At 45.1% G+C, this 57,140-nt stretch carries 63 protein-coding genes and 3 tRNA genes (1 of these 66 cut by a window edge); 32 read left to right on the top strand and 34 right to left on the bottom strand.

Translation table 11 applies throughout. The features are described 5' to 3' along the window. From RE469_08780 to RE469_08770, 3 genes are all read right to left on the bottom strand, one after another. Positions 1–193 carry the 5' portion of a dihydroneopterin aldolase family protein gene (locus tag RE469_08780; protein WMT44287.1) on the bottom strand. It extends 170 nt beyond the left edge of the window, so only the first 193 of its 363 coding nucleotides appear in the window; it begins with the start codon at positions 191–193; its stop codon lies off the left edge, out of view. Positions 194–314: 121 nt separating this feature from the next. Then, positions 315–1,088 carry an ABC transporter permease gene (locus RE469_08775; protein ID WMT44286.1) on the bottom strand — a complete coding sequence of 258 codons (774 nt, stop codon included), beginning with the start codon at positions 1,086–1,088 and terminating at the stop codon, positions 315–317. Beyond that, positions 1,088–2,041: an ABC transporter ATP-binding protein gene (locus RE469_08770; GenBank protein WMT44285.1), complete on the bottom strand. Its 954-nt coding sequence runs from the start codon at positions 2,039–2,041 to the stop codon at positions 1,088–1,090. The genes RE469_08775 and RE469_08770 overlap by 1 nt, the downstream gene beginning before the upstream one ends. Before the next feature lie 178 nt (positions 2,042–2,219). Here RE469_08770 and RE469_08765 point away from each other — a divergent pair, with 178 nt between their 5' ends. Then, entirely contained in the window at positions 2,220–2,465 is a 246-nt protein-coding gene (locus tag RE469_08765; GenBank protein ID WMT44284.1) for a hypothetical protein, read from the top strand. On the opposite strand, the gene RE469_08760 is transcribed toward RE469_08765, so the two are convergent. The 4 genes from RE469_08760 to RE469_08745 form a co-directional block, all read right to left on the bottom strand. After that, entirely contained in the window at positions 2,466–4,544 is a 2,079-nt protein-coding gene (locus tag RE469_08760) for a DUF87 domain-containing protein (protein ID WMT44283.1), read from the bottom strand. After that, complete coding sequence (locus tag RE469_08755) at positions 4,541–5,596, bottom strand: hypothetical protein (GenBank protein ID WMT44282.1); 1,056 nt, start codon at positions 5,594–5,596, stop codon at positions 4,541–4,543. The genes RE469_08760 and RE469_08755 overlap by 4 nt, the downstream gene beginning before the upstream one ends. A gap of 1 nt (position 5,597) precedes the next feature. Then, complete coding sequence (locus RE469_08750) at positions 5,598–5,825, bottom strand: hypothetical protein (GenBank protein ID WMT44281.1); 228 nt, start codon at positions 5,823–5,825, stop codon at positions 5,598–5,600. A gap of 294 nt (positions 5,826–6,119) precedes the next feature. Next, a complete protein-coding gene (locus RE469_08745; GenBank protein WMT44280.1) occupies positions 6,120–6,635 on the bottom strand; it encodes an acyl-CoA thioesterase in 516 nt (171 codons plus the stop codon). A 145-nt stretch (positions 6,636–6,780) separates the two neighbouring features. Between RE469_08745 and rpiA the strand changes: the two genes are divergently transcribed. Further along, on the top strand, positions 6,781–7,464 hold the full coding sequence (gene rpiA, locus RE469_08740; protein WMT44279.1) for a ribose-5-phosphate isomerase RpiA: 684 nt from the start codon (positions 6,781–6,783) through the stop codon (positions 7,462–7,464). On the opposite strand, the gene RE469_08735 is transcribed toward rpiA, so the two are convergent. The 4 genes from RE469_08735 to RE469_08720 all read right to left on the bottom strand — a co-directional run bounded on the left by RE469_08735 (position 7,454) and on the right by RE469_08720 (position 9,071). Next, complete coding sequence (locus RE469_08735) at positions 7,454–7,810, bottom strand: ArsR family transcriptional regulator (protein WMT44278.1); 357 nt, start codon at positions 7,808–7,810, stop codon at positions 7,454–7,456. The genes rpiA and RE469_08735 overlap by 11 nt on opposite strands. Positions 7,811–7,953: 143 nt before the next feature. Further along, positions 7,954–8,211, bottom strand: a complete 258-nt coding sequence (locus RE469_08730; GenBank protein WMT44277.1) for a UPF0147 family protein — start codon at positions 8,209–8,211, stop codon at positions 7,954–7,956. A 5-nt stretch (positions 8,212–8,216) separates the two neighbouring features. Continuing rightward, complete coding sequence (locus RE469_08725) at positions 8,217–8,531, bottom strand: Lrp/AsnC ligand binding domain-containing protein (protein ID WMT44276.1); 315 nt, start codon at positions 8,529–8,531, stop codon at positions 8,217–8,219. Positions 8,532–8,639: 108 nt separating this feature from the next. Beyond that, on the bottom strand, positions 8,640–9,071 hold the full coding sequence (locus tag RE469_08720) for a hypothetical protein (protein WMT44275.1): 432 nt from the start codon (positions 9,069–9,071) through the stop codon (positions 8,640–8,642). 106 nt (positions 9,072–9,177) lie between these two features. On the opposite strand from RE469_08720, the gene RE469_08715 reads away from it, so the two are divergent. Then, positions 9,178–10,332: an HD domain-containing protein gene (locus RE469_08715; protein ID WMT44274.1), complete on the top strand. Its 1,155-nt coding sequence runs from the start codon at positions 9,178–9,180 to the stop codon at positions 10,330–10,332. Positions 10,333–10,339: 7 nt separating this feature from the next. Here RE469_08715 and rimI read toward each other — a convergent pair whose 3' ends face one another. After that, on the bottom strand, positions 10,340–10,798 hold the full coding sequence (rimI, locus tag RE469_08710) for a ribosomal protein S18-alanine N-acetyltransferase (GenBank protein ID WMT44273.1): 459 nt from the start codon (positions 10,796–10,798) through the stop codon (positions 10,340–10,342). 101 nt (positions 10,799–10,899) lie between these two features. Here rimI and ribB point away from each other — a divergent pair, with 101 nt between their 5' ends. Genes ribB through RE469_08685 form a run of 5 tightly spaced genes read left to right on the top strand, consistent with a single transcriptional unit; the run spans position 10,900 to position 13,525 of the window. Further along, positions 10,900–11,601, top strand: coding sequence for a 3,4-dihydroxy-2-butanone-4-phosphate synthase (gene ribB / locus RE469_08705; protein WMT44272.1), 702 nt, complete (start codon positions 10,900–10,902; stop codon positions 11,599–11,601). Further along, positions 11,570–12,001: an adenylyltransferase/cytidyltransferase family protein gene (locus RE469_08700; protein WMT44271.1), complete on the top strand. Its 432-nt coding sequence runs from the start codon at positions 11,570–11,572 to the stop codon at positions 11,999–12,001. The genes ribB and RE469_08700 overlap by 32 nt, the downstream gene beginning before the upstream one ends. Continuing rightward, a complete protein-coding gene (ribC, locus tag RE469_08695) occupies positions 11,998–12,489 on the top strand; it encodes a riboflavin synthase (protein WMT44270.1) in 492 nt (163 codons plus the stop codon). The genes RE469_08700 and ribC overlap by 4 nt, the downstream gene beginning before the upstream one ends. Before the next feature lie 14 nt (positions 12,490–12,503). Then, positions 12,504–12,911 (top strand): 6,7-dimethyl-8-ribityllumazine synthase, encoded by a 408-nt coding sequence (gene ribH / locus RE469_08690; protein WMT44269.1) that lies wholly within the window; start codon positions 12,504–12,506, stop codon positions 12,909–12,911. Continuing rightward, the gene (locus RE469_08685; protein WMT44268.1) at positions 12,908–13,525 is read left to right on the top strand and encodes an MBL fold metallo-hydrolase; all 618 of its coding nucleotides are present in this window, start codon (positions 12,908–12,910) and stop codon (positions 13,523–13,525) included. Before ribH ends, RE469_08685 begins: the two co-directional genes overlap by 4 nt. On the opposite strand, the gene mptA is transcribed toward RE469_08685, so the two are convergent. From mptA to RE469_08670, 3 genes are read right to left on the bottom strand one after another with little or no spacing between them, the layout of a single operon-like run. Continuing rightward, positions 13,499–14,404: a GTP cyclohydrolase MptA gene (gene mptA / locus RE469_08680; GenBank protein ID WMT44267.1), complete on the bottom strand. Its 906-nt coding sequence runs from the start codon at positions 14,402–14,404 to the stop codon at positions 13,499–13,501. The genes RE469_08685 and mptA overlap by 27 nt on opposite strands. Further along, positions 14,401–14,775, bottom strand: coding sequence for a prefoldin subunit beta (locus tag RE469_08675; GenBank protein ID WMT44266.1), 375 nt, complete (start codon positions 14,773–14,775; stop codon positions 14,401–14,403). The genes mptA and RE469_08675 overlap by 4 nt, the downstream gene beginning before the upstream one ends. Next, positions 14,775–15,023, bottom strand: coding sequence for a KEOPS complex subunit Pcc1 (locus tag RE469_08670; protein WMT44265.1), 249 nt, complete (start codon positions 15,021–15,023; stop codon positions 14,775–14,777). The genes RE469_08675 and RE469_08670 overlap by 1 nt, the downstream gene beginning before the upstream one ends. A gap of 353 nt (positions 15,024–15,376) precedes the next feature. Between RE469_08670 and RE469_08665 the strand changes: the two genes are divergently transcribed. The 3 genes from RE469_08665 (at position 15,377) to RE469_08655 (ending at position 18,272) form a co-directional block, all read left to right on the top strand. Further along, positions 15,377–15,451, top strand: a tRNA-Arg gene (locus tag RE469_08665). Between the two features lie 698 nt (positions 15,452–16,149). Then, complete coding sequence (locus RE469_08660; GenBank protein ID WMT44264.1) at positions 16,150–16,902, top strand: site-specific DNA-methyltransferase; 753 nt, start codon at positions 16,150–16,152, stop codon at positions 16,900–16,902. Between the two features lie 299 nt (positions 16,903–17,201). Further along, a complete protein-coding gene (locus RE469_08655; protein ID WMT44263.1) occupies positions 17,202–18,272 on the top strand; it encodes an NAD-binding protein in 1,071 nt (356 codons plus the stop codon). 30 nt (positions 18,273–18,302) lie between these two features. Here RE469_08655 and RE469_08650 read toward each other — a convergent pair whose 3' ends face one another. Then, entirely contained in the window at positions 18,303–19,661 is a 1,359-nt protein-coding gene (locus tag RE469_08650; GenBank protein ID WMT44262.1) for an ammonium transporter, read from the bottom strand. A gap of 218 nt (positions 19,662–19,879) precedes the next feature. Beyond that, complete coding sequence (locus RE469_08645) at positions 19,880–20,374, bottom strand: archaellin/type IV pilin N-terminal domain-containing protein (GenBank protein ID WMT44261.1); 495 nt, start codon at positions 20,372–20,374, stop codon at positions 19,880–19,882. A gap of 117 nt (positions 20,375–20,491) precedes the next feature. Here RE469_08645 and msrA point away from each other — a divergent pair, with 117 nt between their 5' ends. From msrA to RE469_08615, 6 genes are all read left to right on the top strand, one after another. Continuing rightward, positions 20,492–21,055, top strand: a complete 564-nt coding sequence (gene msrA, locus RE469_08640; protein ID WMT44260.1) for a peptide-methionine (S)-S-oxide reductase MsrA — start codon at positions 20,492–20,494, stop codon at positions 21,053–21,055. Between the two features lie 90 nt (positions 21,056–21,145). Next, a complete protein-coding gene (locus RE469_08635; protein WMT44259.1) occupies positions 21,146–21,622 on the top strand; it encodes a YbhB/YbcL family Raf kinase inhibitor-like protein in 477 nt (158 codons plus the stop codon). A gap of 80 nt (positions 21,623–21,702) precedes the next feature. Next, positions 21,703–22,605 (top strand): dihydroorotate dehydrogenase, encoded by a 903-nt coding sequence (locus tag RE469_08630; protein ID WMT44258.1) that lies wholly within the window; start codon positions 21,703–21,705, stop codon positions 22,603–22,605. Next, entirely contained in the window at positions 22,602–23,354 is a 753-nt protein-coding gene (locus RE469_08625; GenBank protein WMT44257.1) for a dihydroorotate dehydrogenase electron transfer subunit, read from the top strand. Before RE469_08630 ends, RE469_08625 begins: the two co-directional genes overlap by 4 nt. 57 nt (positions 23,355–23,411) lie before the next feature. Next, entirely contained in the window at positions 23,412–25,991 is a 2,580-nt protein-coding gene (locus RE469_08620; GenBank protein ID WMT44256.1) for a tetratricopeptide repeat protein, read from the top strand. A gap of 251 nt (positions 25,992–26,242) precedes the next feature. Further along, positions 26,243–26,316, top strand: a tRNA-Arg gene (locus RE469_08615). A 114-nt stretch (positions 26,317–26,430) separates the two neighbouring features. Here RE469_08615 and RE469_08610 read toward each other — a convergent pair. Further along, positions 26,431–26,994: a hypothetical protein gene (locus tag RE469_08610; protein ID WMT44255.1), complete on the bottom strand. Its 564-nt coding sequence runs from the start codon at positions 26,992–26,994 to the stop codon at positions 26,431–26,433. Between the two features lie 127 nt (positions 26,995–27,121). Here RE469_08610 and RE469_08605 point away from each other — a divergent pair, with 127 nt between their 5' ends. After that, positions 27,122–27,688 (top strand): hypothetical protein, encoded by a 567-nt coding sequence (locus tag RE469_08605; protein ID WMT44254.1) that lies wholly within the window; start codon positions 27,122–27,124, stop codon positions 27,686–27,688. A gap of 96 nt (positions 27,689–27,784) precedes the next feature. Then, positions 27,785–29,770, top strand: coding sequence for a M13 family metallopeptidase (locus RE469_08600; protein WMT44253.1), 1,986 nt, complete (start codon positions 27,785–27,787; stop codon positions 29,768–29,770). Positions 29,771–29,810: 40 nt separating this feature from the next. On the opposite strand, the gene sppA is transcribed toward RE469_08600, so the two are convergent. The 3 genes from sppA to RE469_08585 all read right to left on the bottom strand — a co-directional run bounded on the left by sppA (position 29,811) and on the right by RE469_08585 (position 32,970). Beyond that, complete coding sequence (sppA, locus tag RE469_08595) at positions 29,811–30,566, bottom strand: signal peptide peptidase SppA (GenBank protein WMT44252.1); 756 nt, start codon at positions 30,564–30,566, stop codon at positions 29,811–29,813. A 474-nt stretch (positions 30,567–31,040) separates the two neighbouring features. Beyond that, on the bottom strand, positions 31,041–32,327 hold the full coding sequence (locus RE469_08590) for an MFS transporter (GenBank protein ID WMT44251.1): 1,287 nt from the start codon (positions 32,325–32,327) through the stop codon (positions 31,041–31,043). A gap of 157 nt (positions 32,328–32,484) precedes the next feature. Continuing rightward, positions 32,485–32,970 carry a hypothetical protein gene (locus tag RE469_08585; protein WMT44250.1) on the bottom strand — a complete coding sequence of 162 codons (486 nt, stop codon included), beginning with the start codon at positions 32,968–32,970 and terminating at the stop codon, positions 32,485–32,487. 207 nt (positions 32,971–33,177) lie between these two features. On the opposite strand from RE469_08585, the gene RE469_08580 reads away from it, so the two are divergent. Then, a complete protein-coding gene (locus RE469_08580; GenBank protein ID WMT44249.1) occupies positions 33,178–33,996 on the top strand; it encodes a universal stress protein in 819 nt (272 codons plus the stop codon). Positions 33,997–34,009: 13 nt separating this feature from the next. On the opposite strand, the gene RE469_08575 is transcribed toward RE469_08580, so the two are convergent. The 5 genes from RE469_08575 to RE469_08555 all read right to left on the bottom strand — a co-directional run bounded on the left by RE469_08575 (position 34,010) and on the right by RE469_08555 (position 40,950). Further along, complete coding sequence (locus RE469_08575) at positions 34,010–34,651, bottom strand: potassium-transporting ATPase subunit C (protein ID WMT44248.1); 642 nt, start codon at positions 34,649–34,651, stop codon at positions 34,010–34,012. 1 nt (position 34,652) lies between these two features. Next, the gene (gene kdpB, locus RE469_08570) at positions 34,653–36,644 is read right to left on the bottom strand and encodes a potassium-transporting ATPase subunit KdpB (GenBank protein WMT44247.1); all 1,992 of its coding nucleotides are present in this window, start codon (positions 36,642–36,644) and stop codon (positions 34,653–34,655) included. Continuing rightward, positions 36,641–38,419: a potassium-transporting ATPase subunit KdpA gene (gene kdpA / locus RE469_08565; GenBank protein ID WMT44246.1), complete on the bottom strand. Its 1,779-nt coding sequence runs from the start codon at positions 38,417–38,419 to the stop codon at positions 36,641–36,643. The genes kdpB and kdpA overlap by 4 nt, the downstream gene beginning before the upstream one ends. A 239-nt stretch (positions 38,420–38,658) precedes the next feature. Continuing rightward, entirely contained in the window at positions 38,659–39,270 is a 612-nt protein-coding gene (locus RE469_08560) for a DUF981 family protein (GenBank protein ID WMT44245.1), read from the bottom strand. Positions 39,271–39,408: 138 nt separating this feature from the next. Further along, on the bottom strand, positions 39,409–40,950 hold the full coding sequence (locus tag RE469_08555; GenBank protein WMT44244.1) for a tRNA uridine(34) 5-carboxymethylaminomethyl modification radical SAM/GNAT enzyme Elp3: 1,542 nt from the start codon (positions 40,948–40,950) through the stop codon (positions 39,409–39,411). Positions 40,951–41,137: 187 nt separating this feature from the next. Here RE469_08555 and RE469_08550 point away from each other — a divergent pair, with 187 nt between their 5' ends. The 6 genes from RE469_08550 (at position 41,138) to RE469_08525 (ending at position 45,416) form a co-directional block, all read left to right on the top strand. Then, the gene (locus RE469_08550; protein ID WMT44243.1) at positions 41,138–41,623 is read left to right on the top strand and encodes an adenosine-specific kinase; all 486 of its coding nucleotides are present in this window, start codon (positions 41,138–41,140) and stop codon (positions 41,621–41,623) included. Then, a tRNA-Arg gene (locus RE469_08545) sits at positions 41,624–41,695 on the top strand. Positions 41,696–41,769: 74 nt separating this feature from the next. Beyond that, complete coding sequence (locus tag RE469_08540) at positions 41,770–42,408, top strand: HAD-IA family hydrolase (GenBank protein ID WMT44242.1); 639 nt, start codon at positions 41,770–41,772, stop codon at positions 42,406–42,408. 91 nt (positions 42,409–42,499) lie between these two features. Further along, the gene (locus tag RE469_08535) at positions 42,500–43,489 is read left to right on the top strand and encodes an alpha/beta hydrolase-fold protein (GenBank protein WMT44241.1); all 990 of its coding nucleotides are present in this window, start codon (positions 42,500–42,502) and stop codon (positions 43,487–43,489) included. Positions 43,490–43,518: 29 nt separating this feature from the next. Then, positions 43,519–44,166 carry a metal-dependent transcriptional regulator gene (locus RE469_08530; GenBank protein WMT44240.1) on the top strand — a complete coding sequence of 216 codons (648 nt, stop codon included), beginning with the start codon at positions 43,519–43,521 and terminating at the stop codon, positions 44,164–44,166. A gap of 38 nt (positions 44,167–44,204) precedes the next feature. Further along, complete coding sequence (locus RE469_08525) at positions 44,205–45,416, top strand: divalent metal cation transporter (GenBank protein ID WMT44239.1); 1,212 nt, start codon at positions 44,205–44,207, stop codon at positions 45,414–45,416. 48 nt (positions 45,417–45,464) lie between these two features. Here RE469_08525 and RE469_08520 read toward each other — a convergent pair whose 3' ends face one another. From RE469_08520 to RE469_08510, 3 genes are read right to left on the bottom strand one after another with little or no spacing between them, the layout of a single operon-like run. Further along, the gene (locus RE469_08520; GenBank protein ID WMT44238.1) at positions 45,465–45,926 is read right to left on the bottom strand and encodes a DUF5680 domain-containing protein; all 462 of its coding nucleotides are present in this window, start codon (positions 45,924–45,926) and stop codon (positions 45,465–45,467) included. Positions 45,927–45,928: 2 nt separating this feature from the next. Next, positions 45,929–46,414: a GNAT family N-acetyltransferase gene (locus RE469_08515; GenBank protein ID WMT44237.1), complete on the bottom strand. Its 486-nt coding sequence runs from the start codon at positions 46,412–46,414 to the stop codon at positions 45,929–45,931. Beyond that, positions 46,404–47,747 carry an NADP-dependent malic enzyme gene (locus tag RE469_08510; protein ID WMT44236.1) on the bottom strand — a complete coding sequence of 448 codons (1,344 nt, stop codon included), beginning with the start codon at positions 47,745–47,747 and terminating at the stop codon, positions 46,404–46,406. Before RE469_08510 ends, RE469_08515 begins: the two co-directional genes overlap by 11 nt. A 108-nt stretch (positions 47,748–47,855) precedes the next feature. Between RE469_08510 and RE469_08505 the strand changes: the two genes are divergently transcribed. Beyond that, the gene (locus RE469_08505) at positions 47,856–48,791 is read left to right on the top strand and encodes a GNAT family N-acetyltransferase (protein ID WMT44235.1); all 936 of its coding nucleotides are present in this window, start codon (positions 47,856–47,858) and stop codon (positions 48,789–48,791) included. 12 nt (positions 48,792–48,803) lie between these two features. On the opposite strand, the gene RE469_08500 is transcribed toward RE469_08505, so the two are convergent. Both RE469_08500 and RE469_08495 read right to left on the bottom strand, forming a co-directional pair. Further along, entirely contained in the window at positions 48,804–49,748 is a 945-nt protein-coding gene (locus RE469_08500) for a hypothetical protein (protein WMT44234.1), read from the bottom strand. Between the two features lie 54 nt (positions 49,749–49,802). After that, the gene (locus RE469_08495; GenBank protein WMT44233.1) at positions 49,803–50,120 is read right to left on the bottom strand and encodes a hypothetical protein; all 318 of its coding nucleotides are present in this window, start codon (positions 50,118–50,120) and stop codon (positions 49,803–49,805) included. 111 nt (positions 50,121–50,231) lie between these two features. On the opposite strand from RE469_08495, the gene RE469_08490 reads away from it, so the two are divergent. The 3 genes from RE469_08490 (at position 50,232) to RE469_08480 (ending at position 51,478) form a co-directional block, all read left to right on the top strand. Beyond that, the gene (locus RE469_08490) at positions 50,232–50,786 is read left to right on the top strand and encodes a hypothetical protein (GenBank protein ID WMT44232.1); all 555 of its coding nucleotides are present in this window, start codon (positions 50,232–50,234) and stop codon (positions 50,784–50,786) included. A gap of 63 nt (positions 50,787–50,849) precedes the next feature. Further along, entirely contained in the window at positions 50,850–51,227 is a 378-nt protein-coding gene (locus RE469_08485) for a 30S ribosomal protein S8e (protein ID WMT44231.1), read from the top strand. Then, positions 51,224–51,478 (top strand): signal recognition particle subunit SRP19/SEC65 family protein, encoded by a 255-nt coding sequence (locus tag RE469_08480; GenBank protein WMT44230.1) that lies wholly within the window; start codon positions 51,224–51,226, stop codon positions 51,476–51,478. The genes RE469_08485 and RE469_08480 overlap by 4 nt, the downstream gene beginning before the upstream one ends. On the opposite strand, the gene RE469_08475 is transcribed toward RE469_08480, so the two are convergent. Continuing rightward, complete coding sequence (locus RE469_08475) at positions 51,440–52,471, bottom strand: DNA primase large subunit PriL (GenBank protein ID WMT44229.1); 1,032 nt, start codon at positions 52,469–52,471, stop codon at positions 51,440–51,442. The two genes, RE469_08480 and RE469_08475, sit on opposite strands and share 39 nt — an antisense overlap. Before the next feature lies 1 nt (position 52,472). Continuing rightward, entirely contained in the window at positions 52,473–53,552 is a 1,080-nt protein-coding gene (locus tag RE469_08470) for a Xaa-Pro peptidase family protein (GenBank protein WMT44228.1), read from the bottom strand. Positions 53,553–53,735: 183 nt separating this feature from the next. On the opposite strand from RE469_08470, the gene RE469_08465 reads away from it, so the two are divergent. Together RE469_08465 and RE469_08460 are read left to right on the top strand one after the other, a co-directional pair. Then, positions 53,736–54,953 carry an argininosuccinate synthase gene (locus tag RE469_08465; protein WMT44227.1) on the top strand — a complete coding sequence of 406 codons (1,218 nt, stop codon included), beginning with the start codon at positions 53,736–53,738 and terminating at the stop codon, positions 54,951–54,953. A gap of 6 nt (positions 54,954–54,959) precedes the next feature. After that, a complete protein-coding gene (locus RE469_08460) occupies positions 54,960–56,279 on the top strand; it encodes a lyase family protein (GenBank protein ID WMT44226.1) in 1,320 nt (439 codons plus the stop codon). 113 nt (positions 56,280–56,392) lie between these two features. Here RE469_08460 and RE469_08455 read toward each other — a convergent pair whose 3' ends face one another. Beyond that, positions 56,393–56,992, bottom strand: coding sequence for an aspartate kinase (locus RE469_08455; GenBank protein ID WMT44225.1), 600 nt, complete (start codon positions 56,990–56,992; stop codon positions 56,393–56,395). Positions 56,993–57,140 lie beyond the last annotated feature (148 nt).

Below are 57,140 nucleotides of genomic sequence, written 5' to 3'. Positions count from 1 at the left end.
TGACATGCGCTTCCTCAACAAATGGCTGAACCATGGCGCTCTCTTCGATTGCCTTCTCCAGCGATTCCACGTTGCTGAGGTTCAGGGGTGCCCCCACATACTGGTGGTAGATTGTACCCAATTTAATACCCGCCTCGAATATGGCTCTCTCCCTGTCAGTACAATTGAAAAATTTAGAAGCCGGATCGCGCATCGCTTGTACCATATTGCAAGGATACTCATAAACATTTTTCGATGTATATGCAGACTGCCACAGAGAACTTTAAGTGAACAGGCTGTTCTGCTTCAATTGTGATCCAGGGAAAAGTACCGTTTTAGACCCCACTTCTCACAGTTCTGTAAAGTAGCCTGGCAATTGCAAACAACACTATGGTCAGAACTAACATGGCGATGGCATACATGTAAGTGGTTGTGTCAGGTACGCCAATGAGTGCAGTTCGTGTCACATCAACAATGTATGTCAGGGGATTGCTAAGAGATATTGCCCTGATCACTGCGTCGCTGGTTGTCGGGATTGGGTAAAATGCCGAACTGGCGAAATCCAGCACGAAGAACAGGGCGATGGTGATTGTGTTGTATGTTTGCATGGTTTTGGCAAGCGTTGATATAATGAGAAACAGCGATGAGAAGAGCATAGTTCCAAGTATGATGGAGAAAAGGGTAAGTGAGACTGAGATCCAAGACAGGATAAAGCCGCCTGATATTGAAACTGAAAGGCCCAGCATTATAAGGCTCCCGGCGACGGCGAAGATGATTGCCACCATTATTATTCCAAGGAGGTAATCCGTTCTCTTGAAGGGACCCACAAGAAGCTGCTCGAACATCCCCCATCTCCTGTCACTCCATAGCATCCCGCCGCCAATATTTCCTGCCGTCAGGGTCTGCATAGCAACTATCCCTGGGCCAAGGAAATGTGTGTATGATACCCTTGAGGAATTGAGTTCCACACCAGGAATTATGTTCTGGAGCATTGTTCCCATTACCAGTAGATAAAGTGCTGGAAGGCCTAGCATGAATATCATGGTTCCCAGATCCATGTTCACCCTGATATTCCGATAGGTCAGTCTCAGGAATGCAGGCGCATGCATCAGGAATTCACCACCTCTATGAAAACATCATCCAGGGTTGCATCTCTCAGGTTGATGCTGTCAATATTTATTCCCTGAGTTTTCAATGAAGAAAGTATCTGGTCCAGGTTTCGCGAAATGGACTTGCCCAGAATTGTTATGGTTTTGCCCTGCCCCTTAACTTCGCTGGCAAGATCAGAAGAAACCAGTTGCTCCCGGAGACGATCCATCCCATCTGGCGATTCGTTCTCCCTTGTTATGATCTCCAGGGTCCTGAGCCCTCCGTATTTTTCCTTTAATTCTGACGACGTCCCTTCCACCCTGATTTTCCCCTCCGACATAATTGCTATTCTGTCACAGATGTAGTCCGCCTCTTCCAGAAAATGCGTCGTGAAAAGGACTGTTAGTCCGTTTTTTACCCTGTCCTTGATGCTGTCGAGTATCCGCCTTCTCATTATAGGGTCCATGCCAACAGTGGGCTCATCCAGAAACAGGATATCCATGTCGTGAACCAGTTCCCTTGCTACCTGCAGTTTCTTCTTCTGTCCGCCAGAAAGCTCAAAAGCACGGACCTTGCGGAATTCTGTCAGCTCAAATAGATCCAAAAGCTCTTCGATTCTTGCACTCACAACCTCACGTGGAACCTCCCAGAGCATCCCGTATATCCTGAGGTTGTTCTCCACTGTGGCAAAGTCGAAGGATTCAGACTGCTGCACCACTCCAATACGCTTCCGTATCTGGATGGACTGTCTGAATGGTTCCATACCAAGCACCTCTATTGTTCCGGATGTTGGTTTTATGAGTGTGGTGAGCATCTTAATGGTGGTGCTCTTTCCAGCTCCATTCTTGCCTAGGAGACCGTAAATTTCGCCTTTTGCAACATCGAATGATATGCCATCCACAGCATTATGTCTGCCGTCGTATGATTTCACAATGTTCCTTGCCTGAATAGCATATTCCTGGGAATGGAGCATCACCCCATATTCGTGATCAAGATTAAAATTCTTCTGGGGAAAATTCACATCCGGGCAAGTTCAGTATGGTTTGTACGGTTTGAATCAACAAAATTCATTGCTGGCAGCTTTCAGCATTGTCAGGGGGACTTCAGCGATACAATGAAATAATACCTTTTGATAATCGTCCATATAGATTATGGCAAAGAACGAGATTTCAATGGTGCCCTTATCAGGGTGGAAAAGGCACTTCTGGGGTAAATTTGTCGGATTTGGCCTCCTATTTATAGGGGCGGGATTTTATGTTGCCTGGTCCATCGTCTTCAATACATGGGCCGATGTTGGTCTTACCTCTTTCGTTATACCAATGGTTATTTTTGGCGTTCTGGAACTTGTTCTCGTTCAGGACAAAATAAAGGAAGAGGATTCGACCTCTACACTGTAATCAGGTGGGATAATTCTCTCCGGAATCTGGAAGAATACGTAATTTTCTGGCATAGTTGCCATCGGAATAAATACATTCTGAGTAGGAGTACCCTTTTCCACCAGCCAGTGTTTCAGGAGGCTCAATGTCGAAATCATCAAGCTTGAGCGCCTCCACATAGCTTTCCGTCAGGCTTCTGGTCCTGAAGAGGAAGATATTGGCACTGTTATAGATTATGGAACGACTTTCATTCGCCATGAAATCCGTCACGTTCTGAGATATGCTGATTATGGCAGTTCCGGAGTGCCTTGAATGCCTCACAAGAGAATCCAGAATCTGAGTGTTGGCCCTGCTTTTGAGAAAGAGATGGCATTCATCCAATATGACTATCTTGTTTCCAGATAGAACGTCCGTTGTGTTCATTACTGCACTTAATATCCCATGCAGTCTGCTATCCCACGATTCGTCTTTGACTGTGCCCGGTCGCACAACAGATATGCGGGAAGATTCACTGGAATTGTGATTATTTTCCCATGTCTTGGTAATACTTTCACGCAGGCTACTGACATCTTCCATATCATTGACCTCGATGACTGAACAGTTAGATTTGAAAAATGAGCAGCTGTATTCTTCAAGTGGATCAAAGATGATTATTGACAGATCACTCCTTTGCTCCATGTATCGTGAGATTATATACTTGGCAAAGAATGACTTTCCTGATCCTGTTTCTCCCAGTATAATCGAATTGTGCGATGGTCCCCTGAAAAAATCCAGATAAACAGGTTGTTCGTTAAGATCATCATAACCCAGCCTTATGCCATGTCTTTGTGCATTACCCGCTGATAGAAACGGAAGAATGGATGAGACTGATCTTGTGTTCATCAGGTAATTAACGTGAGGTTCTATGCCAATTGGTATGGAGTTACCTGAAATCCTCCACCCAGCACTTATTGATACAAATTCAAGTCCGATTTTTTTTATGGCATTTTCCACCCTTGAGATGTTTTCCTTAAGAATTGCAGGATGATCCGCAAATATTCTCAGGGTCGCAGTTGCTATTGTGGGACGAATGCCACTGCTCTGCAGAAGTTCAAGCATATGCTTTCCGTCCTGCACCTGAAGCTTCAGCCTGTTGCCGGAATTTGTGTAACTTGAACCGGCATTTCTCATTTCTGCGGACCTCTCAGCTATGATGCGCTTCAAATATTCCGAGGAATGAGCTACTTCCACATTTTTAGATGATACAGTGATGGCAAAATCTATTCCCATTGATCTGAGTACCTCAATATATGAAGACCCTAATTCATAGTTGGAATCCTTCAGTGAAAGATATGCAAAATATCTTGAAGACTTATTGAAATGCCTGTACCTGCGGATCAGTGAAATCATCTCCATTGAACCTACAGCAACGGAATCAGAACTCCCGGTATTTCCTGACTGCCTGTAACCGTCCTCAGCCAGTATTTCCTGTAGCTGGACAATACCGGCACCTCTAAGGGTAAAACCCATGGAATCCAGACCACTTCTGATTTTTTCCGTAAGTAATACTATTTCTTCATCCAATCCGTTTTTAAATGAACGCTGGTCCTGCACAATAGCGAAGTTCCGGATTCTTTGCTGGCCATATCCGGGGTATTCCCCATGATCGGCCATGGAAATTGTCAGGAAACTAAGTTTCATCTCTGCATCATTAATGATTTTCTCCAGTGAATTATAGATTCTGTACTGCTCGCTGTTCCGCATCTCCAGGATGTCTATTCCCTCTATTTCGGTAATGGTGAAAAACGAACTGCCCATAGCGAATGTGGTAATTTCTCCGTGGTCTGTAATCCTTATGCTGGATCGATTTTCTACAGTCTTCCTTCCCATGGTATATCCCGCCCATCCAATGAAAACTTCCAGAATAGTGTGATTGCGGAATTTGAAGATTATAAGGATAACCGGGAACATTACAAACAGTGACGCATAGTTTCCTGTCAGCCTGTACAGTAGAAATGAGATCACTGCAAGCATAAAGACCGACAGCAGCCTCCAGATTTCTATGCCCAGCAATGTTGGCTGATAGTTCAGGATATTTGTCGGGATTCGCTGCCTTATCATCCCTGATACCCTTTGCGATATTTCAGTTCCTCATTCTTTACATCCTCAAGGAAGGGTTTCTTATCCATTTTCCCCGCCTTAATTCCTGACACAAGCCTGTAGTCGGCCGCAGGTGCCAGCGCAATTGATGACATCGCCCTTACTGGATTACCTGTGCTGGCTGTATCCATGAATGATGTGGCAACACCGGCAGTTCTTGATGCTATTCCACCTAGGGTCATGCCCCCAATGAAACTCATCACTGGAGCCGTGGAAAGATTTCTTCCTGAAAACATGAGGTATCCAGGAAGAATAGACGGGAGGAACAGGAATGCAAGATTCAGCACCACATCCGCAGAAAATATTCTTGCAAGCATCAGAGAAAGCATAACAGCAAATGGAAAGAACATGAATTCCAGGACAAGCTCCCAGGCCATTTTGGCATATTTAACTCCAATGTCAAGGCAGGCCAGAATTGTTAGCACAGGCATTATGAGTATGAAGAGGATCATCAGGGCCTGACGGAAAACAAGGATTGCCAGGAGGGATGTGACTGCAATGAAGTATGCTGAAAGAAGAAGGAACCTGGCAATTACTGATACAGTTGAGGATTGGCTACCCGCACCAGCTACGGCGCCTGAGCTGAAAACACTGTAAAAGCTGTACCAGTCCACATTGCCCCTGTCAAAGAGTACTTCAAATGGCACCTGAAGCCCTGATAGAAGCAGTGACATTATTGCCATGGAACCTGCTGCCACCGTTATGGAAAGAAATATCCTGATGAGCTGGTTTCTGTATACCGTACCAGGACCGTTTCCCGATCCGGCTATAAGAAATATGGCTGATAACCCTAGCACAAGGCTGATCATTGCCGGAAAGATGTTTCCGTAAAGGTATGAATACAGGTCCATATACGACCTGTTTCCCATTGCAAAGCCCAGATACGCCATGTTGCCCTGAAGACCGTATTTTATGGCAAAATTCCAGATCAGATTCAGAAGAGGCGTGTAGATCTGGGTGAGGGCCTTCACCGCGTAAAGAATGATCTGGGTTAGCTCCTGATATCCAATCATCTCATGAACCGGTCACAATGTAGTTTACAACAGCATAGAGAACTCCGCTGATGGCCACAACATAGATGAAGGTCCCAATCAGTGCATTCTTGAGCCGTGCCCTGGCTTCAAAGCGACGGTTCTCGTCTGAGCCGAAGAAACTTATGGCTATTGGAATCCAGAGAACGGCTATTATGACAGCGGATATGGATATTACCACTTCGTAAAGCCTGTTGACAATGGTGGTCAACTGTGCACTTGTGGCAATTTGTGCTATTAATATACTAAGTGTATTAAATACCATTCATTAATTAAATGACAAGGTTGTATAAAAAATAATTTGATTTTGCCCACTGAATCCTTCGGATTCTTTTTGATGTTTGAATTTAGATAATATGGCATTTATTTATGCATAATGTATTGAAGTGCACAAGGTTATGGATGCTTTTAAAATGAAGCAACGGACAGTGGACAATCTAAACTGTTTCAATGGACGGACGGTGTCCACAGAACGCTGCCCTCGATCATTACCCGCAATGACTGATCACTGGGAGAAATCCGTGAGTTTTTTCTTGGCCTCAACCAGATTCTGATGCCTGGCCACACTTCTGGCTTCTCCCTGCTTGAACCTCTGGATTTCATCTTCGGTCTCAAGTATGAGTCCTGGCACCTCAGTGGGCCTGCTGTCCTGATTTATGGCAACGTATGTCAGGAAACAGGTGGTTGTGAAACTTTTCTCTCCGGTTAGGCCTTCTTCTGAATACACATCGACTTCTATCTCCATTGTGGACCTTGTTACATAATTTATCCTTCCGGTAAGGTGCACTATATCCCCCATGTGTATTGGAGAGAGGAAAAAGAGACTGTCAATGCTACCCGTAACAGTTCTCCGGCGAGAGTGCTTTGCCGCAACAATGGCTGCGACATTGTCTATCCATTCAACAAGCCTTCCACCATAGAGGTCACTGAAAATGTTTGTGTCCGGAGGAAGCACGAGCCTCTGCAATTCTGTGAATGAATCTTTCCAGGATTTTTTTTCCATCACCATCTTGAATCCCATGAATATTGCACCATGGATGTAAAGTTTGTGAGGGTTCTGAGAGCATTGGCTAATACGTTCAAGGAAATTCTTCATTATTATCTTTTTAGCGAAAAATGTCGGATTTTTCATGAAATTCTTAAATCCTTCCATGGATTTTCCAACAGTGACTCCCGAAGAAATGAAAAAAGCGGCAGCAATTGAAGCCCTGAAACTTGTCAGAGACGGAATGGTACTGGGGATAGGAACAGGTTCTACTGTGAATTATTTCATAGACGCACTGAAGGATCTTGTTGCCCAGGGCGTCAGGATCAGGGGTGTTGCAACATCAATAGAAAGTTCGGAGAGGGCCAGGGCAGCAGGCGTGAATGTTGAAGAAGATTACGCAGGAAACGTTGATCTTGATGTGGATGGCGCAGATGAGATGGATGGTTCAGGCAATCTTGTCAAGGGCGGCGGAGGGGCACTTCTCAGAGAGAAGATAGTGGCCTACAACAGCAGGAATGTCTGTATAATAGCAGATGAGAGTAAACTAAAAGAGAATGGCATTGGAACATTCAGGGTCCCTGTAGAGGTCCTTCCTTATCTGAACCAGATGACGCGAAACCAGGTTGAAAAGATCGGTGGAATTTGCATCTTCAGGGAGAATGGGAAGTACCGTACAGATAACGGAAACATGGTGATGGATTGCGATTTTGGAATAATAAAGAATCCACCGGAAATGGAAAGAAAGATCAAGATGATACCTGGTGTTATGGAAGTTGGACTGTTTTCAAACCTTGCCACCATGGCCATTGTGGCTGGCCAGGATGGCATCAGGACCTTGAATTTTAAGAATTTTAATCCCTGAAGGTTTTCAGCTGCTCAATGTTTTCATTTATTTCGCTAATTTTGTTTGCAAGCTCACCAATAATTTCATCAAGTATTTCATTGAATTCTTTAGATAGCCTGTAACCGTGGACCGGCCTGCCTTTCCCTTCTTTCTTCATGTTCCTTTTGTTAATCCAGCCCTTTCTTCTGAGCCACTGCATGGCTATGGATACTTCCGGCTGGCGCAATCCAGTTTCTCTCTCAATTTCAACGCTCGTGACCTCGCCCTTGTCGCGTATGTAGACAAGTGTATAGGCCACACTTCGAGGTATGTCCGATATTATCAGATACCTTGCCAGTTTGTCATTTACTTCAGATAGTACCATTAGATCGATTTGAAATATTATAATGCTATATATATCTGACTATATTTTATAATTAGCAATATATGAACCTTTTGTTTGATAAAAATTAAATAGTCGAATAAAATACACTTGAAGCTTACGAAAATCGGAATTTTGACAGAAAATCAGGATTTAGCCAGAGCCTCAAGCCTGCTGATGACTGTATAAAGCGCAGCTCTCCCGTGTGAGGGAACATTTGGATCATTAGCCATGTCATCCAGCAAGGACACGGCTGTTGCACATCTGATATCAAGACTCTCCTTGTCATTCTGCAGTCGAGTTTTGGAATCCTGGGCTGTTTTCCTTACATTTTTCGGAACTGTTGTGTCCTGTGCCAGTTCATCCAACAAATACAGCACCTCTTCAAACAATTTGCTATCCATATGCCTCATTCTCCTATTTTTTGTCCCATTTCCTTCTTTATTGTGAGAACCATCATCGTCCTGGTCCTCTTAATTCCATCTATCCTTCCGAGGTCGTTAACAAGGAACCCCTGGAACTCTTCATAGTCCGGAAATCTTACTTTCAACAAAATATCATAATCACCAGTAACCACAAAGACATCCTCGACGTTCTTGAATTTCACAATGCTGCCTGCAATGCTTTCAACCTTGTTAACGTCGGCCTCTATGCCCACAATAGCAGTTACTATTCTTGCACCATAATATTTGCCCATTGTCGCCGTGAGTTCCTCTACTTCCATAATGACCTCCTGAAAATATCGTTTCTAAACTTCGGCTGTATCCATTGAAAGTATTTTTATCTGACGCACGTTCGAAATATGTTCAAGTTTTTGGATTATTGAAGGACTTCAATGGCTAAAGGAAGGGATATGTGGAACCGGACCCACCACCGGCGTACCAGACAGCAGTACCGCAATGAATGATATTATGGCGAAAACAATGAACGTTATTATCAGGGACAGCACTGCTATTGCAAAACCTCCAAGGAGATGGGTCCTGAAGAGCGCGCCATACAGGTAACTCAGGGCAAATATGGCAAATATGGCGCCGATGACACCGGCGAAACCCAGAAGAAATGGAGATAAAACAGCGGTAATAACTATGAAGAAGAAAAGCGTGACAACAGGCCCAATTAGTGCAGCAATCATTGCGCTGCCAAAGGATGTGTCCTTACCAGAAATTATCTTTCCTGCGACGTAAATAGGAAATGACGCCAGTATCCACGCCACTACAAGGACCACTATGAGATCAACATAAGATATAACTGGAAATAATACCATGGGCATTCATAATCGGGAAGTTCTTTATGATTTTGGTACAGTTTTGAATGGGAAAAAATGTTATGTCCTCATAACCTATCCATTCAACAGGCTCTGTGAAGTCAAAATGGCAAACAATACCTTCAAAATTATCCAGGATCCAATAAACGGCCCCGTTAAAGTTCCATACAATCTGCAGATGATCATTGACACCCCAGAATTTCAGAGATTGAGATACATCAGGCAGCTTGGAATGTGCCATCTTGTATTTCCGGGAGCCAATCATACAAGGTTTGAGCATTCACTTGGTTCGATGTACCTGGCCCAGATGTTTGCAGACACCCTTGAAATTGAGGAGAGAGACCTCTTTATTGTGGCATCACTGCTCCACGACATTGGCCATCCACCACTGAGTCATGGAGCGGAAGAAACATTTGAGAAGATCACTGGCCTGGATCACCTCCACGCTGGAGTTAAGATAATACTAGGGCAGGGTGATTTCTCCGGCAGCAGTATACCTGGGGTCCTTGAGAGTATAGGCATCAGTCCTCATGACGTAGCTGATGTTCTATTGTTTAAATCGAGATCGAAAAGACTCATTTCAAGACTGGTGAGCGGTCCCATTGATGTTGATGAATTGGACTACCTAAGGCGAGATGCCATGTACACTGGTGTTGCCATGGGGAACGTAGATCACAGGAGGATACTCAATGTTGCTAAAATTGTGGGGGATGACGTGGCCATTGAGGAAAAGGGTATCGGTACACTTGAATCCATTTTGATTTCGAGGATATTGATGTACAGTTCTGTTTATTTTCACAAGACATCTCGAATTGCACAGATAATGAGCGCATATGCCATAGACCAGAACATTGATAAGTTCAGGCATCCGTTTTCAATGACTGACAATAACTTTTATTCAATAATATCACACGATACCAGTATGATATCAACGCAGATAATGAACAGAAATTTGCACAAACCAGTCTTGAGATTTCATTATACATCGGAACTGCTGACATTGATAAAGGATGCACTCATTAAAAGCGACCTTGAGGAATGGGAATACATAATTGATGTCATTCCGCCACTGGATTTTGCTGGCCCCGGGCGGGTCAAATCAGATATGAATGTGCTCAGTGACAATGAACTGGCAGATGTAACGAGCCTTTCTCCACTCATAAGGACTCTCAGGGAAACTCTTGAGAAAAAATCCATCATAGTTTCATCGAGATTGGCAAGAATTGATCGCGTAAAGGAACTCCTTGGAATCATTCACTGATTCCACGTCAATTCTTCTTGAGGTCCTTTATCATGCGATAAGCTCCTCTTGATCCCTCGTAAAGCTCGTGATAGTACTTTGGCATGTGCTCCGTGATCTCGTAGCCATGTTTTCTGTAAAAATTAATTGCCTGAATGTTTCTGTCCCTGACCTCAAGAACAGAATTCAAAAAACCTCTCGAAGACATCTCCCTCTCTATGGCGTCAAGCAGTAAACCTCCCGTTCCCGTTCCCTGATAGTCTGGATCAACCGCTATGCTCTCTATATCTGCCGATTGATCTCCAAGGGGCAGAGCCACCACATAGCCCACAACACTTTCATCCTCAACAGCAACAAGGCTGAATGCCTGCGGATTTCTGAAAACATGTTCAAGCATTCTCCGTGTGTAAGGGCCCACAGGAAATGCCCTCAGTTCAAGTAATACTATGCCATCTAGATGTGATGCCTGAAAGGGGACGATCTTCACCAGACCATAATGCGCTAGGTAAGATAATCTTTTCAAATACATATTAACCCAATTCAGAGTAATTACCATCAATTTTATAAATAGCCCTGCAATTCAATTTTATGATATCAGAAGCCATTCAGAGCCTGAAGTCAGGTAAACCCATCCTGATCTTTGATTCCCAGGATAGGGAGGGCGAAACAGATATAGTTTTTCCATCACAATTCGTCAATATTGAAGCAATGAAATTCATGAGGAAAAATGGTGGCGGCCTCATCTGCACCACCATGAAGGAGACTGATGCAGCCAAGATAGGCCTGCCTTTCATCGAGGATTTTTACAGGGAGCATCTTGGACTTGGGCAGAAGGTACTTGACACTTCAGATCTGAGATATGATACCAACAGCTCATTTTCCGTGACAATAAATCACAGGAACACATTCACTGGCGTCCCTGACAGAGACAGGGCATTCACCATTTCGGCATTCGCGTCCTATCTGCAGGCCCTTCCTGCATATAACGGTACAGCACGGGATATTTTCTCGAGCCAGTTCAGAATTCCGGGGCATGTGATACTCCTGATTGCAAGGGATGGATACTTCGCCAGAAGAAGAGGACACACCGAACTCAGTACATACCTTGTTGAAAGTGCTGGCCTCATTCCCTCGGCAACAATTGTTGAGATGCTTGATGACAATGGCTATTCTCTTTCCCATGACAAAGCCAGGAAATTTGCAGGAGAACATTCGCTAACATTTATAGAAGGAAAATACATCATCGACCAGTGGGCGAATGATCAGGGTCATGGCTACGGGAGTTTTTGACATAATTCATCTTGGACATATTCACTATCTCACCGAATCTAAAAAGCTCGGAGATGAACTTGTGGTTGTAGTTGCCAGGGATTCCACGGCCATTAAAAACGGAAAGAAGCCGATTTTTGACGAAGAATCCAGAATGGCCATAGTGGCCCAGTTGAAGCCTGTTGACATGGCAGTCCTTGGCCATGAGGGAGATATGTTCCAGACTGTCAGGGAGCTTAGACCAAATATCATAACGCTGGGTTACGATCAGAAGTTTAATCCCGAGACTATTAAAGCCAGATGCCGGGAGATGGGGCTTGACACTGAGGTTGTCAGGATTTCAGGATTCAATGCTTCAAAGTACAGGGGGAGTTCAGACGTGAGAAAGAGGCTCCTTGAGGTTATAGAGGGTGGAATTTGAAAAAATTCGGAGTTGTAGACACAACCTTTGCAAGATTCGACATGGGATCGGCCATAATAGATGAGCTCAATTCCACGGGGACAGGTTTTGTTACCGTCAGGTACACTGTACCCGGCATAAAGGACATTCCAGTTGCAGCCAAGAAACTAATTGAGGAACAGCAGTGTGACATAGTGATCGCCTGTGGAATGCCAGGAGCCAAACCGGTGGATAAGATCTCAGCACAGGTGGCCTCCATGGGAATCATGCAGGTTCAATTGATGACCAACAGACATGTCATAGAGGTATTTGTGCATGAAGATGAGGCTTCAAGCCCATCTGAACTGGCCTGGCTATCCGAAAGAAGAGCACGGGAACATGCACTGAATGCCTATAATCTCATATTCAGGCCCGGGAAACTGACAGAAAATGCCGGAAAGGGGCTGAGACAGGGATACGAAGATGTGGGCTCAGTAGAAGAGCCAAAAAACACAGGAATCAGACACTGATGGAGTTGTAAGAAATGAAGATAGGAATTGTTGTATCGGAATATAATTATGACATAACCATGATGATGCTGCAGAGAGCGCAGGAGCATGCTGCCTTCATGAATCTTGAGGTAACGCATGTTCTCAAGGTGCCCGGAACCTTTGACATTCCTCTGGGCGTAAAAAAGATCCTGGAGAAGAAGGATGTGGACGGAGCAGTTACACTGGGGGCGGTCATAAAGGGTGAGACGGACCATGATCAGATAATAATGCAGAATGCTGCCAGGAAGATAGAAGATCTTTCTGTTGAATATTCAAAACCTGTTGCACTTGGGATTTCAGGCCCGAACCAGACCAGGCTTCAGGCACAGGCCAGGATAGAGATGGCAAGGGATGCCGTTGAAAGTGTGGCAAAAATGCTGAAGAGGTTGTCTGAACTTTGAACCTGCCGGAGGATATAAAGCAGATTCCGGGTACTACGGCTCACTGCTACTCACTGAAGATTGGGGACCTTAACATCCTGGTTGATGCTGGAATGAAATCATCCGGGCACAAGATAATAGCATTCTATGAGAATATGAAGATGAAACCCGATGTTGTACTTATTACCCACTACCATCCAGACCATATAGGCGGATTGGCGATGATTTATTCCCGCTTCTCACCGACGGTTTACGTGCCTGATCTGGAGGTGGATGTGGTCAGGGGAAAAGCAAATGTAAAGCCAGCTAAATCTCTGATCTCAAGGATGGTTGCTGGTATTTCCAGAACAGAGCCAGTCAGCGATGTTCATCCTGTATCGGAACTCAGCATTGAAGGAATAACTCCAGTTGCTACACACGGGCATACGCCGGGAAGTACATCATACTACGTTGAAAAGCATAGAGCGATATTTGTGGGGGATGCGCTCCTGAAGAAAGGAACAGAAATAACTGTAAATAGAGCCTTTACAATCGATTATGACGAAGCCCTTAGATCAAAAGAAACTATACTGGGCATGAAGCCATCGTGGATACTGCCCGGTCACGGATCAGTGATCCAGTTTGGAAATGCTTGATCTCAGCTCGCCTAGAGTGGTGTCGATTTCAGCATAAGCGTTATGCGGGTGTATACTTTCCTCGCTCTCTGATGAAACAATGACCCTGGTACCGTCTGGAAAATCACTGTATCTTGGCAGGATCTCTGCGGCAATATCCCGAACAATGTCCTCAACGAACTTTGGATTCTTGTGTGCGTTGTAAACCAGTTCGCCCTCATCAATCCTTTTGAGAAGTGAGTGCAGTGATCCTCCCAGGACTTTCTCGCATATCCCTATGAGATCGTCTGCCTCTATACTCCTGCCAGCTGGAGCCTGAACCATCAATCTGACATGGTTCCTCTGGTTGTGTGTTATTGAAGGAATTCTGTTCAGGATTTGATCATTTCCTGGGAAATCGCGTGAAATAAGCGCACGCGTGGTTTCCATGGCACATGGGCATGCATTCAAGCCCGTGACATTCACACCAACCATTTTGTGGGATTCCCCGTTTCTTCGAAGAACTGATTCACCTTCCAGTTTGTAAGGCACAATGATGCGGCTGTTTCCATTTTTTGATTTTTTCTCTCGCATGTAATCAGCTGATACAGTGACCCTGCATTGTGTGGAATAAGGCAGTTTCTGGAGCACCTTCTCAGCAATACGAAGACTGAGGTCCTCTATGCTTGGCACCACTCCGTTCTCCAAAATGATCTCATTTATGGCCTCAATTTTTCTTGAAAAATCAGCCCCTTTCCTGTCCGCAGGCAGGTCAACATAAATGTCAATCCTTGTCAGAAGATCTATTTCCCTGTTGTCACGGCTTACTCTGACAGGATATGTGATGCCCTTGAGTCCGACGCTTGTAATTGGAATGGAAATCTTTGGCTTCTCAGCCTGAACATCAACCAGATCGATCACTGTGAAGTACCTCTTTTCTGGGTTTCCTCCTGATATCTCTGCTGAATCAGGGTCTCAAGCTCCTTGTACTTATCTTCCAGAGTTTTCTGCTGCTTCTCCAGAGTCTTGATACGTATCTCGCTGAGTTCCTTCTGTTCTGAGAGATCATCAACAAGCTTCTGCTTGTCCTCAACCCTGTAAAGGATGTTTCCAACACTCTTGTAAACAGGCGTTTCAGCACCTATGGTCTGGAGTTCCTTCAGGGTTTTGTCTATTTCCTTTATCCTTAGATCCAGCTGGTATTTCTGTGTGGCAACCTGTTCTATCTGGGTCTCAAGCTGCTGTGCCTGCTTTAGCTGATTCTGGATATATTGACTTAAATTCGGTTCCATTAACTTACTACCTCCATAACTTCCCTAACTACCTTGAACCACCTTGATATGGATCCAAGAGCCGCCCTCAGTGCAACTGTATCAGGAGACCGTATATAAATATAGAAACTTTCACTGTCTTCCTCCAGCCATGTTCTTGAACGACCCACGTGTGTATCCAGATCAGGCCGGATTGCCTGAATGTAGTCTGAATATTTCTCTTTTTCAAGAATTATTCTAATCTGGAATGGGGAATGTAGATCTTCCATATCTGAAGTTTTCTATGCTAAGGATCATATTAAGGATTTTCAGACTGGCCTACGAAACTTCATTTAGGGCAGCTTTCCCCAATAAAACCTAAGCCATTAAGCCTGAAAGATCATGCGGGGAGACGGATTATTTATCTCTCCAGATTCTCAGAGCGATAGCTTGGACTAAATTTGCTGGCGATCTAGCAATAAAATGCACTCTATCAAAGCTGAATTCCTTATAAAACATCGAGCCTGTCATCATTCCCATAGCCACCTGTTTGTTGTTACTTACTCTCCAAGAACCAAGAGCGCCAGGAAAACAGTTGTTATGGGATGGAAACTTTCAAATTCAACGCTGTATTGAGGAGAACGGGCCCGTGGCCTAGTATGGATAAGGCACCGTCCTTCTAAGTCGGTGATCGTGGGTTCGAATCCCACCGGGCCCGTTCCCTATTACATTTTGTTTTTCTCATCATATTTATTTATCCAAAATTTAGCGGGAAATCCCCATCCGAAAGGGAGGGAATGAAAGTGAAACTTTTTTTATGTTTTCTCGAAACATTACAATGCTCACCAGCAGACAGAATGGAAGAAGGTCGGATAACATGTGGCTCCATGCGTGCCTGTGGCCATAAGGTCCAATGGTTGAGCATGGAGAGCAGAGTGTCCCCGGACCGGAGGGAATTCATGCCTGTGGAGGTTCCGCTGCTAGCCGTCGAAGCGGGAAGCCCCTTTCGAAAGATAGGGGAGGAGGTCACGCTTGAAACATACTATCAATTTGTATCAATGAAAGGTTAAGATCTAACATACTGGGGAACCTGATCAAAATTTGGAAAATACCATATACGTTTTATTCACACGTATTTGTGTCGTAGGTAGATTGGAAATCTACTAATTTCTGACTGAAAGAATGCATGGTTTCATTTGAAGAATTTGTCAGTATTCTGATCTCAAAATATGGAAATCTGGGCAGTTCGCACTAGCAATAGGTGTTTGCTTTCAACTTCGATTAAAACATTAATCAGGTCCCGGTTACTCCCACACAAAATTCAGCATACTGCCGTTGAACCTTGAGACATGATTGTAATCGAACTTTTCAACACAAATTTAATAGGCGTATCAATGGTTGTCTTGAGGCTAATAAATGAATATAGATTTGAGACTGGGAGACGCCAAGGAATTGATAAAGCAACTTCCCGACAGGAGTGTGGACCTCATATTTACGGACCCCCCATATAACCTCAGCCCGTATTCAACCGGCAACATAAAGATGTCCTGGAGAAAGGAGTTTAATAACGATTTAGCCGAATGGGACAAAGAAAATTTTATTCCTCTGGAATGGGCTGATGAATTCAGAAGGATCCTTAAGCCAACTGGAAATATATTTGCATTTTGCAGTTATAATCTTATTGGAAAATGGCACGAAGCGTTCGACCCACTTTTTGACACTTTTCAATTTGTCGTGTGGCATAAAACGAACCCGCCACCCAAGCTATACAGGGCTGGATTTCTGAACAGCTGTGAACTCATAGTGTGCATGTGGAATAAGGGGCATATCTGGAACTTTGGAAGGCAAAGTGAAATGCATAATTTCATTGAAAGTCCAATTTGCATGGGACGCGAAAGAGTAAAAAACCCGACCCATCCCACTCAAAAACCCTTGAAAATTCTAAATAAAATAATAGAAATAGCTTCGCATGAAAGCGCCGTTGTTTTCGATCCGTTTATGGGAGTGGGCTCTACGGGAGTATCTGCTGTTCAGTTAAGCAGGAATTTTATCGGCTTTGAAGTAAACCCCGAATATTTTGCGGTATCAAAGGAACGAATAGAAACGGCAAACAAAAGAGAAATAGAAGGCAGACCTGAATCGCGAGAAGAACAGCCGCCGTATTCATAGTTTTGAATATTCATAACTTTCCTCATACTAAATGTATACTGACTTTTTATCCACCTAGAAGATCGGAGCTTTTTTCGCTAATGCTTTAGTAAATTTTGCCCTATGGCTCAAAATTTTTCCATCTTTATGCTATCGAATTGTCAGGAATTGTATTGGTTTGCAAGGTCCATTTTAGATCCTGGAACTGGGCGAAGGCAGTGACCTCTAAGGCTGGTGCACTTATTTATATTCATGCCAGTAATTTGATCCTCATGAACTCTGCCGCGCCAAAGGTAAACCTGAATATATTGTTTACAGTCATGGGTTTACTTACTATTGCGCTGGGCATCGTCCTTGCCAGTTCAACCCATACCTATCACATAAGCTTATTCGGTTTGCACTTCATCATAGCCGAACGAAGTTTTTCCTTTTTCACACTTTTTGATGGCTTTTTCCTGATCGTCCTTAGCTTCCTCCAGTTGCAGAAGACCCGTGGGACATGGAGATTGCTTCTTGGAGCATTGATTTTAACCTTTATTCTTCTCGTTCTCAGCAGCGAAAGACGCTACCACCTTACACTTGTAGGGATTGTCCTCAGTTTTCTTATATTCTTCATTATGTTCAGGCAGAGGAAGGATTATACTATGCCTTCAGTAACTCTTGGCCGTCCGGAGATTGCTGTTGCCATAATAACAATAATCTTCACAATATCCTACGGTGTCGGTGGGTCTCTTCTGTTCGGCAACGAATTCAGCCCTCCAATCACAAATATTGGAACTGCCCTTTATTACACGGGAGAAACCGTCACTACCCTTGGATTTGGGGATATACTCCCCATTACACTAACCTCCCGAATGTTTACAATATCCCTTTCAATACTTGGAGTAGCAATATTCTTTGGGGCAATGACAATACTCATAACACCCATAATACAGAGAAGACTTGGAGGAGTAGTGGTAAGGATGGAAAGGCATCAGCTTGAAAACCTTCAGAATTATACGCTTGTTCTTGGCTATTCGGAATTTGTTCATGCATACGTGTCTGATCTGCAGAAGCAGGGAAAGACATGCGTCATAGTGGAACGTTCGCAACAGGAGACTGAAAAACTTCGCAATGAGGGCTTTCTTGTGATCAACCAGAATGCAGATGATGAGAGCCTTATAAATTCATTCAGGCTCAACAACTGCGAGAGGATACTTGTTGCATCAAATGATGACGGATACAACATCCTGATTGCCGCCACAATAAATCAGGCGGTGCGTGATAGCAGCATAAATGACAAGGTGACTGTTCTCGTGACCAGTTATAGAAATATGAGCAAATTTTCAGTATTTGGTTTTCAGACTGTTAATGTTTCATCCATTATAAGCAAATTTCTGGCTGGTAATTAACGTCGATCTTCCGGCTGAGGCGAGATTGATTCACCTGCCACCGGATGTTGCATGTTTCCTTGTTGTATCCTTGGTGATGCCTGGAACCTTTTCGCTTTCCTCCAGAATACCGCCCATGAGCTTTGAGATTGCCATCATGGTGATTAAAGATACCACAAAGACAAATGCAGCAACAGAAATCACCCCAAGTTCCTCAATGCCGAGCTGCCTCAGCGCTGACAAACCTCTGCCAAAGAACAGCCCGTTGGGTAAGCCTGGATTCCCGGAAGCTGCTGCAAATGAGCTTTCAGTAAAGAAACCGATCATCGTGATGCTAAATATTCCACCAACAAGATGCCCTGGAAACAGGCCTATTGGGTCCGAAAACCACCTTGACTTTGATAGCCGGTTTGAAACGAAGAAGTAGATTGACGCAGCTACCAGTCCCAGTATTATTGCGCTTTCAGGACTTACAAAGCCGGCAAGGGGGGTTATGACAATAAGACCCATCAGGACACCGTTAACGCCATCCATCAGACCAGGCATCTCATGTGTATACAGGTATGCCACGACCATCATGCTGACAAATGACATGGAACCGGACAGGAATGTTGTGAGAACAACAACAAGTGCGTCAGAGTTGAAAGCAAAAACACTTCCTGCATTGAAGCCAAACCACCCAATCCACAACAGGAGAATGGCAAGGGTGAGCCAGGTTTCATTCACATTGAATGGAACCTGAGTGGATGATTTCTGGCCTGAAGATCTCTCTTCACGCCAGATCTGCAGCACTATTGCGAGACCGGCTATGCCTGCTGCACCATGCACCACAATACCGCCTGCAAAGTCACGCATTCCAAGTGTGTAGAGCCACCCTGTTGGATTCCAGATCCATGACGCAGGTATGGTCCATATGAACAGGAAATATACAACTGAAAATGCAACCTGAACTGAGAATTTTACTTTGTTAAGAAATATTACAGATACAAGAGCGAATGTAACGGCAGCTGATGCGGCCTCGAACAGGAAATATGAGCCAGTCATCAGCCCGGTTCCTGAATATGAGGCAGACATGGACCACCACTGCCCCGTAAGCAACCCGGCTGCGCTGGATGAAAAACCGCCAAGAAACAGCCCCGGCATGTAGAAGGGATCGCCTATTACCCCGCTTATGGTGGGGGCAAACGCGATGTTGAAACCAAAGAATGCCATCACAACCAGTGACACAGCGGTTATTGAAAGTGTCTTCATCAGGCTTCGTGAGAAACCGAGACCAATCTCACCCACTTCCAGAAAACCCACTGCTATGGTCATCAAGAATATGAGAAGCGCTGAAAATATGACCCAGATGTTGTTAAGAAGATACTGGTACGCGAATTGGGCACCTTCCTGAAGAAAAATAACGGACAATCTTCCACCATCTTTCAGTATAACGCAGGAAATAAATATTCAATGCCGGTTCTATTAAGAGGTTGATTTATAAGCAACCTGCGCCATACTCCCTAATCTGGTCATGTGACACCTGATCAGGTGGAGCCTGATTTACACCCTTTTTTATGGATTCTGGAGTGGGAAAGCCACTGGGGCTGGCACTGTGTGTAAGATCTTATGGTAATTTCTGATGCCCATTATGTTACCAGAGCAGAACCAACAGTACCGCCTGTTTTAATGTCTTTCAAAGCAACGTAGGAGATATATCCGGGTGATAGTGCAAGATTGACAATTATCTCCGTTGTGCTGGAAAGGTACGGTTCATTCCCGGTCATGTTTATGGACAATGTGCCAGATTCCACCTGTATCTTCCCTGCATTGAGAACCATGCCCAGATTCTCTTCAACCACGGTTCCGTTTTGCATGATGATGAGAAGGACAATATTATCCAATGATATATTACCGTTCACTGAACTCAGTGAAATAGCGTATGTACCGTTTATTGAACCTGATGACCTGTAGGTAAGGTTAGCAATGTTCAGATTTGCAGTAGGCGTTGGGGATGAAGGGATTGGAATGTATCCAGAAATCAGAGTGTAGGCTGTCGATACCAGTGTGACGGTAATTGCAATTAGCAGAATTGTTGCTATTATTGGGGACACAGCCTTATCCTGCTTGAACACGCTCTTCATGGATACTGTTCAAAACGTATGGTTGGTTTAAAGTTTCGCAGTCTCAATTCAGTATGGGGAACGAAAACTGATTCATCACTCCTAATAAAGCATAAAGTGATTGTCACCTGAGGAAAAATGAATCAGACAATCTATCTGGGTGCCGGATGTTTCTGGTGCACTGAGGCTGCGTTTCGAACCATAAAGGGCATTCAAGAAGTTACCCCTGGCTATTCCGGTGGGCATGTGGAAAATCCCACATATGATCAGGTGTGTTCTGGAAATACCGGACACATAGAAGTTGCCCGGGTTGTCTTCAACACAGAAGTAACTGATCTGGAGCAGATACTGGAGATTTTCTTCTCTATCCACGATCCTACCTCGATTGATAAGCAGGGAGCGGACACTGGCGAACAGTACAGATATGTGATATTTTACACCTCCGAATCTCAGAAGAATTCTGCAATTGATTTCATAAAGCGCCTTAAGGATCAGAAACATTTCAAGCGAGCCATTGTTACACAGGTACTGCCATTCAAGAATTTCTATCCTGCTGAAGATTACCACAGGAACTATTACGAAAAGAATGCAGGTGCCGCATATTGCAGATTTGTCATAAATCCCAAGATTAAGAAACTGCAGGAGATGTTTCCTGCACTTGTGGACAGAAAGGGCAGGGCAGACAACCTGGAGCCGCATTAATCCAATTTTTGCCAGTACTTGTGATAAAAGGCAGGCCTTATGAAATACAAGCCGACCATATCCTTTTAAAAACAGTTGCAATAATGATTTATGACTTTCAAGATTGAGATGACGGGATTCAAAAATGGGGATATGCTGAGCCAGAAATTCTCATGTGATGGAAATGATGTCTCACCTGAGATCAAGTGGGATGACGCTCCACAATCTGCCAAATCCTTTATACTTATTGTCGAAGACCCGGATGCCCCGCATGGAACATTCGTTCACTGGATCATTTATAATATAAAACCGGATGTCAAGTCTCTTCCTGAAAATGTGCCGAAAACGGAGACCACCCCAGAAGGATGGAGCCAGGGGGTAAACGATTTTGGAAAGATCGGCTACAACGGGCCTTGCCCCCCAAGGAAGCAGGTGCACAGGTATTTCTTTACAATTTATGGTGTACTGGAACCACCTGAGCTGAAGCCGGGACTCTCAAGGAAGGACCTTGACAGAATTCTGGATGTCAAGACTGTCAAAAAAACTTCAATAATGGTGAAATACGGCAGGGCATATGAGCATGCCTGATTTCCCATATTTAATTCCGGGCGCATCAGATCTGACAAAATTTATGGATATGGTAATGCTATGGAAGCTGGTCAATTTTAATGGTTCACACTGATACAACCGTAGCCGGAATAAGGCTTTCCAATCCAATGATGCTTGCCTCTGGAATACTGGATGAAAATGGATACACAATGCTTGAAATCCTGAAAAAAGGCGCTGCTGCAGTGGTTACTAAGTCCATTGGCACCAGTGAGAGGACAGGATACAAGCCCCCTGTTGTGGTGCCAATCCATGGAGGACTTCTTAATGCCATTGGTCTTGCTAACCCCGGAATTAAAAATTTCAGGGGTGAGATGGAAATTGCGCTGAGTGGAAATAAACCAATTGTGGGAAGTATTTTCGGTGCAACTGCAGATGAATTTCTCCAGCTGGCACTGAACATGGAGGAATACGGAGCAACTGCAGTGGAGCTGAACCTTTCCTGCCCACACGTGGCAGGATACGGCACAGAGGTTGGTTCTGACCCGCAGCTTGTGGAGGATATAGTGACCACGCTGAAATCAAAACTGAAAATACCGGTGTTCGCGAAACTTTCCCCAAACGTCACAAACATAGTGGACATTGCTAACGCCGCTCATAAGGCAGATGCGCTTGTCCTCATAAACACCGTAAGGGCAATGTCCATAGATATACACGCCAGGAAAGCTGTTCTCACCAACAGATATGGTGGCCTTTCCGGTCCAGCCATAAAAAATGTTGGCGTAAGGTACGTTTATGAGGTCAAAAAGGAGACCGGGAAGGAAATAATCGGTGTTGGGGGAATTGAAAACGCCAACGACCTTGTTGAATACGTTATGGCCGGTGCTTCTGCAGTCCAGATAGGCACAGCGCTTTACACACAGGGGAAAGATGTATTTTCAATAATAGAAGCAGACCTCGAGAAATTCATGGAAGCGGAAGGGTTCAGCAGAATCTCTGAAATGATCGGGGTGGCTGTTGAATGATAGTAAAGGATATTTCCGATGTGGAGAGGATAGGGAGAAATACAGTAACAATAAGGTTCAGCTGGGACCAGAAAGTTGAACCGGGACAGTTCATCATGGTGTGGATGCCTGACCACAGCGAAATTCCCATTTCAGTATCTCATACAGGCCTCCTGAAAGGCATCACCATCAGAAGCTATGGCGAAACCAGCGAAGCAATGATCGGCCTCAAGAAGGGAGACAGGATCTTTTTCAGGGGACCATATGGAAGACCCTTTGACATCAAGCCAGGAAGAAAATTAGTAGTTGGAGGAGGGTCCGGCATGGCTGGCCTTCTTCCACTGGTTGATTCCAGCGCATATGGTGTTGTTTCTGCAAGAACCTCATCTGATCTTCTATTTGCAGACAGATTTGCTGAGGGGCATGTGACAATGGTTACTGACGATGGTACGGCAGGCATCAGAGGGTTTGCCATTGATGGTGTTAAGTCCCTACAGCTGGATGAGTTTGACATGATGTACGTATGCGGCCCAGAACTGATGCTGAAGTCCATACTGGATTATGTTGCGGATAAGCCCATCCCTGCCCAGTTCTCACTGGAACGCACCATGAAGTGTGGAATTGGTATCTGCGATTCATGCTCCATAGATGGAAGACAGCTATGCACGGAAGGACCCACATTCAGCAAGGAAGAGCTCATGGGCTTGCATGAATTCGGAACCACAAGGCTTACGGAATCCGGAAAGCGCATCCAGATTGGCAGGCATTAGTTCATGCAGACTGCACTATGGAAAATAATTAAGTAGTCCTCCCAATCCCAATACGTAATGGAACGAGTCTTCAACTACAGGGAAGCCAGTGATTATTTCATCGATCTCATTGACAAGTCGAAGATATCCGGTACATCGTTCCTTCTTATGGGAAAGAGCGGCTGGGGAAAGACCGCCGCCCTGAATTTCATCGAGGAATTTGCCAGGGGCAAGGGCATGTACGTCTTCAGAGCAAAATCCTTTTACTCAGACGAAGCTCTCAAGTATCAGGCCTACAACGAGTTGCTCAATCAGCTACTCGATACATTTGAGGAGAGAGATTTGGCAAAGATAGTGGAGATATTCTCACACTTTTCAGGAGAAAAGGCCAGAAACACCATATTTATCCTTGACAATATTGAAAGCATGATCCAGCCTTCCCGAGAACTCTTTGTTTATCTATCCAGGCTCAGCAAGAAAAACGGATACATATTCATGGCAACATTCAATGAAGAGCTGATCCTTGATCAGGATGTGGTGAGGAAGTTCCTGAATGTTGTCACAATGGAATCAAACATATGGGTGCTGAACTTCAGAAAACCCGACATTGAAGACATGAACTATTTCCTCAGGCAGAAACATTTCAAGCTTCCGATTTCATTTGTTCAGGAGCTTTACCGGCTTACTAACGGAAATATAAGATATGCAGATTATGCCCTGAAATACTACCAGGAAAGAGGCATAATAAACAGCAACAATGAGCTTGAGGAGGTAACGTACAGATTCTTCCCAATACCACCGAGTTTTGAAACAAGGCTGGAAAGGGTACTTGCAGACATGGAGGACCCCGATCTGTCTATCCTGGGCCTCATTGCACTGATGTCAGAAGAACTTTCACCGGGCTTCATTGCCAGAATGCTGGAACTTGAGAGAAGCGATGTTCTTCATATTCTTGACAGATTGACCGAAGCTGGCTTTGTAACACATAATGATGTCAATTACAGCCTGGTGAACAGGAGAATAAATGACCTAGTTATTGGGGCGCTTTCCGAGAAAAAATCAAAGGTGCTCTCCGACCATTTCCTTAAACAACCTTCATTCAATGATCTGCCTGCACTTACAAAAATCAAGATCTATCTTCTTGTTAAAGATCCTGAGGCAATAGAGAAGGAGGTGGAGGGTCAGTGGACTGAAATCCGGCAGAAACTCCCGTTCATAAACTCCTCACCGGAAATGTTCCTGAGAATCCTGAAAATGGTCAGCAATGATGGTGCACGTGCACACCTTAGTCTGCTGGCTGCCTATGCCTATGAGATAGCGGGACAGACCAAGGAAGCCATCGAATTATGCAATTCCGAAAGTGTCATAAGAGTTGAGCCCGTCTTTGCCAGGATAACGCTGGCCAGACTGTACAGGAAGGCTGGAAGATACGCTGAATCAGTGAAATTATGCGAAGAGCTTCTGCCACACCTTGACATTGAATCCAGGGATTATGCCGAGACCCTCATGACCCTGGCAGTTGACTATTCATATATGGAAAACAGGGAACTTACGGTAAAATATGCAACGGACGCAAGAAACCTAGCAAAGAAGAAGGGTTTCGAGGATGTTACTGCAGATGCACTTAACCTACTTGGAACCATGAGCGTGAGAAGTTTCCAGTTGAGCAACGCACTTGACCTTTATAAGGAATCACTGGCCCTGAACCAGAAGATGAGACATTACGAGGCCGAGCTTCTCAGCCTGAACAATATTGCAATCATATACAGTTACCAGGGAAAGCTGGAGGAATCGGCAAAGATGCTGACCGAAATTATTGAGAAGTCCTATATTTCCGGTGCCCTGGTGTCCAGGGCGTACGCAACATACAACCTCTGTGAAATATATTACACCACTGGCAGGTTTGACGAATTCCGGCAGAACATCACAAGCGCACAGAAGCTCATACGCATTGTGGACGACAGCAACCTGACATACCCGTTCCTCAGGTTCATGGCAACAATAAACCTGAATTCATTCAATCTTGAAAATGCCATTACCTTCATTAACGAGATGTATGACCTTGCCGTGAGAAATGGAAGTTCTGTCCAGGAGACTGTCTGCCGCGGCCTGAAGTATATAGCCGATGGATTCCAGTCAGGCAATTTCAACCCCAATCTTGACAAGGTTTTCCTTACGTCATTCCAGGAGGCTGATGACTACCTGCCCTTGTGGTACACCATTGGAGCCATTAAATTCGCAATAGACGGTAATGCTGATGAGGCAATGAGAGCCGCTGAACTTGCCATGAAACAGGCCCAGGGAATTGGGGATTTCATGGGATTGCTCGTAGCGAGGATCGCCGGCGCAATCGCACTTGCCTCAAGAGGGAAATTGAACGACCTGAGAAAATTTCTGGATGAAAACCTTCCCCAGGGAAGTAATACCTATATCTACACTTACGTCGTTGTATTGCTGAGACACATGGCTGCGGGTACATTGCGGGATGTTAAAATTGATGAAAAATCAAGATCACTCATAGGGCTGGGCACAGAAGTGATTGTTGGCCTGCATGATGAGGATATAGCAAAACTGAATACAACAAAAGGTGAATATATAAAGTCAGTTTATACCCAGCTGAAGGGAAAGGTGCCACAGATATATGACGGGTTCAATTGAGCATTTATGCATGTACCATTTAAACGGCCAGTGCCATCTCCATGAGGGAATGGTAACGCAATGCAGGCTCTGCTTCAACTTTGCTTCGGCATACCGTGTGGTAGAAAAGGGTAAAACCAAGCCTTTCTATACGTTATATGATTATATGGTTTCCACCGGGGAGAGCAGGAATATTTTTCCAGAAGGCAATTCCGTCCAGACAACCCTCTGAAATGACAATTCTTTAGAACAACAGAGCCATCACTGAAGAAGGGCCCGTGGGGTAGCTAGGATATCCTGTTGGCCTTCGAAGCCGAAGACCTGGGTTCGAATCCCGGCGGGCCCGCTCATGGATATCAGATATTATAGCTGAATCGAAAAATTCTCCATGCATTAAACCAGATCAGGATGTCAAAATATCTGAATTAACAGTAAACCGCGAAGAAAAGAATCCAGAGGATCAGATCCAGAATCCTCCACCCATCATGCCCATACCCATCATTCCCATCATACCCATTCCAAGCATTCCCATACCCATCATTCCCATTCCAGATCCATATCCCATTGCCTGCTGCTGATGGGTCTTCATGTGCTTGTCAAGGTCCTCCTGCGTATTGAACAACAGGCCATCCAGATCACACATCTTCAGGCTGGGGTCTATGAGGTTTACCACCTTCTTCCAGAGATTCAGTTCGTATTCATGGCCTGAGTGAACTTCTGCTGCTGTTGCTGCCCCAAAAGTAAAAATGCCTTCAATGGCAGGTACTGCAAGATCGCGACCCCATATTCCCGCATGCAACTGAACTTCGAATTTTCCCTTCTGCCCAGCCACCATGGCATCCACATCCCTAACCTTTCCAAGAACTATCCTTTCCCTGTTTGACTTCCTTGCATGCAATTCCCTAAGATTTCCATTGGATTCGTCCGAAGTTACGTTGAACTTGTCCTCAACCAGCATGTCTTTTATGCGGGAGTACACCGTTGACGGATCTATGTCCTTCTCTACAAAACCATGTCTGTACATATATAAGCCATGTGCCCATTGCATAAAGCATTGCCGAAAAAATCAGCCAAAGCCACATTTGCTTCTTCGAGATGAAATCTAGCAGTGTAGGGGAATGTATTAATCCAATAATTACTAACGTACATTCATGACATCCGATATCTCAAAACTCATTGCTGATCTGGGGGAAAAGGTCAGGATATACCCTCTGCAGAACAGCATAATGGGTACATTCAACCAGATTCTCATCTGGAAGGGGGACGATCCCTCAAAGTTCGTGGAAACAATAATGAGCGAACACTCTCCCATTCTGTACCACTATGTTTCGTCCAGCTCCTCTGGAGCTCCCAGCCAGGCCCCCGCTGAACATGAAGAGATAGCATTCCTGCAGAATGGTTTCGTGCATCTCTTTGTGAGATCCTCGGTTACTGGCTCTGAAAAATCTGCTTCCGCATCCAAACTGCCCCAGGGAGCAGGCCTGCCGCAAGGTACAATTCCTGACAGAAACCCGGAAGAGGTCGCTGCCGATATGACAAACTTTGTTTTAATGAATCTTGACTACATGAGTCCCGATACTTTCAACCTGCAGTATTTCTTTAAAAAATACTGGCAGTCTCAGGGATTGAACCCCGATATCCCCGCAGGAAGCGCCCTGAAAAAATTCATGGACAAGGTAGAAGAGATTTCAACTAGGAAGATCAAGTCCAGATCCTGAACCTGGTGCAATTATTTCCCAAAACTCCGGACATCAAACCTCCGCAGATATGCATGCAAAGGAATCAGGTTAATAGCCTGAAGATATAAGGAATCCATGAAAGGTAAGAGCGTAAATCACGATGTGAACGGAAATGATACCGCCAAAGATGAGGAATCCATAGGATTTTCAACATCATTCATGATGAAAGAAACTGACCCATTTTCTGATTTCTTCACATATGCTAACGGGAAGTGGATCAGAGATCATCCAATTCCGGAGGACAGATCAGAATGGGGTGCCTTTTCTGAGCTCTATGAACTGAACATGAAAAGACTGCGAAAATTGCTTGAAGAAAACCAATCCGGAAAGGAGAGGAAGCAGCTCACGGACTTTTATGAATCCGCAATGGATACCGTTGTAATTGAAAAACTCAGGTTCCAGCCTATCCAGAAATATATGAACCTTATCCCGTCGCAGGATCTGAAGAAAACACTGCCATTAATCCTTGCCCAGATTCACTCCATGGGGATATTTCCATTCTTCTATGCTTACTCCCAGGCTGATGAAAAGAACAGTTCTGTGTATGCGCTCTATATTTACCAGGGCGGATTATCGCTTCCGGACAGGGAATACTACCTTTCAGAGACTTTCTCACAACTGAGGAGGGAATTCCGTGACTACGTACAGAAGGTTTTCACCCTTTATGGAGAGGATGAAGAAACATCGGGGAAATATGCGGAAACCGTAGTCAATCTGGAGACCAGAATGGCCAGGGAATCCAGAAGCAGGGTGGATCTCCGAGATCCTGAAAAAAATTACAACAGAATGTCTGTTCAGGAGCTTTCCCAAAAATATCCCCATCTGGGATTCAGTACCTATCTGAATGCATTGGGCGCAGGAAACACGGAATACGTTGTGGTCGGCCAGCCGGAATTCCTGGATGAGATCGATTCTCTTGTCTCCCGATCCGAAAATGCCGACCTTGCACTTTATATGAAGTGGAACGTGATCAACAGTTCCCTTCCGTACCTTTTCAGGGAAGCAGAGGAAATGCATTTCAACATGTATGGCCGCAAGATAAGGGGTCAACCTTCCATAGAGCCCAGATGGAAAAGAGCAGTCAACATCATAGATGCGTGTCTGGGTGAATCCCTTGGAAAACTCTATGTTGAAAGATATTTCACAGAGGAATCACGACAGAAAATGGCAGAGCTCATTTCTGATATAAGCAGCGTATTCTCAGATAGGCTGAAAAGAATTACCTGGATGGGGTACAGCACAAGGGAACTGGCATTAAAGAAATTCGGGAAGCTTAGGGTGAAGATAGGAAATCCAAAGAAATTCAGGGACTATTCTTCCATAACCATAAAACCGGATGACTATCTGGGTAACGTTCGCAGATCAGCCTCCTTTGAGATGAAACGGCAGATGACAAGGGTAGGAAGGAGCGTTGACCCTGATGAGTGGATGATGACCCCTCCAACAGTGAATGCATACTATTCGCCACCAGACAATGAAATTGTGTTTCCAGCTGGAATCCTGCAGCCGCCGTATTTTGATCCTGAGATGGACGATGCTGTCAACTATGGAGCTGTAGGTGCCGTTATATCGCACGAAATTACCCATGGATTCGATGATCAGGGGAGGAAATACGACGACAATGGTAATATAATGGACTGGTGGACGCCAGAAGATTCAAGGAGATTTGAAGAACTTGCCGAGAATGTTGTTGAAACCTATGGCGCCCTTGAAGCACTTCCTGGAATGAAGGTTAATGGCAGGCTGACGCTTGGTGAAAACATTGCTGACCTTGGTGGCGTCAGCATTGCATTTGAAGCATTGCAGAGGCACCTGAAACGGCATCCTGAGAGAAGAGTGAACGTGGATGGTTTCACGCCGGAGCAGAGATTCTTTCTGTCCTGGGCTCAGGTGTGGCGGGAGAACATACGGGATGATGAACTGAAACTCAGGTTAACCATGGATCCGCATTCTCCCAACAGGTTCAGGGCAACTATTCCGGCAGTAAATCACGCAGCCTTTCCCGCTGCTTTCGGGAGGGAAACCAATGTATCTGGTTCCGGCAGTCTTCAGGTGTGGTAAAAAACCTGATCTGCAGGATCCGTAAAGTGGTATGCTGGCTTCATTGCAATGAAATGCAGTAGCCCAGTGATGCATCCAGGGTTTCAAGGACTGCATCTTTCACAGCCATCCCTATGAACCTAGACACAAATGTCTTCCTTGGCGCTATGAATCTGGTCTTTTTAATTCCGGAAATTTTCCTTATCTCTGAAAGTGCTTCAGTATAACCGCCTATGGAATCAACCAGTCCCAGTTTCACGGCATCTTCAGATGTAAAGACCTCCCCTGTTGCAATTGCATCGCGCTGATCATCAGGTATTTTTCTTTCTGCCGAAACCGACTTCCAGAAAGACTGGTAAGCAGAATCGATTATATGCAACATTTTCTGCTTCCCTTCTTCGGTTGCTTCGGAGAACGGGTTTAACAGATCCTTGTACTTACCGGCCTTGCTTACCTGAACATCGATCCCGATTTTTTCCAGAAGCTTCCTGACATTTGGCGTGATACTTATGACACCAATCGAACCGACTAATGAAGTTTCCATTGAATATATTCTGTTTGAAGCACTGGCAACCCAGTAGGCCCCCGACGCGCACATTCCGGATACATATGAAATCACGGGTTTCTTTTCGCGAATAGCCCGGGCCTTCCTGAAAAGAATTTCCGAAGCATTGGCCTCACCTCCGGAACTGTTCATATGGATCAACAGGCCACGCACCCTGGAGCTTTTCTCAACTGCGTCGAGTATTGGCATGAGGCCGGAAAGTTTTCTCTCGTTGATTGTGCCGGATAATTCAGTAACTGCTATGAAGGCCATGAGTGATTATACTCAATACGGCCTTAATATCTTTTCTAGGAACCACAGTACCTGAACTATTCTATCCGCAAAGGCTTCGCGTTTCTGTGCACGCCTGAGTAAGAATAATACTTGAAGCTCAGGATGATGGAAAATCAGGTGGCATGCCACTGCACAACCTATAGAATCCAGGTGCGGGGACAATATTTGATGGCACTGACTGTCCTGGAGCCGTGCTGATTTTTAAATGACATAATCTCAAGTTGAATCTGTACCCGGTTGCATACAGAGATATGGTCTGTGTTGATGATTCAGTAAAAACATAGTCATGCGCCTTTCGGAATGGAAAACCACAATAACTCCATATCATTTTGGCGAAAACTACTCCCGCTTCAGGAATAAAGTAAAAATTAGAGCTTGTAACCCTGTGAAGTTAACAATGTGCTGTTGTCCATTGATTCCCTATTGAAATCACCATAGATTGCCGGAACCAGTTCACTTTACTCCTGTAGCCTGTGGAACAGCTTCCTGCGCCTGAGGTGATGCAAGTGTCCCAGCGCCAGGTATGAAGGCAGCAGAAATCACTGACAGGATTGCCGTGGCAGTGACCACTATCCAGATGGTTCTGTAGTCAAATGAGTAGAGATAGGCAAATGGTATTCCCAGCAATATGAAGGTGACACCAACAAGAGTTCTCTGCAGCGCAGAAAACATCCCCCGGTTCTCCTTTCCGATGACCTTCACTTCGTATGACATCGCACCGGAGACAAAGAGCGGGCCAAATGCATTAAAGGATATTGACCCATAGAATATGTATGGATTCCTCAGGTATATTGAGACCAGTATTGCACCGTAGAAGAAAATGTCAAAGAGTCCAAGAAGTATTATGTATGCCTTGCCAGTGGATGGGTGGCGGTCCACATATTTGCCCGAGTAAACCCCAGATGGAATTGATATTGCAAAACCTATTCCAAGAAGGATAATGGAATATTCCGGAATAACCCCGATCTTTTCCCCGCTCAGTATGAAGAAATATGAAATCCCGTAAACGCCCACTGACATGAATATCTTTGTCAGAAGCACAGGTATCACGAATCTGCGCTTTTCCCTAAACAGGATCAGGCTTTCACGGAATGTTGGCCTGAGGGTGGATGCTTCGCTTTTAAGGGCCAGCTTTCTGCTCTCCGGGTAAAGGACAAAAAATGTAAGTATGGTCACTGCGAGAAGAATCGCCCCTGAAACCAGGTAAACCACATACAGGTGAGAGAATTCCCTCATTGCAGCCACAACAAACATGGCTACCGTTCCCCCAGCCGTCTCCATCATTATGATTCTGGAATAATGCTTCCCCAGTATGGAGAGTTTTGAGGCTTTCCCTATAAATGATCCAAGCGAAGATTTGTACGTATTCTGTGTAACAAGTACTGCGCCTATGACTACTGATGAAATTACATATGCCTGAAGCAGGCCAGGGATGAAACGCAGTGAAAGCAATATCATCCCAGAACTGTAAACAAGCGATCCGATGATCATAAGCTCATAGGATGAACCCTTATCTATGGCCCTGCCCTGGGGAATAAGTATGGTGAGAAGTATAATCTGGCCTATGGTGGTACCAATTCCACCGAAGATTATGGGTATATGATAACTCTGCAGCAGGTAGAAAACAGTATAGCCAAATACGTTCATTGCCATTGCAAAGAAGAAGTTCATCACGGAAAGTGCTGATACAAAAGGATTTATGCTGCCGCTGGTAGAATCGTTTTCACGTGCACTGTCCATGGCCAGAATCTATATCAGTTTTTCAATATATATCTATTTCTACGAATTTCGTCAGAAGTTCACCAGATTTCCAGAGTTTATCTGGTTTACATGGCTTCAGCACTCCTTAATAGAGAGCCTGCTGAAGAAGGAACTTTATGTTTCAAAGTCGAAGTTTTTAGATAAACCTGAGAAGATCTTCTGGGAAATTTTCTATATCCACATATTTTTCAGATGATATTGCCACCCCAGCATTATAACAGATACTGAAAGGGCCGTTTATCTGCCTTGTTGAGAGAAATGCTGTGCCGCCGTACGCACGGAACTGCTCAACCCTTTCCTGGCTGCCATATGGGAAAACCGTCTCAGGTGAGATATCAAGCACCTTTTGCAACACTGAATCTTTCATGCCTGGATCCACTACAACCCTGGCGGCTCCGGAGACAAGTGAGTCCACCAGATCATACTCTTTCTGCACCATGTTGAATACCACCGTGTCGAAAAATTTGGCAACTCTGGTGTAAGTCTTGAAATTATAATTCCCATGGAGTATACCATCATAATCACAGAGGAAAATCTGGTCCCCTTCCAGTGTCTCTAGTTGCTGGCCGGATGGAATCCCTTCCAGTACATGATTCCTAACAGAAATGCACCTTATCTTCAACGCAACACGAAGCATAACACATCTATAAAATGTTTGTTACCGGGCAGCATGTCACTATGTAACAGGTTTGTCAATACATACATGACGAGAGACCTCACGCCAATGCACTAATTTGTACATCCGCTGTAATGGTAAAAATTTATGATCACAACCGGTGTTGAAAACTATCAGGAAAGCTTATTTATGTTTTCCTAATTATATATGGATATGTTTTCATCATCAAGATCATACCTACTAAAGTTCGACCGGACAATCGTGCCAATGGCAAAGGGTGACAGATCAAGAACGGTTCTGGACCTTGCATTTGATCTGGCACATGAGTACTCTTCCGAGATCACTGCGCTTACGGTCAAGGAAAACGTGAGGGAAGTAACGTGGAGCGACAAGGTTGCTGTGGTGATCAACGCTTACAAGGAAGGCAAGGAGAAGAACATCAAGGTTATCCCAAAGGTAAGGACCTCAAAATCGGTAAAACAGGGAATAGTTGAGGAGGTAAGCAGCAGGGCCTATGACATCCTTCTTCTGGGAACCTTCAAACGATCAGTACTGTCAGCATCCATATTCGGCACAATAGGAGACTATGTGATCAAGAACTCCACAATACCCACTGCTGTGGTCAGCCTGCATGGGAGCAAATACCCATATGGCAAGATTCTGGTGCCGCTGTGCGAAACACTTACCACGAGAGCAGCAGTCTCATTTGCACTTCACATGAAGAAAGCTTTGAATGCCAAGCTAATACTTGCCGATCTCAGGAAATTTGACAGGAAGAAGACCCATGGCTTCAATACCCTTATGGACAGGCTTGGGGAAGCAATTGAACAGTATGGAAGTGACATAACAGTTGTGAGACCTGGTATGTCCAGCAACCTCACTGATGAAGTCTCAAATCTCATAAGAGAACAGAATCCGGATGTTATAGTGATGGGAGTCAGGGATTCACCGGGAGGGAAGGTGCGTTTTAACTCTGACCTGAAGGCCATCATAAAGGGAACTTACCAGGATACCATTGTGGTTAAGAAATGATACTGGTTCTCGTTCACGCCAGGAAATTTTCCGGAAGTATGGCCTTCTCCATAAGGTAATGGATTATGAGGAAGTTGAGGGTCACGGTGTTGACATAATACGACCCGAATAACGGGAAATCCTGCTTTTCATTGTGGCTGATGCTGTAATTCAGGAAAGTTTCCACTGTCCGGAGAGAGAGATTTTCGCTGCTGTTTGAGGCCAGGGTCACTATTGATTGCGCTATCCTGGTTACCTGATCGTAAGCGCCGGCCACAGGAATATTTGGGTCCAGGCCGGATGCGGATGGGGAGACCATATCATATGGAACCTGAGAAACATTAATCCCGGGATTCTCCGACAGAAACTGCTTCAGGTAATGTTCCGTAATATTGACGAACTGAGGATTGTCCGGAGATATCTCAGTGCTTCCTGATTGAGACAGGTTGTAGCCTATGGCAGATGGACGGGGCTGGAAGAATACGGATGAGTTGAACGCCTCGGCAAGATATTCAGAGCCGTATACCGTACCATTAATGGTGATTGGCGAGCCAGAAGACTGCCATGGAAGGGCATGCTCTGTAATGAGCGCTGTGGCAGTGGGATACGCAAAGCCCAGAACGGCCATGATGGAGAGCGCAAGCAGGAATGACCTCAGCATCGTCCTTGCATTCATCTTACCACACCACCCCTGCCACAGAAAGAAGAACGTAGATAAGCTTGATGAATATGAAGGGAACTATTACGCCGCCAAGCCCGTAGAGAAGCAGGTTTCGCTTCAGAAGGTCTGATATGCCTGACGGAACGAAATGAACCCCCCTGATTGCCAGTGGAATAAGTACCACAATAATTGCCGTATTAAAGATTAAAGCCGAAGTTATTGCGAGAAGAGGGTTTGTAAGGCCAAGAAGGTTCAGGTAGTCCAGGCTCGGGAATATGAAGAATATTGCAGGGATTATGACAAAATATTTTGAGATGTCATTTGCAATGCTGAATGTTGTTAGCGCACCTCTTGTGATCAGTATCTGCTTGCCTATGAATATGACATCAAGCAGCTTCGTTGGATCATTGTCAAGGTCCACCATATTGGCGGCTTCCTTTGCAGCAGGCGTACCGTTGTTCATGGCAAGCCCCACATCTGCCTTCGCCAGGGCGGGTGCATCGTTTGTGCCATCTCCCACCATGGCGACCATGAGCTGCTTTTCTTTCTCTCCTATTACAACATTATACTTGTCCATGGGTGTAACATTTGCGACAAATTCATCAATACCGGCTTCCCTGGCTATGTATTCTGCTGTTACCTCATCATCGCCGGTGCACATTATTGTCTTGATATTCATGGATTTTATGGATTCCAGCCTTTCTTTAACGCCGGGTTTCAGCAGATCGTTCAGTTCTATGACCCCTGTGAATTTTCCATCCTGAACCACTGGAATAGCTGTGCCTCCACGCATAGATATTTCCTTGCAGAGGGCCTCGATAAAAGTATCGCTCAGGGAAAACTTTGCCTTGAGTGATTTCAGTGAACCTTTCAGTATTTCCCTGTCCCCCATCCTCACTCCGCTGAATTTTGTCTCTGCGGAAAATGGAATGAATTCGTGTTCACCAACGTCACTGGCTGTAATATCTACACCCTCCTTCCTGGCGAGATTGACAATTGAAATCCCTTCCTTTGTCATATCCTCAAGTGATGAAACTGCACACATCCTTACAAATTCGTTGTAATCCACGCCAGTGTTGGGGTAGAACTTCACTGCCTCTCTCTCGCCGATTGTAACAGTGCCTGTCTTGTCCAGAATTATGGTATCGATATCGCCTGCATTTTCCACTGCCCTTCCGCTCTTGGCTATTATGTTGAATTCCGAAATCTTGTTGATAGCCGATACTCCTATTGCAGGCAGAAGCGCCCCTATGGTGGTTGGCATAAGAGCAATTAAAAGAACCAGCAGCATGATTATATTTATGGTAGTGCCAAGAAGGCGTGCCATGGGAAATATGACCGCAGAAATAATCAGGAAAACAAGAGTGAGTCCTGAGAGGAGAACGGCCAGTGCTATCTCATTTGGAGTTCTCTGCCTTGTTGCTGTGCCGATAAGCTTTATCATGTTGTCTATGAAGCTGTTTCCCGGATCAGATGTTGCCTTAATTGTGGCTCTGTCTGTAACAAGCCTTGTGGAACCTGTTACGCTGTCCCCCTGCACTTTCATGACAGCCCGGGATTCACCTGTTATATTGGATTCATTCACATAGCAGCTGCCGCTGATAATTTCCCCATCCACCGGAATAATCTCATCCTGGTAGACCTCGATGATATCTCCTTTCTTCACTTCTGATGAGGGGCGGTCTACCGTTCCGCTGTCCGTTACAACATGAGCCATGGTATTGGTCTTCATCTTTCTTAAAGATGCAGTTATTGCATTGCTCTTGCCCTCTGAAAATGCCTCTGCAAGATTGCTGAAAAAGATGGTCAGAAACAGCATCACAGTTGTGGAGACATAGAATGCACTGTATGGAAATCCAGAGGGCAGGTCAGCCAGTGCTGGGAACAGAGTAAGCACAAGGGATACTGCAAACGCAACTTCCGTGACGAACATTACCGGGTTCCGTAACAGTCTGTCTGGCCTGAAGTCCCTCATTGTGAAATAAAGAATCTCCACATACCTGTTCATGGAATCACCCCTAAGATGAAGAGATTAAAGGCCTTGGCGAAGGCAAGGAGAGGGCCAAGTGCCAGTATTGGAAAGAAAGAGAGCAGGCCCAAAAGAATCATGACGAAGAAGAGCGTGAAGCCGAAAAGGAATGAACCGGGATCAACAGTCCTTGCTACCTGGACTTTAGGTTTCTTATAAGAAAATGACTGGGCTATGAGGAGCTGGAAACCCATCAGAAGGTAACGGCCAAGAAGCATAACAATACCGTCCACGTAATTGAAGAATGGCTGATTAGTCACAAATCCACCCACTTCTGACCCGTTGTTTGAGGCCGCTGTGGCAAATTCGTAGAGGAGCTGCGTGATTTTGTCAGGGCCGGTATTGACGAAGGAGGTCATGAACTGTGGCAGAAGCAGTGTTATTCCGAATGGTATTATTACAAGCAGCGGGTGCGTGACAAGGGAGAGCGTGGAGTACCTTATCTCCCTTGAACCAATTTTCAGGCTCATTATTTCTGGAAGTTTACCTACCATAAGCGAAGTTATGAACACTGTGAAAATCACATACATGAATATGTTCAGTACTCCAGTGCCCACGCCTCCCAGTGGATCGTTCATGAGCAGATCAAGAAGCGGCCCCATTATGCCCACTGGCGTATAGTTAATGAGGGCTGAATTCACTGCACCTGTGGAGGTTATGGTAGAGCCAACACTGAAGAGTGTACTCTGCGAGATGCCAAGGGCAGTCTCTTTTCCAAGCATGTTTCCTGTGAAACTCATTCCCAGAGCTGTTATTGAAGGTATTCCAGACATTTCGCCAAAGAATGAAAGAAATGAAGTAAAGACAAAAATTATCATTACGACGCCGTAAAGCATTGTTGCGAAGCGCTTATTATCGAAAACTTTTCCCAGTGAAAGAATCGAGGCAAGAGGAATCAGGAGCAGGGCCTCAAGCTCCACCATGTTAGTGAACCAGTCAGGGTTGCCCAGGGGAAATCCGGCGTTTGCGCCATAAAAACCTCCTCCATTTGTCCCTATGGTTTTAATGGATTCCAGAGTGGCTACCGGGCCTAATGGGAGCCTGAATGCAGTATGGCTCAGGACTGGAGTTATGGTAAGATATGGCGTCATTGTCTGGGGAATCCCGGAGAGAACCAGAATGAAAGTGAGCACAACAGAAAGTGGAAAAAGCAGGTAGAATTCAGACACAAGAAAATCATGGTAAAAATTCCCTATTTTCCCATTTTCACTGAGTATTCCCCTTATGAATGCCATGGAAGCTGCAAACCCAATACCTGCGGATATGAACATGAAGCCGGTGATTACAAAAGTGGTGCTGAAATAACTGAGATCAAAGGGATTGGAGTAGTGCTGGAGATTGGTGTTTGTGAGAAAACTGGAGACAGTGTTGAATATGAGACTCGGCGTCATGTGGTTGTTGGAAAAAGAAAACGGAAGATCATGCTGGAAATAAATTACTGCAAAACCTATTGCCCCCAGAAACAGAGAGAAGACCAGGATGGACGTAAAATATTCCCTGAATTCCATCTGCTTCTTGGCATCCTCGCCCAGGAATCTCTCAAATGCCCTGACTACCGGACCGCTTATGCGGTCCATGGCCGTGGGTTCTCCCTTGTAGATTTTTGCTATGTAACCGGAAAGCAGGTAAGCAAGTACTGTGGCCAGAAGGATGTAGATGATAATTATGAAAGAGCCTGAAACATAGCGGTTTGTGACGAAAAAATTGGCCCAGAAATTGCCGCCGGACTGTGAAGAAACAGACGATGTTATCATAGCTTCTCAGCCGCCAGGATTGAAATGATAAGGTACACTACCAGTGCCAGGACAATAACTCCAATGACCAGATATGATACGGGCATTTCAAGCTCTGGCTTTATGAAGAAACATTATTTAATTTTTTTCCGATATATTTATATGCTTCGGATTCCCGGAACTAAAAAAGCAGAACTTAAAAATGTCCCCTGACACTCTGTCAGGGGTAACAGCCATCCGGACCGAAAGGAGGAAATTGGTTACGGCGGGGACAGCAGGTGCTGTGGTACAGCTTCAATTGCAGTCAGAGCAGCCAGAACAGCTGATACAACCAGTCCTATCCAGAATATTACCAGAACTACCGTCCAAAGTTTGGAGACTTTTGCCTTTCCAGGAAGCATGTCGTATATCAGTGTAGTGGGATATGTGAATACCCCTGTCAGCCCAAAGGCTATGTAAAGTCCCAGCATTGCTATTGGGCTTGAGGTCATCTTGTCTATGTAAGCGTTTGCACCGTAGTAAATTGCAATAAGTCCTGAAAACAGGGCAAGAATTCCCGTGAACTGGAGTTTCTGCTTCATTGCTATTGAGACTGCCATTATGACCAGTATGAGCCCAATTATGAGGTACGGATCATAGAACAGAATGTTATAACTCCCGGGCAATGGCCAGGTCATTTCGCCATATATGCCCATTATGGTTATGATTCCTCCAAGTATTCCCAGAGGGTAAACTCCAGGTTTCAGTACTTCCTCTATATCTTTAATCCCCTTACGGTACGCAATATAAACGGAACCTGTAAGGTATATGGATACCACACCAACAAGTGACAGTGTGAACAATTCCATTGCCAAATCATCTATGAATGCCATTTTGACACCGGGTTGTCTATGGTCGTGCCATATTTAAAAAATTACATTAAATTATTGGTGACTATATTTAAATAGAAGATAAAATACCCCTATTGCAGATATAAATAATTATACAAACAGGTTGAATTAAGAATAGCTTCAGAAACCTTTTCCCATATACGGACCGGCCCTTGAATAGCCGATTTTCCGGAAATAGTCCCTGACTCCAACTCCACTGATTACAAGGATTCTCGGTAGACCCCATTCATCCCTTACTATGGATTCAGCACAGTTCATGAGTGATCTGCCCAGCCCTTTGTGCTGCCACTGATCATTGCTATGCACGCCAACAGGAACGACTTCGCCAAGAACCTTTATCTCCCTGATTATGGCTGATCCATTCATCTCGGGCCTATGTGCGTTATCAGAGGGCTTTCTGAGGCGGAGAAAACCGAAAATGTGATCATCGTTCTCGAATGACAGGAATACTTCTGATCCTCCGGCTGCCTCATAGTTACGCCTTACGAGCTCCATTTTCCCACTTTCGGAAAGGGCTTTGCCCACTTCTCTGGTCCTGATTTCCATGGTCTTGATTCCCCTCTCCCTGAGCTTATCATCTACAATATTGTGGATATCGCTTCTCTTTACTCCAGCTTCAATGAATTCCACGGGGATGTCCCTCTGCATTCTCTGCACCCTGATCCATGGCGGCATCTTTTCCATGAAGCGAGCGATGAGTTCGGATGCTGTTTCAGTATCCATAGGCATATATTTTCCCTGCCTCCATAGTCTGTAAAGTGCTGTGCCCTTTACAACAAGATTTGGGTATATTTTCAGCATGTCAGGCTTGAAAGATGAATCGGAGATCATGCGGTCAAAGCTTTTCAGGTCATCATCGAATGTAGAACCGTACATTCCGGGCATAAGGTGGTATACTATCTTCAGTCCTGCATCCCTTGAAAGCTGGGTGGATTTCACAATCTCGGCCACTCCATGTCCTCTGCCATTTATTCTCAGTACTTTCTCATCAATGAGCTGAACACCCAGTTCAACCTTTGTAGTTCCGTAGGATAGAGCGTCGTCGATCTCCCTTTCGAAAAACCAGTCCGGCTTGGTCTCAACTGTCAGGCCGACACATCTTCTTGCTGCAGTCTCGTTCTCAAGCATCGCCTGTTCAAGGCTTGCTGAAACGTGCATGTTCATTGCATCAAAGCATCCCTTAACATATGATTCCTGATATTCTCTACTTCTGGCTGTAAACGTGCCCCCCATTATTATAAGATCAACCTTGCTTGTATCATGTCCAATGGTTTCCAGCTGCTTGAGCCTGTTGAAAACAATGCTGTACGGATCATAATTGTTGTTTCGTCCCCGGAGAGCCGCAGGTTCATGACCAGTGTAAGCCTGTGGAGAATTGTTGTCTATTCCGCCCGGGCAGTAGATGCATTTTCCATGAGGGCAGCTCTCAGGTGAGGTCATTGCAGCAACTACAGCAACCCCGGAGATTGTCCTTGTTGGCTTTATCCTGAGTAATCGTGTCTTTTCAGCAGATACTGTGCCCGATCTTAATATTTCGGTATCGCTGGGAATATGATCGAGCATGAGATCCCTGGCAAGGGTTAACTTCCTCCTCTGAAGTGAATCCCTGTCAGAGATTATGCCATCTGAGATCTCCTTGCCTATTATCTGGTAAAACTCCATTTCGCTTATGATGTCAAATTAGAATAAAATGATTCCATTTATTCCTTGAGGAATACACTTTATGCCATACTGTCCGGATGAAATGGGGGCATGATGATACCATTCTTGATTTAGTCAAATTGACCCAAATTTTTTTAGGCGCCTCAGTGGAGCATAAGGTTAATTGCCTTCCCATTTATGATAGATCATGGTGGAATTTGAAACTGTAGAACTTGAGATTCCTGAGAATTGCAACGTGATCCTTGGATATTCCCACTTCATAAAGACTGTTGAGGACCTGAATGAAATAATCAAAACTTATATCCCATCGGCAAGATACGCAATCTCATTTTCCGAAGCATCCGGAGACAGGCTGATTCGGTTTGAAGGGAATGACAGGGAGCTGATATCATTTGCCAACGAAAGCCTCAGGAAAATTGCTGCCGGCCACACTTTCATGATAGTGCTGAGAGAGGCGTACCCCATACAGGTATTGAATCAGATCAAATCCTGCCAGGAAGTTGGGAGAATTCTCGCTGCCACAGCGAACCCCCTTACTGTCCTTGTATTCAGGACTCCACGTGGGAATGGCATTGCAGGTGTTGCAGACGGATTCAGCCCTCTTGGCGTTGAGAACGAAGACCACAAAAATAAGAGGAAGAAACTGCTACGGGATATCGGGTACAAATCCTGAGGGCCCGTAGTGTAAAGGATATCACCTAGGCCTCCGGAGCCTATGATCCGGGTTCGAATCCCGGCGGGCCCGCTCTTATTTAAGTGAAATGATACACGGCTTACGAACCTAAATTAAATGGTTCAGCATTACGCAGTTGAGAGCATTTGATCAGGGCTGTTCTGTTTGACATGGATGGTACTCTCCTGGACAGCGAAACGCTGTCAGAAAAGGCAACCAATTATGGATTCATGGAAATTCTGGGAAGGGGAATCACCGCAGAGGAGCATTCACAACTTATAGGAAGACCGGTGAAAAAGATACTTTCACAGTGGTTTCCAGACAAAGGTGAAGCTATATATGACACTGGTAGACTTTATTTTAACAGCAAGCTTTCAACGGTAGAGACCTATCCTGGAATAAGTGAAGTTCTGGAGAAACTGAGCCGGAAATATGATCTTGGCGTGGTAACATCAAGCCACAGAATTGATGCCCAGAGGCTTCTGACACTTTCGGGACTGCTGCCCTATATCAGGTTGTACGTTGGCCAGGAAGACACGGAGTACCAGAAACCAGACCCTGAGCCGCTGAATCTTGCGCTGAAGAGGTTGAACATAAGCAGCCGCGAAGCAGTATACATTGGCGACCAGCCTTACGACATAATTGCTGCCCATGAAGCAGAAATCCCTGCAGGTGCAGCCCTGTGGGGATCGGGAAATTTGGAGAGGTTGGAAATGTACCATCCGGACAGGTTTCTGAAAAAACCTGAAGAAATCTTTGATTTCATCGCAGAACTTAAGCAGTAATAGGATACTGGTTAATAGCAACCTTGTCACAGACTCCGTGGCAGCATTTTTTCGTTCGATACGAGTAAATACTCTCAGCAGATGCGCATTTATGGCTTCCAAGCTTTCTGTCCAGAAAGAAGAAATTGATGGCGTTTCACTCAAAAATAATCCCCTCGGGGATCCTGAAACGAGGGACATATTCATCATAGAGCATAACAGCACGGATGACACACCTATCCTGATTGGACTTGCTGGATTCTTTGGCACGGCCCAGAGCTTTCTGAATCGAAGTTTCACAAACGTGGATTTCCTTGGAACTCTGGAAGTTATCACACGTAGCAATCCTGAGCTGCCCTTTATCATAGCTCTGCCGGATACGATGACAGGACTTCGGGGAAACCAGTATCTCAATTCCACTGCAGTTGGAAATTATGAGGATTTCATAACCAGGGACCTGTATGGTTTCCTTGAAAAGAGATATGGTAAAAGGAAACTGGGGATTTTTGGAAAGTCTTCCGGGGGTTTTGGTGCCTACAACCTGGCTTCGCAGCATCCCGATATATTTTCTGGTTTCATTGACGTTTCTGGTGATTCTGCATTCGAGTTCTGTTACCTGAAGGACTTTCCCGGCGCGTTTGAGACAATAAAGAAATACGGTACGGGGAATTTCCTGACCAAATTTTTGGAGAGCCCATCCCACACAACTGCAGAGCTTGATACGCTTAATCTCTTAGCAATGTCCGCATTCTATTCACCAAAAGAGGATGAGGATGTGGGCATAGGGCTTCCATTCAGCCTTGACACTGGCCTGGTGAGGGAAGAAATATGGAAGAAGTGGCTGGAATTTGACCCGGTAAGAAATGTAAGGCAACGCTTGGATAACCTGAGAGAACAAACAGTGGTTTTCCAGGTAGGGAATCATGACGAGTTTTCCCTGAATCTTGGCATCGGTGCATTGAGTACTATTCTCAATGAAAATAGCATCGCAAATACAATAATGCGATATGACGAAGGCCATTTCGGAATAGACTATTTCTATCGAGATTCCATCCCAATGCTCATTCAGGGAATATCACAAGAACCTGACAACAACCGCTAATTATATTATTGATACATTGTTATTCCACTGTGGAAACCAGATCCATAACTACCGAGGATTACCTGAAGGCCATCGATGAATTCACGCTTTACAGCGGATACGCATCGCTAAGTGAGATCGCACATCTTCTGGGGACTGCAAGGCAAAGTGCATATGACGAGATCAAGATTCTGGTACAGAAAGGTCTCGTGGAACGGCGATCTAGAGGTGAATATATTCTCACCGGGGAAGGCAGGGTCGAGGCAAACATATTTCTCAGGAAGCACCGGATAGCCGAAATCCTTCTCTGGAAATCACTTTCACTTCCATGGGAAACCATAGACGATGAGGCAATGGGAATTGAGCATGGCATTACTGAAACAATTGCAGATGCTGTCTGCAAAAAATACGGATGCGATTCGTGTCCGCATGGAAACCCCGTGCCTGATGAAACCGGCAAAGTGAATGAAATTCATGATATCTTTTTTAATTCACTGAAGCCTGATAAAAAATACAGGATTTCCCGTGTAATCTTTGAAAACTCGGAAATACTGCATTACCTTGGAACCAGATCAATGCTTCCCGGTTATGAGGTTGCTACAGACCATCAGGGCAAGTTGTGCATCTCCTCCAATAATGATGAAAAAGTTCCTGAATCAGTTGGAAGAGCAATAACATACCTCACATTTGATGAATAAGCCTTAAGTATTTACGAAAACTGTAAGGCTAACCTTACATGAATATACTAGACTTCAGCAATCGGCACAGCGTGTTGACCAGAATGGGGCCGGCATGGCTTGTTATGATAGCCGATGTTGATGTTGCCAGCATCATTACAGGGCTGGAAACAGGTTCCCTGTATGGATATCATGTTATTTTCATAATGCTGGTGCTTGCAATTCCACTGGCAATAATGCAGTATGCATCCGGAAAACTTGGTGCAGTCACCGGTAAGGGCATAGGTGATGTCCTGAGGGAAAGGTACAGCCGGAGGGTTTCCGGAATCGCTTCGATACCTATGGCAGTGACGGATATTCTTTCCTATATTGCAGAGTATGCGGGGATTGCAATAGGCTTTGCACTTTTAGGAATTTCTCCAATCATATCCATACCTGTGGTGTACGTTATACACAACGCCATCGTATTTTCCAGGAAATACGATGGGATAGAGAAAATACTCATACCCATTTCACTGGTGCTTGTCATATCCATAATCTCCACCGTATTTATTTTCAGGCCAAGCTTCAGCAAAGTCCTGATTGGATTGTCACCTCTCCAGCCCTATGGAAACAATGGGTTTGACTATTATATTGTGGCAAATATAGGTGCAGTAATAATGCCGTTCATGCTGTTCTATCAGGCAGGTGCCACAGCCGAAAAGAGACTGGGGTTGAGTGATCTCAGGCTCATCAGAAATGAGACCTATATGGGCGCTGTGGTCAGCGAACTGCTCATGGTTGGCATAGTGATTGCTGGAACTTTCATTGGTGGAGAAATGGGAGTTGGGGCACTGGCCTCTGCCATGAAGCCATTCGGATCTCTGGCTCCGTACATTCTAGCCGTTGGATTCATATCTTCGGGGTTTCTTGCCCTGGTTGTGATCTCTCTGGGATCGTCATGGGGAATTGGTGAAACCCTTTCATGGGGGAACCATGATTCCGGCATAACCTCCTCCAGCAGAAAATTCTTCTACCTGTACGTGGGGGAGAGCCTCCCTGCCATGATCATTGCAATATACCTGGGTTCAGATCTTCTGGGACTTGTAATCAACCTCATGGTTATTTTTGTCATCGTGCTCATCCCAATTGGTCTGCTTCTGGGAAAACTCGTTTCCGACGAGACCGTCATGGGTGATCATGCCTTTTCCAGATCATACATGGCCCTGTACTGGACCACATTTGCCATTATTGAGGCAGCAGGAATATGGGGCATAGCCCTCTCAATCTGAATGTTGTTCCACATGGTTAATTCAGCATGGAAGCCTGACTGGAATGATTCAGCCTATATTACCACCTGCAAAGTGCAGAGAATACACGATTTCAGAACTCTCCCTTATGATCTCACTGCCTGAGAAATCTTCCAGAGTACCATCGACAGCGAGGCCGTATGTGTATTCGCCGACCGCCAGATGCTTGGGCCCTCTAACAGGAATACTGGGGTCCGGAAGCAGTAAAGCCTGCCTCAGGAACGCGTATATGTTTTCCACTTTACACTCATGCCGGACCAATCCGCCCGAATAGCTCATGGCCCACAGCGGTTTATCTTTCACATAGACAATTTCAATTCCTGAAAAATGAAGAGAGCCGAAATAGATATCCACGTACCTGTAATCACCTTGGATGAACTCATGTTCCTTGGCGCCTGATAATGCAGATAAGACCTTCCCGGACAGAGAAGCGTAGGTCTGTTTCTTAGCCTCAGAAAGAAATTCAGGGAATGGGATCTGGTGCACTGGCACCTTCACTCTTCCTCTAGGACCTTTCCGTATATGCCCACGATTTCCCTGTATCCCAGACTCTTGTAAAATCTCAGGGCTATGAGATTCTGCGACGGGAACTCAGCGGTAATTATGCTTATCTTCCTCTTCTTAAGTTCTTCGTAACTCCTTGAAATGAGCATTTTTCCGGCACCCGATCTCCTGAACTCAGGCATTATGTAGAAATCAGTTATTCTGGCCTCCTTCTCAGGAAGGTAATAACACCTGTCCAGGATATTTATGAGCATAACTCCCAGAACTTTGCCGCCTCTTTCTGCCAGGAGAGATATGTGCCTCTCAGGGTTCTTTACGGCTTCCTTAAGGCGATCCTCGGCATCCTTCTTTGCATTATCTGAGACCACAAATATGGAATCAAATTCTCCGTTCAGCTTCTTGAGCCTCAGTATCAGGTCCACAGATCCATCGATATCAGCGGCAGACATTTCCCTAACCACAACCTTATCTTTCATTCTTAATACCTCCAGGTAATTCCCTTATGAGCTTTTCATCCATCAGCTTCAGAAACATATTCCTGTTGAATTCTATAAGTTCCTGCGCAGTTTTATAGAAGCCTTCCCTTGAGTTTGTCTTCCTTGCAAGGCCCATTTCAACAGTTTTTGATGCAACAGCGGATGCAACACTGGGATAAAGCTCCCAGTCATCCATTGTAGGTACAATATGATCCTCATCCGGATTTTTCACAAAATTGGCTATTTCGTATGATGCAGCAACCATTATGTCAAAGTTTACCCCTTTTGCCCTGGCATCAAGAACGCCGCGAAATACTCCGGGAAATACAAGACTGTTGTTCACCTGGTTCGGGAAATCCCCCCTACCTGTTGCAACAATCTTTGCTCCTGCCTTCTTTGCCTCTTCAGGCCATATTTCCGGTATGGGGTTTGCCAGTGCGAAAACTATGCCATCATTGTTCATTGTCCCGATCCATTCTGGCTTGATTGTACCAGGACCCGGCTTTGATGCAGAAATTATGACATCCGCACCATTAAATGCCTTTTCAGAAGGACCCTTAAGCCTCTCAGAATTTGTCTGCATTGCCAGTTCATATTTCCAGGGGTTGTTTATCATCAGGCTGTCTATATCCTCCCTTTCGGGCTCAAGTATTCCCCTGGAATCAGCCAGTATCATGTTGCCCTTCTTGAACCCGGCCGCAGCCAGGAGATGTGCAGCCGCTATATTGGCAGCACCTGAACCCAGAAGAACCACTTTTGTATCTTCAATCTTCTTATTAACCACCCTCAGGGCATTGATGACGCCTGCCAGAGTGATGCATGCCGTTCCAAGCTGATCATCGTGCCAGGCCGGAATGGAAAGGCTTTTCTGCAAGGTCTCAAGGATATAGAAGCATTTAGGGGATTCTATGTCTTCCAGGTTGAATCCACCAAAGGTGGGTTCAAGTGCCTTTGCAACGCCTATGAATTCCTCCCTGCTCCCTATTCTTATTGGAACCGGGACTGCATTCACAGCCCCAAGTACATTGAAAATCAGGGATTTTCCTTCCATCACCGGCATTGCGGCTTCCGGGCCCACGTTTCCAAGCCCCAGAACCCTTGAACCATCCGTGAGTATTGCCACCGAATTCCATCTTCCTGTCAGTTCGAAAGAACTGTCACGATCCTTGGCTATCTTCAGTGAGACTGCAGCCACCCCTGGTGTGTACCAGAAGGAAAAATCCTGCAGGCCCCTGACCGGGACCTTTGGAAGAACCTGGATTTTACCCTTGTAATATTCGGAATAGGCGATTGCCTCCCTGTTGAATTCCTCCGTCCTGGATATATCATCCATATTCTCAACAGGGAAGCCCTAATTTGCATATAAGGGTGTTCTGTTACATATAAGAGCTTTTCATCACCATCTGAAAAAATATTAAGCAATTTTTCCTTAGGGATTAGCATGGAAATAAGTAATGTCAAGATAGATTGGGCACCTATACTTGAGGGCCAGATAAAGTACCTGGAAGAGATCTATCCTGATGTTGCCATCAGAGAAACCTACCGCGATATCATTGAACGTCTGAACGAAAACAAGATCAAATCCAGGATCATACTTAACGGAATAACAGTAGCAGGCTATGCGTTCGTTATGGAGAGCTCCCTCCTCAGTGACAGAATTTACGGATCACTGGGATTCACTGACAGTGCGTTTGCATCTGACGTGAGAATCCGGAACCTTGTGGAATGGGCAGAAAACATTGCAAAGGCCCAGGGCAAGTATCTGATGATCAATGAAATATTTAGAGCCGAGGAAGCTTCGGTGAAACTCCTCTCGGACATTGGCTACACCAGGGTAAGGCGTGACAGGATGGAAATTTCACTGGACGAATTTAACATGAAAAGTGAAAATTACCCGCAGGAGTTTGAAGTACTGCCCATAACCAATACAACATACCAGGAATATTCAAAGGCGGAATTTGATGCATATGCTGGAACACTGGATTCGATTCTTTTCCATACCACAAGTGAAGCTGACCGCTTTTCCATGGCGAAGGCCATTTTCAATGGATCGTATGGAGAAATAATCCCGTCAGCCAGCAGTATAATCCGGCATCACGGAAAGCTTATTGCTGCAATTTTGGCCACAACAAAGCCTGAAAAGCAGACGGATGGGAGCCGGTCATTGATTACGGACATTTTTGTGAACAGGGATTACAGGGGAAACGGGATTGCAACAACTATGATGATAAACTGCCTGAACAGGCTGAAGTATCTTGGATTTGAGACCGCAGAACTCTGGGTGACAAATGGCAATGAGGCCGCTCACATATATGAAAAACTTGGTTTCAAGCCATCAGCATCAGCAAAGGAGATCTTCTACTACCGAAAACCTTAGAAAATAAATTGGTCAGATGATGGAGCCTACCGCACCCAGAATAACCGGCAGAATGAAATTGTCATCGAATGGATAATAGGCCACACTTTCCACTACGGCTGATATTACGCCTATGCCTAGGCCAGCATATCCTATCATGAAATATCCGAATATTCCTGAGAAGGCAAATATGGCCATGAAGCCCGCAAAGGACTTACGCCTGTTATACGGGATTCTTGGTGAGCGTATCCTTATGCCAAATAAAGTCGCCATTGAATCGCCTATGGTGGTGGCAAAAATTATCACTGCAAGCACATGAGTGGAATCAACCATTCCCAGAGCTATGAGCATCCCGGCCGCGAACCAGATTGCACCCATTCCCAGTGGAGAAGATTCCCTTTCAAGGCTGAAAAGCGTCTTTGCAATGGTACTGGCTGGAAAAAGTGCATAGTAATTACCAATGATATAGAATGGGAAAACAGCCATTGTGATAGCAATTCTGCCGTGGCCCTCACCCATGGTGAGGACAAGAAGAATCATGGCAACCCCTGCCCCAATCTGAACAATGTCTCTGGTAATCTCCCTGTGTTTATCGTTCCCCTTTGATCTGTCGTTATCGGCTGCGTAATGCAGACTCTTTTTGTCTGAGAGCAGAGAAACAGCAGTGCCCAGACCCACAGCAATGTCAAAAAGTTCCCAGTCCAAGGCCTGAACCCGCAATGCATAAAGCACACCGCCTATGATGAGAAGGAACGGCATAACGAAGAAGAATCTCCTGGTGTATAGCACCCTTGCACTTATCACCGCAATAACAAATACAATTGCCGGCATGAATGTGTGAAAGAGCAGGAATACAGGGATTGAAAAAACCAAGCCTACCAGGTAAGCAATCCAGAATCTTCCTGGCCACTTCAGCAGCGTAAGAAGGGATAATATAATCGCTGAAATCAGTGCCACAAACTCCAGCAGGCTCAGCATATGGTGCTGTATATGCTTAATTTTATAATTAAACTATTCTATTGAATAGCACCATCAAAGAAGTGCAATTGCACCTGCTATGATGAGAAGTATGAATGGAGCCGCAAACCAGACGCTTCCAAGTGCGATGAGTCCTGCCACGCCTATTACAATCATTATTATGCCACCGTCATGCTTTCTGGAAGAAACCATGAGTGCACCAAAGAGACCAATCAAACTGAATAGAAGCACGACGTAAGCAGGGCCCGATAGGCTTGCAACACCTCCAAACAACTTAGACACGTGCGAAATAGCCAGAGCTAAACCTGCAAGCACAACACCTATTAATCCTCCAATGAACCCGATCCACTGTTCGATTTTTCTCTTGGCCATCTTTTAAGTTAAGTATCATAATCTATTATTATTTTCGCTTAACTCTTTATTGTTCTCCTATCATCAGGTGACAGAACTAAAAGTTAAGGTATTGGTATGAGTTATCCAAGAATGCAGGTTTTAGCTTCATCATCCAGCTTGAGAACAGACGTAAATGGGTATAATATTCCTGCCATTGTAAAAAGGTTGAGCCTGATGGACCCGGACATTATTTTCCTCACAGAGAAGGATGACATTGCGGGAGAACTGGGAACAATGATAAGGAACAGCTTAAACTCCAGGATTATTGATTGCAGCCAGGATCCTTCTCAATTTTTAATGTTCCGGGAAGAATTTTTCAAGAAATCTATAAACACGCCTGAAGCTGCTGTGAAGAAGAATATGATTGACCTGATAGACGACACCATATACAGCTATCTCTCCAACTACTGGAGAGACTGGGACACTGTGAATTCTGAGGTAACAGATTCCCTGTTCAGGGCGAAACACAAACTGGTGGAATCCGTATTCTATGAGCTGGAGCAGGGATTCTGGCATGCACAGAACAAACTCATATTTGATGGGATCATCAGCGGACAGCCCACAGGAAATTCCATCATCATATCAAGCGTTGAAAGAAGATACTGGTTAGTTGACAGAATTAAGAATCAGATGCCTCAGCTTTAAATACAGAATAATAATTTCCATGAGTACAGCCCCACAGGATTGGGGAAAAGCAGTGATGATTTAATGACAATATTTCAGGGAAAAGCTACAAAAAAATTCACGGGCGGCAAGCTTAAAGCCGGAAGAAGCAAGAGAAGGTATGAACTTGGCAGAGAGCCAACACTCACGAGAATTGGCCCCGAAGCCAGGAAAGTTATGAGAACGATGGGCGGGAACTCAAAATCCGTGCTCATGAGAGCAGAAAAAGCCAATGTCTATAACCCAAAAGATAAGACTACCAAAAGCGTCCCAATTAAAACAGTGAAAGAGAATCCGGCAAATCCACATTATGTACAGAGGAATATAATGTCCAGGGGAACTGTCATACAGACAGAACTTGGCGATGCCAGAATAACATCCAGACCGGGTCAGGACGGAGTTGTTAACGCAGTTCTCCTATGACCCTGACACTGTACAGCCAGTATTTTAACCCAAAATCCAGCAGGAGGCTGGGAAGAAGGGTATCACTTGAAGCTGCCAGAAATTTTACCGATGGTAAGCTTGAGGAAATATTGAAGTCCATGAACATAAGGTACGAGGTTCGCGATGCCAGATATCCGCGCGTTCCGTGGGAAAAGTCAAAGATGTTCATCGTGGAGGCAAATCTAAAAAAATCAACTCTTCTTAGCCTTATTGAGCGGAAGCTCTCCTGATTTTTTTCTCTTCTTGTAAGTGTAGTATTGAAGAGGATGCTTAAGCCAGTCCCTGTGGCATACTGGATCTTCTCCCCAGTAGCAAAGATGGTTTGATCTGAGCACCGTGCACTTTGGTGGAGAATATTCAGTGCTTGAAATCTCACCGGTCACATGGTTCACCTGATATGTGGTCATGCGCTCATTGAAGTCCGGTGCAGTTTTGAAGAGACCTATGATTCCATCATTGTTCATGCCTATCTTATGCAGGAAGCTTACAAGTGTGAATCTTGCCATGTGCGGAAGATTTACCCCGTCACGCATCTGCGTGATATATTCCTTTATGCAGGGCGGAAACAGGGTGGCATCGACCTCACCCAGGTCAATGGACTTCTTAATGCCGGACTTCTGGAAAATATCAATTATTTCATCGATGCTGTCACTGACCGGAGCTGTTATGGAATAGCTTTCCTCGTCTGAAAGGCTGCTGAATATTGAGGATAACTTCCTGACGAATGCTTCTCTCACGATCTTCGCCGCCACTTCCCTGTCGCAGTAGACTGTCCCATGCCTCAAACTCTGGTAAATGAGGCGATATTTGTAGCCACTCAGGCGGGATGTGAGATTGACAAAATCACCGGCACGGATCATATAGAGGCCAGTCATTTCGTCATATTCCATGACCACGCCGTATCTTCTGGCGTAATCCGGCACAAATTCGCTGGCAATTGTCCTGCTCATGAGGAAGCCTTCCAGCAGGTCACGGGCATGGTTCAGTACCCTTGAGGTCAGTATAGGTTCGCCGATCCTTCTCAGGACCCACAGGGTAAGCGGAAGGCACCTGAGGTCCTCAGCGGAAGTAATTTCCCTGGATTCCTGGTCATTCATGGCCTCAATTATGAGGCGGAAAGCATTGCGCCTCAGCCTTTCGCTTTCTCTGTCATTTGACTCCAGAAACCCCTTTATTCTAGTAGCATCTGCGTCAAGATATATGTTGATGCCTGCCGGAATCATCTCACGATATTTCCATCAGTTCCCTTGGAGCTGTGGTGATGAGCTCGAAGCCATCCTTCTTCACAATGACGTCGTCCTCTATCCTCACTCCACCTACCCTTGGAACATATACTCCTGGTTCAACAGTCACAACCATGTTTGCCTTAAGCGGGAAATCATAGTTCGATGAAAGTGCAGGATGATCATGAACATCCATGCCAAGGCCATGCCCCAGTGAATGAATGAATCTACCCTTGAACTTTGTAGAATCTATTATCTTCCTGGCAACAGCATCAACATCCTTCCCGTTGACGTTTTCCTTAATGGCTTTCATGCTCTCGTCCTGCGCCCTGAATACCACATCATACATTTCGCGCTGATCTGGGCTTGCATGCCCGAATACAACGGTTCTTGTGATGTCCGAGCAGTACCTGCGGTACCTTGCCCCGAAATCTATGAGCACAAAATCATTCTTCTTCAGTTTCCTGTCTCCCGGTGAATAATGGGGCATGGATGCGTTCTCACCGAATGCCACGATGGTGCTGAATGAAGGCTCTGAAGCACCGAGCTTCATCATCTCGTAGGCTATGAGGGCAGAGACCTCGCTTTCTGTCATTCCCTCCTTGAGCTTTGTTACTGTGCTCTCAAAGGCTTCGCTTCCTATTTTTGCAGCTTCCCTTATTCTCGATAGTTCCTCGGGTGATTTCATCCTGCGCGCTTCCATTATGGATGATGAGACATCAACAAATTCCTTGTCAGGAATTATGCGCAGTATGTCCTTGTATCTGCTCACCGTCAGAGCAGAATAATTCAGACCTATTGAATCAAGGCCTCCGAGGTTATCCTTGATGGCTTTCTCGAATTCCGCCTTTCCGTTTGCCACTATGACCTCAAGCCCCGTTTTTCTTGCAGTCTCTTCTTCAAGAGCAGATGTTATTATCTTCACTTCGTCCGGCTTCACAATGAGCGCTGAACCCTCAAACAGCCCACCATCCACGCCGGTAAGGTAAAAAAATGTCTTGTCCACGGAGTTTTCATCCCCCTGGATAATCAGTATGGCATCAGTTTCCCGGGCATATCCAAACACGTTTTTGAAGTCCATAATATCAGTAGACCATCTTTAACGGAAATAAAGCCTTTCTCACATAATATGCTACGATGTGATACGAATTTTTTAGGTACTATTAGTATTATTGATATTATAACTTTTATTTATTCCATATTATTAGTAATTTTATCAATATTGTTGAAAAGATTGAAATATAGAGTTCGGAATGACCCCCTAATGTATAAACGAGGATTGCTGCTGTATTCCGGAGGATTGGACACTTCTGTTATCCTGAAGATGTTGCAGGATAAGCTGGGGATGGAGGTTGTAACCCTGACCCTTGATGTGGGGCAGGAAGAAAACGATCTTGCCGCAATAGCTGAAAAGGCCTGGAAGCTGGGTGCATCAGATGTCATAACCAAGAATGTGAAGAACGAGTTTGCAAACGGATACATTTCCAGGGAGATAATGGCTGATGGTATGTATGATGGGGTCTACCCGCTCTCCACAAGCATTGCGCGCCCGCTGATGTCCCTTGAAGCCGTGAGTGCCGCAGATACACATGACTGCGATGTCATAGTTCATGGATGCACGGGCAAGGGCAACGATCAGGTCAGGTTTGAGGTATCAATCAGGGCCCTGAATCCAGACCTAAATGTTATCGCCCCTGTGCGTGACTGGGGACTGAACAGGGATCAGGAGATGGAATATGCCTCAAAGAATGGAATTCCGGTCAAGCTGGGTGGAAAATACTCCACCGATGAGAACCTGTGGGGAAGGTCTGTGGAAGGTTCAGATCTTGAAGACCCAAGGAAAGCAATACCGGCAGATGCCTATGCCTGGGTTACGCCACCAGATCATGTCCCACATGAAACCACGGAGTTTACATTACAATTCAGCGGAGGAATCCCTGTGGAGATCAACGGCGTCCGGAAGCCGCTTGCCAGGATTGTCGCGGACCTGAATGAAATTGCAGGCAGGGCAGGCTATGGAGCCATAGATCATCTTGAGGACAGGGTCACGGGAATCAAGAGCAGGGAATTTTATGAATGCCCGGCTGCATCCGTAATCATAAACGCCCACAGGTCCCTGGAGCGGATGACGCTGAGCAGGGAGGAGACGGCCTTCAAATCCATAGTGGAATCAAAGTGGACCACAATGACCTATGACGGCCTGTGGTTCGATCCCCTTATGGATCACCTGAACAGTTTCCTGAAGAGCGTTAACGCCTATGTATCAGGTACTGTATCATTGAAACTGCAGAACGGGAATCTGCTTGTTCAGGGAATGGAAAGCCCCTACACACTTTACAATTATGAGAAATCAACCTATGGAATCCATGACACCTTTGACCAGTCATATGCCAAGGGATTTGTTGAGCTCTTCGGGATGCAGACTGTGAACACCAACAGCGTCAGGAAGAAGGCAGTGGCGGAAATATCCAAGAGTTTCTGATTCCTTATGAAGAAGATATGGGCCAGCGGCGCTTCGGATGATTCTCTGCCATACCTGAACAGGCTGATGGTTGATGATGACATACAGACGGACAGGCACATGGTGGATTACGAGATACTTGCGTTGGCTGCGTATCATCTGCAGATACTGAAGCAGGGCTTAATTCCCCGTGATGACAGCATCCGGATACTTCATGCTCTTGCCGAAATTTATTCCACCGATCCTGACCTGAGTGCAGATCTGGAAGATGTTCACGGAAATGTTGAAGCAATTGTCCTTGAAAAAGCAGGAATTTCTGGCAAAAACCTCCGGCTATTCCTTTCAAGGAATGAACAGATACAGACAGACATTTTGCTTTTTACCCGGCATCATCTGCTGAATATTGCGTGGGAATGTGCAGACATAGCTGAGATAATCCTTGCAAAGAGGGAGAAGATCAAAGGGGTGATGCCTGGTTACACACATTACAGGCAGGGAATGGCAGTCTCTTCTGTAACATATATGGATTATCTTGCATCCATTTTCTACAATGGCTCAAAGAAAATGCTTTACGCCATACATGGAAACGAAACACTGCCTCTGGGATACGGGTCAGGCTTCGGGTCACTTTCCGGAGTAGATTTCAGGGAAGTTGCAAGATCGCTGGGGTTGAAGCGTGGAGATGAGAATCCCATGTACCTGGCATCGCAGAGGGGCATGGATGAACTGAATTCCATCTTCCACCTGTCTCTCATAATGCTGGGACTCTCAAGGGTTTCCCAGGACTTTATCCTCATGTCCGGAGATGAGATGCCTTTATTTTTACTTCCATCAGGATTCACCACAGGCAGTTCACTCATGGCAAACAAGAGGAATCCAGATTTTCTGGAAATAACGCAGGGTTACGCAGCAGAAATAGCGGGAAAAATTTCAGGCGTCATTATGGCCGTCATATCCAAGTCCTCAGGATATCACAGGGATTTTCAGCTGGTGAAGAAAGAACTTGTTGATTCATTTTTACTGGTTGAGGATATTCTGAAGGCTGCACGGCACTTTTTCAGTGGAATTGAATTTAACCCGGGTGTTTCACGTAGAATTGTGCAGAACTCATCCTATGCAACAGCAAATGCCCATAAGCTGTTCAGGGAAGGAAAATCATGGAAGGATGCCTACAGTGCAGTGGGTGAAATGGTGAGAAATGGTAAGACGCTGGAAGAGATCGAACCGGAAGAGGTCAGGAGCATGAACGCAGACCTCGTGCAGGAGTTGAAAATGGAAATTTCTGATCTTAAGAACAGCATAAATCAGCATTTCCTTGACATAATTGCAGAAGCCTCAAAGCAGTAGTATCCGGCCTTTCATTTTTGTTGGGAACTTCCCACATGATCCTGGAAAGATCGTCACGCGGAGTCCACGCAGGTTGATTGTTCTCAATATCCATGTTTGTCATTGAAAAAAAATTATGCAAGGACAAGATTCTCATATGCCCTCACTCCATCAGACTTCTTCACCACTATGATGGTCTCATTTGAGCAAGAGATGAGCTGCAGTATGTTTACGCCCACAGAATAGAGACGCTCCGTAATCCGCATGACGAAGCCGGGAACCTGCTCTATCTCCTTTGGAGACAAAATGTGTATTGCACTGACATCACGCTCTATTGTGACCTGGCCACCTGCAGGAAGTTTCCCGCTCCTCAGCTCATCCACTATGTATACCACGGAATCTGTGAGATATGTGGCTGATATGTAACTGACATTGAGGGTTTTCTGAGACGTAAGTACAGTGATCTTGTCCTGGAGTGTGACCTTACTCTGCATCAGCAGATCCTCAACATATGTGAAATCAGCCTTTCTTTTGCTGGATTCTTCCATTATCTTGTTCAGTGAATATCTTATGCTTGCAGGACTGAGATCAGGGTACTTCTCCCTGATTTCTTCGGCCAGTTTACTTATGTTTATGATCCTGTCCTTCAGGAATGAATATGTTTCAGGCCTTAGCTTCAGGAACTGCCGCACAGTTGTCTCCACTGTACCTCTTCCCTTTCTCGGTTGAGCCATACTATGGAGATTGCAATGATCATATAATTTTTGCCAGTCATTCTTCAGAACTGCCAATATTGGCAATGCCATATGCACTGCGCATTGTTTCTGCTAAATTTTGAATAATCATTTCTGCTCCCCAATACCGCTGAAAACTATGATAGGA

Source organism: Cuniculiplasma divulgatum (assembly GCA_031200235.1).
Classification (GTDB): Archaea; Thermoplasmatota; Thermoplasmata; order Thermoplasmatales; family Thermoplasmataceae; genus UBA509.
The sequence above is the reverse complement of the archived record's forward strand: the minus strand, read 5'-3'. Positions and strand labels throughout refer to the sequence as shown.

Coding starts and splice junctions, on each gene's coding strand:
- RE469_08745 (WMT44280.1), bottom strand. CDS start 6,635: ATGGGATTCAAGATGGTGATGGAAAAAAAATCCTGGAAAGATTCATTC.
- RE469_08475 (WMT44229.1), bottom strand. CDS start 52,471: ATGATTCCGGCAGGCATCAACATATATCTTGACGCAGATGCTACTAGA.
- RE469_08590 (WMT44251.1), bottom strand. CDS start 32,327: ATGGACAGTGCACGTGAAAACGATTCTACCAGCGGCAGCATAAATCCT.
- RE469_08505 (WMT44235.1), top strand. CDS start 47,856: ATGGAAATAAGTAATGTCAAGATAGATTGGGCACCTATACTTGAGGGC.
- RE469_08510 (WMT44236.1), bottom strand. CDS start 47,747: ATGGATGATATATCCAGGACGGAGGAATTCAACAGGGAGGCAATCGCC.
- RE469_08715 (WMT44274.1), top strand. CDS start 9,178: ATGGCAAACAATACCTTCAAAATTATCCAGGATCCAATAAACGGCCCC.
- RE469_08730 (WMT44277.1), bottom strand. CDS start 8,211: ATGGATAGCAAATTGTTTGAAGAGGTGCTGTATTTGTTGGATGAACTG.
- RE469_08490 (WMT44232.1), top strand. CDS start 50,232: ATGCAGGTTTTAGCTTCATCATCCAGCTTGAGAACAGACGTAAATGGG.
- RE469_08460 (WMT44226.1), top strand. CDS start 54,960: ATGAAGAAGATATGGGCCAGCGGCGCTTCGGATGATTCTCTGCCATAC.
- RE469_08560 (WMT44245.1), bottom strand. CDS start 39,270: ATGGCATTCATAGATGATTTGGCAATGGAATTGTTCACACTGTCACTT.
- RE469_08465 (WMT44227.1), top strand. CDS start 53,736: ATGTATAAACGAGGATTGCTGCTGTATTCCGGAGGATTGGACACTTCT.
- kdpA (WMT44246.1), bottom strand. CDS start 38,419: ATGATAACATCGTCTGTTTCTTCACAGTCCGGCGGCAATTTCTGGGCC.
- RE469_08625 (WMT44257.1), top strand. CDS start 22,602: ATGATAGTAAAGGATATTTCCGATGTGGAGAGGATAGGGAGAAATACA.
- RE469_08620 (WMT44256.1), top strand. CDS start 23,412: ATGGAACGAGTCTTCAACTACAGGGAAGCCAGTGATTATTTCATCGAT.
- RE469_08675 (WMT44266.1), bottom strand. CDS start 14,775: ATGGAACCGAATTTAAGTCAATATATCCAGAATCAGCTAAAGCAGGCA.
- RE469_08470 (WMT44228.1), bottom strand. CDS start 53,552: ATGGACTTCAAAAACGTGTTTGGATATGCCCGGGAAACTGATGCCATA.
- sppA (WMT44252.1), bottom strand. CDS start 30,566: ATGGCCTTCATAGCAGTTACTGAATTATCCGGCACAATCAACGAGAGA.
- RE469_08480 (WMT44230.1), top strand. CDS start 51,224: ATGACCCTGACACTGTACAGCCAGTATTTTAACCCAAAATCCAGCAGG.
- RE469_08605 (WMT44254.1), top strand. CDS start 27,122: ATGACATCCGATATCTCAAAACTCATTGCTGATCTGGGGGAAAAGGTC.
- RE469_08455 (WMT44225.1), bottom strand. CDS start 56,992: ATGGCTCAACCGAGAAAGGGAAGAGGTACAGTGGAGACAACTGTGCGG.
- RE469_08550 (WMT44243.1), top strand. CDS start 41,138: ATGGTGGAATTTGAAACTGTAGAACTTGAGATTCCTGAGAATTGCAAC.
- RE469_08610 (WMT44255.1), bottom strand. CDS start 26,994: ATGTACAGACATGGTTTTGTAGAGAAGGACATAGATCCGTCAACGGTG.
- RE469_08535 (WMT44241.1), top strand. CDS start 42,500: ATGGCTTCCAAGCTTTCTGTCCAGAAAGAAGAAATTGATGGCGTTTCA.
- RE469_08775 (WMT44286.1), bottom strand. CDS start 1,088: ATGCATGCGCCTGCATTCCTGAGACTGACCTATCGGAATATCAGGGTG.
- RE469_08600 (WMT44253.1), top strand. CDS start 27,785: ATGAAAGGTAAGAGCGTAAATCACGATGTGAACGGAAATGATACCGCC.
- RE469_08770 (WMT44285.1), bottom strand. CDS start 2,041: ATGCTCCATTCCCAGGAATATGCTATTCAGGCAAGGAACATTGTGAAA.
- RE469_08515 (WMT44237.1), bottom strand. CDS start 46,414: ATGAAAGATAAGGTTGTGGTTAGGGAAATGTCTGCCGCTGATATCGAT.
- RE469_08580 (WMT44249.1), top strand. CDS start 33,178: ATGTTTTCATCATCAAGATCATACCTACTAAAGTTCGACCGGACAATC.
- RE469_08735 (WMT44278.1), bottom strand. CDS start 7,810: ATGGTACTATCTGAAGTAAATGACAAACTGGCAAGGTATCTGATAATA.
- RE469_08725 (WMT44276.1), bottom strand. CDS start 8,531: ATGGAAGTAGAGGAACTCACGGCGACAATGGGCAAATATTATGGTGCA.
- RE469_08555 (WMT44244.1), bottom strand. CDS start 40,950: ATGGAGTTTTACCAGATAATAGGCAAGGAGATCTCAGATGGCATAATC.
- ribB (WMT44272.1), top strand. CDS start 10,900: ATGATATCAGAAGCCATTCAGAGCCTGAAGTCAGGTAAACCCATCCTG.
- RE469_08485 (WMT44231.1), top strand. CDS start 50,850: ATGACAATATTTCAGGGAAAAGCTACAAAAAAATTCACGGGCGGCAAG.
- RE469_08760 (WMT44283.1), bottom strand. CDS start 4,544: ATGATAAGGCAGCGAATCCCGACAAATATCCTGAACTATCAGCCAACA.
- RE469_08755 (WMT44282.1), bottom strand. CDS start 5,596: ATGATTGGATATCAGGAGCTAACCCAGATCATTCTTTACGCGGTGAAG.
- RE469_08655 (WMT44263.1), top strand. CDS start 17,202: ATGGGTTTACTTACTATTGCGCTGGGCATCGTCCTTGCCAGTTCAACC.
- RE469_08635 (WMT44259.1), top strand. CDS start 21,146: ATGACTTTCAAGATTGAGATGACGGGATTCAAAAATGGGGATATGCTG.
- RE469_08670 (WMT44265.1), bottom strand. CDS start 15,023: ATGGAAGATCTACATTCCCCATTCCAGATTAGAATAATTCTTGAAAAA.
- ribH (WMT44269.1), top strand. CDS start 12,504: ATGAAGATAGGAATTGTTGTATCGGAATATAATTATGACATAACCATG.
- RE469_08525 (WMT44239.1), top strand. CDS start 44,205: ATGAATATACTAGACTTCAGCAATCGGCACAGCGTGTTGACCAGAATG.
- RE469_08500 (WMT44234.1), bottom strand. CDS start 49,748: ATGCTGAGCCTGCTGGAGTTTGTGGCACTGATTTCAGCGATTATATTA.
- RE469_08700 (WMT44271.1), top strand. CDS start 11,570: ATGATCAGGGTCATGGCTACGGGAGTTTTTGACATAATTCATCTTGGA.
- RE469_08575 (WMT44248.1), bottom strand. CDS start 34,651: ATGAATGCAAGGACGATGCTGAGGTCATTCCTGCTTGCGCTCTCCATC.
- RE469_08630 (WMT44258.1), top strand. CDS start 21,703: ATGGTTCACACTGATACAACCGTAGCCGGAATAAGGCTTTCCAATCCA.
- RE469_08660 (WMT44264.1), top strand. CDS start 16,150: ATGAATATAGATTTGAGACTGGGAGACGCCAAGGAATTGATAAAGCAA.
- RE469_08765 (WMT44284.1), top strand. CDS start 2,220: ATGGCAAAGAACGAGATTTCAATGGTGCCCTTATCAGGGTGGAAAAGG.
- RE469_08720 (WMT44275.1), bottom strand. CDS start 9,071: ATGGTATTATTTCCAGTTATATCTTATGTTGATCTCATAGTGGTCCTT.
- RE469_08495 (WMT44233.1), bottom strand. CDS start 50,120: ATGGCCAAGAGAAAAATCGAACAGTGGATCGGGTTCATTGGAGGATTA.
- msrA (WMT44260.1), top strand. CDS start 20,492: ATGAATCAGACAATCTATCTGGGTGCCGGATGTTTCTGGTGCACTGAG.
- kdpB (WMT44247.1), bottom strand. CDS start 36,644: ATGAACAGGTATGTGGAGATTCTTTATTTCACAATGAGGGACTTCAGG.
- RE469_08645 (WMT44261.1), bottom strand. CDS start 20,374: ATGAAGAGCGTGTTCAAGCAGGATAAGGCTGTGTCCCCAATAATAGCA.